The organism is Sphingomonas sp. SORGH_AS_0870, assembly GCF_031453175.1.
GTDB lineage: Bacteria > Pseudomonadota > Alphaproteobacteria > Sphingomonadales > Sphingomonadaceae > Sphingomonas.
On the sequence record NZ_JAVIYW010000002.1, the window covers coordinates 2,506,338 to 2,562,191 of the forward strand.

Genomic DNA, 55,854 nt, shown 5'->3' on the forward strand with positions numbered 1-55,854 from the left:
CCCTGGTCCGGGATGGCGCGGGCGAAATTGCCGCCCAGCATGAAGAATGCCTTCACCCGTCCTTCGAGGATCGCCTCGCACGCCTCGACCGTGTTGTACCCCGCCTCGCGGGGTGGCTCGAAGCCGAATTGCTCACCCAGCCGGTCGAGCGGGAAAAGCTCGGGCTTTTCCGTGATGCCGACCGTCCGTTGACCCTGGACATTGCTGTGGCCGCGCACCGGACAGATGCCCGCGCCGGGGCGTCCGATGTTGCCGCGCATCAGGAGGAGGTTGACCAGCATCTGCACCGTCTCGACCCCCGCACGGTGCTGCGTCAGGCCCATGCCGTAAATGCCGATGGTCGACGGCGCACGGGCATAGATGAGTGCCGTCGCTTCGAGATCGGCACGGTGCAGTCCGGAACGCCGCTCCAACACGTCCCAATCCTGCGCCCGCAGCCAGTCGGCGAAGCGCGCGAACCCATGCGTGTGCTCGTCGATAAAGGCGAGGTCGAGGATCGGCGGCTCACCCGCCGCCAGGGCATCGTCGTGCAGCGTCAGCACCGCCTTGCAGATGCCCGCGATCGCGGCCAGATCGCCGCCATTCTTGACCTGATGATAGTCCGAACTGATCCGCGTGTCCTTGCCGGTCAGCATCTCGGTCGGCGACTGGGGGTTCAGGAACCGCTCCAACCCCCGCTCGCGAAGCGGGTTGAAGGTGATGATCGGCACCCCGCGCTGGCTGGCTTCCTGAAGCGGATGCAGCATGCGGGGCGAGTTGCTCCCCGGATTCTGGCCGAAGAACATCAGGCAGTCGGTCTTGGCGAAGTCCCCCAGATCGACCGTACCGACGCCCTGGCCGATACTGGCGGGCAGCGCGACCGAGGTCGTTTCGTGGCACATGTTCGAGCTGTCGGGCAGGTTATTGTTGCCATAAAGCCGGGCGAACAACTGATAGAGATAGCTGCCTTCGTTCGACAACCGGCCGGAGCTGTAGAAGACGGTGCCGTGTTGCTTGTCGTCCACCGCGCGAAGTTCGCGGGCGATCTCCTCGATGGCATGGCCCCAGGATACCGGCACATATTTGTCGGTCGCGGGATCATAGCGCAGCGGATGGGTCAGCCGCCCCGGCTGCTCCAGATGATAATCGTCCCACCCCAGCAATTCGCTGACCGTATGTTCGGCGAAAAAGGCGGGCGTACAGCGGTGAGCGGTCAACTCCCACGCCACTGCCTTCACCCCGTTCTCACAGAACTCGAAGGGGAGCGGCGTAGCCGGTTTGACCCAGGCGCAACTGTTGCACTGATAGCCGTCGACCTTGTTGTGGCGCGACAGCGCGATGCTGGCGCTGCCGAGCACGCCCTCCCGGCGCAGGATATTGCCGACCGATCGGGCCGATCCCCACCCGCCGGAGGGGAGGCGATACGGCTTATAAGTGGCTTTCATCGGGCATCTCCGGCCGGGGCGGCGGGCGTTTCCTTGCGAAACATTCGCCGGGTCCTGTCGTTAACCCTGTAGCGGCGGCGGCTATCCCAGATTTAATCTAAGATACGGATTTAAAAAGGAGAAATGCCATGACGGTCGGTCGCGACTATATGTTGAAAAAGACGACGGGCCCTTCGGCCCCGAAATATTTCATCGACACGCAAATTGTGCCGCGACTGGTCAACGCCGTCGGTCGAGGGGAGGTGTTGCTCGACCGTTCGGCTGTCCGCCTTGGTATCCGACCCTCGGTGCTCGTCGGCGGGGCCGCGTGTGTCGTGGCAGGGCTGCTCTGGAATACGCGGCGCGGTCAGTCAGGGACGACGGATCAAGCGTAGCACAGCTGATCGGCAGGGTGATCCATATCGGAAGCGGGAACTCCGGTTGCCCAGCCACTTCCCTGAAAACCCCGGTTTTGCTTGTCCGGTCGGCTAAATCTGCCATCCGCCTCCCAAAGCCAGGAACAGCTGGACCTGGTCCGCCGCCAGCCGGCTGTCCGCCGCCGCGAGCGTCTGCTCTGCGCCGATCAGCGTGCGTTGGGCATCGAGGACGGACAGGAAACCCGTGCGCCCCGCTTTGAACAGCCGTTCGGCATCGGTCGCAGCGCGAGCGGACTGATCGCGGGCGGCGGTTAGGGCCGCACGGCGATCCAAGTCCCGAGCGTAAATGGTCAGGGCGGTTTCGGTCTCGCGCAACGCGGCCAAAACCGTCCCGTCGAACTTGGCATAGGCGGCGTCGGCGACCGCCTGCGCGCTGGCAATGCGGGCTCGGACCCGTCCACGGTTCGGAAACTCCCAGCTGATCAGCGGGCCGAGCGAGAACTTATAGGTGTCGCTGCCGAGTGCGTTGCGCAGCAGGCCGACCGAGCCCACCGAAGCGCCAAGGGTGATGCGCGGATAGAGTTCCGCTTCCGCGACCCCGATCCTGGCGGTGGCGGCGTGCAATTCCAATTCGGCCCGGCGCACGTCCGGACGACGTTGCAGCAGGGCCGCGCCATCGCCGATCGGAATGGCCCGGTCGAGACGGGGCTCCTGCGTACAGGCCGCGACCTGACGGTCGAACTCGGCAGGCGGGCGGCCGGTCAGCGTCGCCAGCCGGAACAGCGCGACCTGCTTGGCCCCGAGCAAGCTCGGCAAGGTCGCGCGGACCTGTTCCTCCTGCGCCCGCGACCGGGTCGCGTCGAGCGCAATGCCGCGTCCGGCGCGGATCAGCCGCTGCGTCAGGGTCGTCGTGCGCGCCTGGAGAGCCACCGCCTGCTGCGCGATGCCGATCTCCCGCCCCGCGGCACAGGCATCGAGATAGGCGCGGGTCGTATCCGCCACGACGGTCGCGCGCGTCGCGTCATAGGCGGCCTGGGTCGCTGCGACATCCGCACCGGCCGCTTCGACGGCGCGTCGGATCTGCCCGGCAAGGTCGACCTGATAGGAGATACCCGCCCGCGCCGAATAGACGAAGGATGAGGGCAGGGGTGCGCCGGGCAGCAATTCCTCCTCCGCCGATCGCTGGGCATAGCCGGGCGCGGCCTCGATCTCGGTCCTTGGCTGGCGAGCCTGCTCGGCAAGGCCGAGCGCGGCATTGGCGCGTGCGATATTGGCGCTGGCGACGCGCAGGTCCGTGTTATGGGCAAGCGCGTCCTCGACCAGTCGGTCGAGCACCGGATCGCTGTACAGCTTCCACCAGTGATCCGGCAGCGGGGCAGGGGTGAAGGCCGCGGAAGAGCCGCTGACAAAGCCGCCCGTCGCACTGGGGCGCTCCGCGATGGCCGTGGCGGGCCTGTGATAATCGGGCCCCGCCGCTGCACAGCCCGCAAGCAGAGCCGCCATGAGGGCAGGGGCAAGCGGGTGGCGCCTCATGCCCGTACCCCCTTGGGCCGAGCCGGTGCCGCCGACGGCAATATCTCGACGGTCGCGGTTCGGCCGACGACCAGCGCGATCCCGGCGGGCAGATGATCGATGGTGATGCGGACGGGGATGCGCTGCGCCAGCCGGACCCAGCTGAAGGTCGGGTTCACATTGGCGAGCAGATTCGCGCCCGAATTGCGATCGCGATCCTCGATGCCGCCAGCGATGCTCTGCACATGCCCCGCAATGGTCGATTTTTCACCCATCAGGCGGATCTGCACGGGATCGCCGACATGGATGCGGGGCAGCTTCGTCTCCTCGAAATAGCCGATAATGTGGAGCGAACTCCGGTCGATGATCGCAAATTCGGGGTGACCGGCACTCGCATAGTCGCCTGGGCGAAGCTCCAAATTGGTGACCGTGCCGGCGACGCTGGCGCGCACCATCGTCCGGGCCAGGTTGAGGCGGGCGGTGTCCAGCGCCGTGCGGGCCTGCGCCAGCGAAGCATCGAGCTGGGCGACCTTGGCCATGCTCTGTTCGCGGACTTCCCCGGCGACCAGATCGCCCAGCGACTGGTTGCGTCGGGCCTCGCGTCGCGCCTGAGCAAGCTGCACCTGCTGGGCGGCGACCGCCGCCTGCGCCTGCGCCACGGCCAGTCGGTAACGCGGCCGGTCGACCTCGAACAACGGCGTGCCGACGGCCACCTGCTGGTTGTCGCGGACGAGGACCGAGGTGACCAGCCCGGACACATCGGGCGCCACCTGAACCACATCGGCGCGAACCCGGCCGTCGCGGGTCCAGGGGTCTTCCTCATAATGCGCCCATAGCCGTTGCCCGGCGAACCCGGCGAGGGCGACGACCATCAGCGTCACGGCGACGCGCAGAAATGCAGTCTTCTTCATTTCACTAACCGAAAAGAGCGGCCACATCGCCGCCGTTGAGGAGCGCGGCGAAGCCCGCCCAGAGGAGAATGGTAAGCGCCACGTCGAACAGGCCGCGATGCCAAACGAAGCGATACAGTCGCAGCCGCCCCAGCACCCAGGCGATCGCTTCCGCGGCGACGAATGCCAGAATGGCGGCGATCAACAGCGGGTGGACATAGACCCCGGCAAGATCGACTTCCCCCGTCATGCCGCTTCCTTCCGCATTTCCCAGGGAGCCGCCCCCGGAAAGAAGTTGCGACGCAGCCCGGTCAACGCGGCAAGCTCGTTCCACCGGCTTTCGGAAACCGGCAGGTCGATCGCGGAGGCGATGGCGGCATCGATTCGGGCGAGCAGGGCGGATGCGGGTATCGCCGTCGTGTCGGGGTCGCCGTTGCGGAAATGCACGGCGATCTCGTTGCGCAACGCGGCCAGCGCTGCGTTATCGTCGCTCCCGTCCGGCGCCAGCTGGGCCACATTCACCCCGACCCGCAGATCGCGCAGCGTCGCCATGGCGACATCGCGGTCCGCCTGGTCGACATCGCCGACCCGCGCTGCAAGGAGCCCCACCCGGTCGAGCATCCGGCTCTTCCAACTGGCGATGGCGAGGCTGGACGGACCGGACGCGAGATCGGCCAGTTCGCGCCAGCCTGCACGGCGCAGCCGCCGAACGGCCGTTCCCGCGCCAAGGCTGCGAAAGACACGCGTCGCAAAGATCGCGGCCGCCACGCCGACCAGCTGGGCGATGCTGCCATTAAAAAAACCAACGGCATCGGCGGAGAAATTGTTGGTCAACGCCAGGCCTCCCGCGATGCCGATGATCATCGGCATCATCCGGCCATACCAGTGCGGCAGCGCGAGCAGGGCACCGGCGATCAGGAGCATCGGGGCCAGCACCAGCGCCAGCATCTCGAAGCTGTGCACCAGCGGCAGCAGCGCAAAGAGATAGAGGGCGGTCAGCGGCAGCGAGACAGCGGTCCAGATCAGGAAACCACGCTGGGCCGGAACCGGATCGTCCATCGTCGCAAAGAAACAGCATACGACGGCCGCGATCATCGCCGCCACCGCTCCCTCGGGCCAGGCGGCGACGATCCAGAAAGCGCAACATCCCAGGATCGCGATCGCGGTCGCTGCGGCGGAGAGCGCTGCCAGCGCATAGTCCCGGTGGAGCGGGCGGCGCTGCCGCTCGCGCAGCAGGGCCCGGACGGGCTCGGGCATCGGGGTGTCGGGCGCGGTCGCCTGCACGGCGACATGTCGCGCCGTGTCGAGCGCCACGACCAGTTCGCCGAGACGGGCGAGCAGATTGGCGGTCAGCAGGCTGCCCCATGACCGCATGGGCTCGTCGGCCGCCAACGCGGCGCCGCGCGCGACGAGGGCGGCAGGCGCGGCACTGTCGGGCTCTCGGACCCAGCGCCGGACATCGTCAATCAGCGCCGCGACGGGGGCGGGAAGGGCGTGCAGGACCGAAAGGCTGCGTATGCGGTCCTCCACGGCGGAGACGAGCGGGACGAGGAGAACCAGCCGATCCTGCAACGCCGCCAGTACCGCCGTGGTCGGTCGCTGCGCGTCGGTATCGAACGGCACATGCGTGGCCATGACGTGAAGTTCGGTGACGTCTCCGGCCAGGCGGCGTCGCTTCGCATCCGTATGGGCCAGAGGCTCCGGCGCGAGTGAGTCGACGATCCAGCTTTCCGCCTCGCCCATCACGGCCTGGATGCGCGTGCGGAGCAGGGCGGTGACGCTGCGCGGCCAGACGACCGCGTGGACGATGGCGGCACAGGTCACGCCGATCCCGATTTCCTGGGCGCGCAGCACTGCTACCTGGAAAATCGCCTCCGGGTGGGTGACGCTGGGAAACCCGACGAGCGCCGCCGTATAGCCCGCCAGCATGAACAGATAGGATCGCGGCGTACGGTCGAGCAGCGAGACGAACTGGCAGCCCGCAACCCAGAGCGCGAGCGCAAGCGACAGCAAGATCGGCGCGTTGACCAGCAGGGGTATCAGCACGACGGTGGCGCTGGCCCCGACGATCGTCCCGAGAAGGCGGAACACGGCCTTGGATCGCACCGCGCCAGTCAGCGGCTGGCTGGTGATATAGACAGTCGCCATGGCCCAGAAGGGGCGATCCAGCCCGAGCCGGAACGACACGAACAGCGCCAGCATCGCCGCCACGAAGCAATTGGCGGAAAATACCGCCTGCCGCACGCCGATCCGCATGGGCTCAATCCGTCTCGGACGCGCCGATCGCCTGGCTGAGCCGTTCCACCACGGTGATCGCGATGGCCAGATCTTCGGCAGGGATATCGGCAAAGAGCGCGGACCGGATTTCCGCCGAGCGGGTTTCCGCCAGCGCGGCGAGCGAACGACCGGCCGGGGTGAGATGGATCGTCTTGGCGCGCTTGTCGCTGGCATCCGGCCGCCGCTCGGCAAGGCCCGCGCGCTCGATCTGGTCGACCAGCGGCACGACCGTCGGCCCTTCGACGCCGAGCTGCTCCGCCAACATGCCCTGGCGCACCCCGTCCTCCATCCGGCCGAGCAACATCACGGCAAGCGCGGACGAGTGCGAAAGCGACAGCCCTGCCAGAGCACGGTCGAGATGCCGCCTGTATGCGCGGGCCAGCGGGATCAGCGTGGTCGCCAATCGCCGTTCCAGATGACGTCGAGAATCGGACATTTCAAAATATAGATAGCTATCTATCTATTATGGCGCAAATGGTTTGTAGGCCGTTGCGATAGAGGGCGGCCAGCGGGCAGGGCGGACAAGATCGCGCACCTAACCCAATGTACTTGCATCGAAAGGAAAATCCCGCTGCAATGGGTCATGAGGAATGTCCTTCGCATTGGCGCAGGCCGTCGATGAAATTCGCCTGGCTACCGCTTCTTCTGCTCGCGGGCTGTGGCGACATTCCGCGCGACCCCGGGGGAACGCTGGAAACCATCCGCGCGAGCCGAGCCTTTCGCATAGGGGCGGTCGCGGGTGCCGAGCGAGGAGACATGGCGGTTGCTGACAGGATCCTAACCCGGATTGCCGCGCGGACCGGTGCCGCACCTAAGGTCGTGGTCGGTACGCTCGAGCCGCTGCTCCTCCAACTGGAGGCGGGGCAACTGGACCTCGTCGTCGGCGGGCGCTTCGACGCGAAATCGCCATGGGCAAAGCGCGTCGCGCTCGGTCTGCCGTACCGCCGCCATGAGGAAGGCAAGGCCGTGACGGCATCGCATATCGTCGCCCGGAACGGGGAGAATGCGTGGATCACGCTGGTCGAACGCGAAACAAGAGCGGAGGTGCCGGACCGATGAGCAAGGACGTCTTGCCCCCGCATCTGAAGCCCGTCTTCGCCCGCGCGCAACGGCTGGAGTGGTGGTCGCTGGCCTGGACGATCAGCGTGATCGCCGTCATGGGCGCGGCGATGGGGGCAAGCCAGGCGATGAAGACGGCATGGATCGAGGATTGCCTCAGCCTGGTCCCGCCGATCGTCTTCCTGATCTCGGCGCGCCTGGAGAGACGTCCGCCCACTGCGCTGTTTCCCAACGGTTTCGCCCGTGCGCCGAGCCTCGCCTTCGCACTGGCCGCCGCCGCGCTCACCGCTCTTGGCGGCGTCCTGCTGGTAACTTCGGCGATGAGCCTGATCGGGCAGGAGCATGCCACCGTCACCTCCGTAAACATCGCGGGGCAGGAAATCTGGCTGGGTTGGCTGATGGTGGCCGCCCAGGTCTATTCGATCGTCGTGCCGATCGTCCTCGGCCGGTTGAAGCTGCCGCTCGCCCGCGAACTGAACGACAAGACACTCTTCACCGATGCGATGACGCAAAAGGCCAACTGGATGACGGGCGTGGCGGGGATCGGCGGGGTGATCGGTATCGGGCTGGGCTATTGGTGGGCGGATGCGGTCGCGGCGGGCCTGATCTCGCTGGATATTCTGAACGACGGGCTGCGCTCGCTAAAGTCGGCGGCGGCGGAATTGATCGACGGCGCCCCTCGCGCGCTCGACGGGGAGCGCGTCGCCGACGATGCCTCGGCGCTGCGTGCGGCGTTGAACGCCCGCTTCCCGGGCGCCGAGGTGCGTCTGCGCGAGACAGGTCGCGTCATCGGAGCCCAGGTCGTCGGCGCCCTGCCGGAGGAGGGCGACTATGATCCGGCGACGTTCTGGCCGGGCGCCCCGGATCAGTCGTGGCGCCTCGACCATGTCAGCTTCATCCCCCCGGAACGAGGGGCCGAATAGCAGCCGTCAGACGGCGCGGGCCCGTTCCTCGACGATCCGCTCGAGCATCGACAGCGGCATCGCGCCGGACTCCAGCACGTCATGGAAATGCTTGAGGTCGAAGCGGTCGCCCGCGATCGCCTTGGCCTTTTCCCGCGCACGCAGCCAGGCGGCGTGGCCGATCTTGTAGCTGCATGCCTGACCCGGCGAGACGCAATAGCGTTCGATCTCACGCTGAGAGCGACCGGGTGCGAAGCCGACCGTGTCGACCAGGTATTTGGTCGCCTGATCGTGCGTCCAGCGCTTGGTATGGATGCCGGTATCCACCACCAGCCGAGCGGCGCGGAACAGGAAGGATTGGAGATAGCCCGCGCGCTCGACCGGCGAGGCATAGCCGCCGAGTTCGTCGGCCAGTTGCTCCGCATAGAGCGCCCAGCCTTCCAGATAGGCATTGAAGAAGGCGATCTTGCGCAGCGGATGGGTCGGCGCGCGCTGGGCGGTCGAAATCTGGAGGTGATGGCCCGGCACGCCTTCATGATAGGTCAGGCTCGGCAATGTATATTTCGGCCAGTCATGCACGCTCTTGAGGTTAATCCAGTAGATCGCGGCGCGCGAACCATCGAGCGGCGCGCGGAAATAATAGCCGTTGGGCGCACCGTCCTGGATCTCGGGCGCGACGCGGCGGATCTCGAGCGGGGCATTGGGCGGGTTGGTGAACGCCTGCGGCAGGCGCGCCTGCATCGCCTGGACGCTGGCGTTGAGGCTGGCGAGCAACTCGGCGCGTCCCGCGTCGGTATCCGCAAACAACTGGGTCGGCAGACGGTTGAGTTGGTCGAGGCGCGCGCCCACGCTGCCCTTGGTCAGACCCTGGCTCCGCAGGATGGGTTCGAGCTGTGCGGTCAGGTCGGCCACCTGTTGCAGCCCCATGCGATGTACCGCGTCCGGCGACAGGGTCGTGGTGGTCGCCTGCGCCAGGGCCGCGGCATAGAGCGCCTCGCCGTCCGGCAGCGCCCAGACGCCGGCGGCACTGCGTGCCGAAGGGCGAAGCGAACGCAACAGCGCGATCTGGCGATCAAGCGCGGGATAGACCTGCTCGGCGACGATCCGAGCGGCGCGCCCCTGCCAGTCACCAGCGATGTTCGCCGCGCCGGTGCGGCGGGTCAGGGCCTGGACAAGCTGGCTGTCGGCCGGGGCGGGCGACCGGAGCTTCGCCATCTGGCCAAGCGCGAGATCGAGCGAGAAGTTGGGGGCGAGCCGCCCCTTTGCCGCCTCGCGCCGCTGGACCTCGGTTTCGTTATCCAGCTGACGCCCCATCAATGCGAGGCGATCGAGATAGGCTTCGGCATCGTCGGCGGTTTTGACGGGATGTGTCGAGGCCAGAAAATCGGGCAGCGAGAAATACACGCCGTCCTGCTGCGAGATCGGATAGGGCCCCTGCGGCGAGGAGAGGCCGAATTGCTCCGGGCCGACCATGTTGGACTTGATATTGTACAGCACCACTTCGCGATCGATGCGGGCCTGCGGCGATAGCGAAGCGGGGTCGACGGCGGCGACGAGCGCATGGGCCTTGCGATTGCGGGCTAGGTCCTTGGCGATCGCCTGGTAGCTGTTGTCGCTCAGCTTGTGCCGCAGATCGGCGTTCGTGCCGGTATCGAAGCCCAGCGACGTGGCGAATTCCGGCGACTGGCGCACGGTTTCGCCCAGCACCTGATCGAAGACCGCATTCAGCCGCGTGTCCCCCGGCAAGGCCGCCGCCGCCGGACCGCCCGAAGCCTGCGCCGACGCCGGACGGGCGGGTAATGCACCAAGCCCGACGGCCGCGGCACCGGACAGCATGAAGGTGCGACGATCCATGAAATTTCCCCTTTTATGAAGCTATTGACATGACGCTATGCGACGGGGCCGCCATTGCGCAACCCGGCCGTCGCCGATCAGGCCTTTTCCGGGCACCCCGCCCGTGCCGACAGGATGACGGTCGTCTCCACAGAGACGATGCCCTCCACCGCTCGCAGCCGGTCCGCCAGTTCCGACAGCGCCTGTGGCGACGCGACCGAGACGACCAACACCGCGTCCCGGTCGCCTGCGATGGCATAGATACGCTCCACCTCGGGCCAGGACAGGAGCGGGTCGGTGATCCGCCGACACGGGCGAACCGCCAGGCAAAGCGTCACCAGCGCCTGGACGCCCGCAACGACATCGGGCGCGATCATCGCGCTATAGCCCTGGATGATACCGTCACGTTCCAGCCGCGCGATACGGGCCTGCACGGCGGTACGCGACAGGTTCAACGCGCGGGCCAGCGAGGTGGTCGTCCGGCGCGCGTCATGACGCAACAATGCCACCAGTTTCCGGTCGGTCTCGTCCAGGGTCATGCCGGTCCGGTTCATGGGCGCTTTCGAAACGTCGTCACTGACGGCGATCCGCAATCTCGCCAATCACCTCGTCCCATAGCATGGGAGCCGCGACAAGGGAGGTCGTGATGAAGATCATCGAAGCAGCCACGTTCACGGGCCATCGCCCCTGGGCGGCACTGGATATCGCGGAGATCGACGCGGTATCGGTTCGGCTCCACTGGACCGACCAGCCCTATATCTGGCACGTCAACGACGGTGCCGAGGTCTTTGTGGTGCTGGACGGCATGGTCGACATGCAGGTGCGCGAGCGAGGCGAGGAGCGCGTCCATCGCCTGACGCCGGGGACGATCTTCCACGCCGAACCCGGCGACACCCATCGCGCCGTGCCGATCGGACCTGCGCGCGTGCTGGTCGTCGAGCGGGCAGGGAGCATCTGACCGCTAAGCGACGATCTCCGGGTTGGTGGTCCCCGCCTGCCGCTCGAACAAGCGGCGATAATGGCCATCTTTGGTGCGCAGAAGTGCTTCATGTCGCCCGTCCTCCACAATCCGCCCACCGGAGAATACCAGGATGCGATCGAGCGATCGCACGGTCGAAAGCCGATGGGCGATGACGATCGCGGTGCGTCCGACCATCAGCCGCTCCATCGCCTCCTGTATCGCCGCCTCGCTTTCGGAATCGAGACTCGATGTCGCCTCGTCGAGGATCAGTACGCGCGCATCGGTCAGGAAGGCGCGTGCGATGGCCACACGTTGCCGCTCCCCACCCGACAGCTTCACGCCCCTTTCACCGACAAGCGTCCGATACCCCCTGGGCAACGCAGCGATAAAGTCATGTGCGTTGGCGAGGCGTGCCGCCTGCTCGATTTCCGCTTGGGTCGCGCCGGGACGGCCATAGCCGATATTCTCGGCCAGCGTACGGTGGAACAGCAACGGCTCCTGCGGCACGATCGCCACCTGGCGGCGCAGCGATGTCTGGGTCGCTCCGGCCACGTCTTGTCCGTCGATCGTGACAAGGCCGGCTTCCACGTCATAGAGACGCTGGATCAGCTTGACGAAGCTGGTCTTGCCCGAACCCGAAGGCCCGACCAGCCCGACGCGCTGCCCCGCCGGAATGGTGACGTTCAGATGCTCATAGAGCGGTCGGTCCTGCCCGGCATAGCGGAAGGTCACATCCTCGATCGCGATCGCGCCAGCCTCGATCATGATCGGGCGGGCATCGGCCCGATCGGCCACAACCAGCGGCTCGCCGTGAAGCTGGACCAGTTCCTCCATCTCGTTGACCGATCGCTGAAGCTGGTGGACATATTGACCGATGTCGCGAAGATAACCGTTCAGGACCAAGTAGCTGGTGATGACATAGGCCATGTCACCCGCGCTCGCATGGCCACGCGACCATAGCCACAGGGCCGCGCCGATCGCGGCGATGCGGATCAGCCAGAGCAGCGCAAGCTGTCCCGAACCCGCCCAGGTGAAGGCCATCCATGTGCGCAATGTGCGCCGCCGCCACTTGGCGACGACCGCAGCCAGAAGCGCCTCCTCGCGCGCCTCGCCGCCAAAAGCCTTGACGACGGCGTTGGTCCCGATCGCATCGGCCAGCACGCCGCCCATCTTCGTATCCCATTGATTGGACAGCCGGGCAATCGGGGCGAGCACCTGGGTCGCTAGCCCGACCGTCAGCACGATATACGCCGTCGCGCCGATCCCCATGACCAGCCCGAGAAGCGGCCAGTGCAGGGCAAGCAACGCCACGGTCCCCACTAGCACCGTCAGGGAGGGCAAAAGCGAGAGCAGCAGCACGTCGTTCAGCGTATCGAGCGCCCACATGCCACGGGTGATCCGCCGCACGGTGGAGCCGGAAAAGGCGTTGGCATGCCAGTCCGTGGATAGCCGCTGGACGCGTGCGAAGGCCTCCTGCGTCACGTCGCGCATCATGTTCAGCGTCAGCGGCGTGATCGTCCACCAGCCGAGGTGACGCAGCACCACCATCGCACCGCCCAGCATCGCGATGACGGCGAAGGCGCGCCAGGCCAGACCGGCATCGCCGTGCCCCACCGCGTCGATCATATGACCGGCGTATAGCGGCACGAATATTTCGGTAAGCGTGGCAGACAGCATCGCGGCAGCGCAGGCGGCGGCCAGCCAGGGAGCCCGCCGCCAAAGCATGAAAGTGAAAGCCAGTACCTTGCGCAGCACCGAGGCGCGCGGGAAACGGTCGTCGTCTTCGTCGGTCATGGATAAATCACCGCACGGCGGCGCGCGGTCCTCGTATCAGCGATGATGGGTGTCGGTCTTGGTGTGACCGAGGACGTCAGTGGCGTCGGAAGCCGCCGCCGAAAGTCATTCCTGAAGCGGGCACAGTCGGATTGATCATGATCGCCCTCCTCTGGGTTGAGTCGCTGGATACCGGTTTCATAACCGATCGCGCGCGCCAATACTACCGGCCGAGGGTGGAGGATGCTATTCGACACGCATGTCCGATTTTCCGAAGCCTATTCTCGACTATTGGCACAAGTCTTTTCGCGGTACCGCTATCGGGGCTACTGGTGACTTCACGCTATCGATCGTTTCGTCGCTGGATCGAAAGCGTCCCGTGATGCTGCTGGAGAGGCAGGACGATCGAACCCAAGCAGCGGTCACGCCAGAACTGGCTGATTTCCTTGGTAATGGAGCGCATCTGGCGGGCGCGGTCGGCTTGCGGGAAGGGGTGGTACGGGCCGGGGTAAATTTCTACGACCCGGACTTCCTATTCTACTATCCGGCCGATGCGATGCCGGACGTGAGTCACAAGCGATCGGCGCGACAGCTGACCGAAGCCGACCATATCGCCTTCTGCGCATTTCACTCCTCTGCTTCGCAGGAGGACCGCGAAGACGCCTTTGTCGAACTCGATCACTGGGCCGTCTTCGGCTGTTTCGATGGCGATCGGCTGGTCAGCGCAGCCAGCGCGATTCTGTGGAAGGACAGCCCGCTCGCCGATCTCGGCGTCCTGACGCTGCCCGATGCGCGGGGCAGGGGATATGCGCGTGCCGCCGTTCTTGCGATCAGTGCCTATGCGCGACAACAGGGATATAAACCGCAATATCGATGTCAGCTGGATAACCAAGCATCCATCGCCTTGGCAAAGGCATGCGGCTTTGCGTTATTCGGCCGGTGGACGGTGGGAACTGGCTGGCCCGAATAGTCCATGCCATAGACCAGTCATGCATCGCATAACGGACGTGTCCGGTCCCACGACGGATAAGCCAGCGCTCCTCCCAAACCCATAAGCGTCTTAGCCGTGCTTCGTCGCCCAGGCGGCGTTCAGCTTGGCCATCGTGCCGTGACGGTCCCGCAGCCGCAGCCCTTCCAGGCGCAGCGTCCGGCCTCGCAGCAGGCGACCATGCGTGCTCCAGATCACGTCGTACAGCCCGCTCGCCGTCCGCGCGGTATCGCCGTCCCAATAGCGGGTCGTGATCAGCACCGGAAGCCGGCCTTCCTTCGTATCCGCCTGGCCATCGGTCAGGGCCAGGATCGGGTCGGCGATCGGCCCCGCATCGATCAGGGGGGCGCCCACGGGCGCCTGCCGGGCGATGCCCGACTTTGCCGGGAAATCGATCGTCACGTCCTGCAGGTCATGATTCGGGTCGCGCAGCGCGAGGCGGCGGCCATCCCCTTCGACCGTCGCGTTCAGGTCCAGCCGGGCGCGGTCGTTGCGTTGCGCGCTGGCGGCGGCCGCCTTGTCCTCGGCATCGCTGCGGCGCTGCGACCAGTTCAGATAGAGCGTCAGCGCGGCGACGAGCAGGCCTGCCACGGCCACGAACTCGGCCAGGCTCAGCAATCGCCGCCGCGACTTGGCGCGATCGGCGGCCTCGTCGCCCGCCGATTGGCTCATCGCCCGCCCGCCTCGAGCAATTCGGTCGGCGCGACCAGTTCCCAGCTGCGCGCGATCCGGTCCTCGATCAGCGTCCAGTCGCCGTCGGCCGACAGCGCGATGGTCGTCCAGTGCGGCGCGGCGCCTTCGTCGGCGACGCAAAGGTGCAGCCCCGACGCCCCATCAGCGACCCGCGCAAAGGGCTCGCCTTCGACCAGGAACCGGGTTTCGCCGTCGTGCAGGTCCTCGGTCACACCGGGCAGCAGCAGGGCGATGTCACGAATGCGGGCCAGATTATCGGTCATCGACGCACGAACTCCGAGAGGATGCGGGGATAGAGACGATGTTCCTCGACCAGAACGCGCGCGGCAAGTGCCCCGGCATCGTCACCCGGCAGGATCGACACCTCCGCCTGACCCAGCACCTCGCCATCATCCAGCTCCTCGGTCACGATATGGACCGAGCACCCCGCCTTGGCATCGCCCGCTGCGATCGCGCGCGCATGGGTGTCGAGCCCCTTGTAGAGCGGCAGGAGCGAGGGATGGATGTTGAGGATACGGCCTTCCCAGCGGCGGACGAAATCGCCCGACAGCAGCCGCATATAGCCCGCCAGCGCGATCACCTCCACGCCCGCGTCGCGCAGCGCTTGGTCGATCGCCGCTTCATAGGCGGGCTTGCCGATCCCTTTGGGCGACAGCGCGAAGGTCGCGATGCCCCGCTCCGCCGCCCAGGCCAGCCCGGCCGCCTCGGGCTTGTCCGAGGCGACGAGGGCGACATGATAAGCCGGGTCGCCGCCCTGCGAAGCGGCGACCAGCGACTGCATGTTGGAGCCGCGGCCGGAAATCAGGATGCCGACCTTGACCGGGCCGTCAGGCCGCATGGGTCGCCGTCCAGTCCGCCTTGGCGCTCCAGGTGCCCGCCGAGCCGGTGACGGTGCAGCCGCGCTCGCCCGACTCGATCCAGCCGATGGTCAGCACGGTTTCGCCCGCTTCGGTCAGGGTGGCGGCCAGCGCTTCGGCTTGGTCGGCCGCGACGACCACTGCCATGCCGATGCCGCAGTTGAAGGTGCGCGCCATTTCCTCGGGTTCGATCCCGCCCTGCGCCTGCAGGAACGCCATCAGGCGCGGCTGTTCCCAGCGATCCGCATCGACCACGGCATGGACGCCCTTGGGCAGGACGCGCGGAATGTTTTCGAGCAGGCCGCCGCCGGTGATGTGCGCGAGCCCCTTGATCGTCCCGGCCTTGAGCGAGGGGAGCAGCGAGCGGACGTAGATCCGAGTCGGCGCCATCAGCGCCTCGATCAGCAGCCGCTCCTGATCGAACAGCGCGGGGCGATCGAGCTTCCATCCCTTGTCTGCGGCTAGGCGGCGGACCAGCGAGAAGCCGTTGGAGTGGACCCCCGACGAGGCGAGGCCGAGGATCACGTCGCCGTCGGAAATGCCGCTTCCCGTCAGCACCTGGTCCCGCTCGACCGCGCCGACGCAGAAGCCCGCCAGGTCATAGTCGCCCGGCGCATACATGCCCGGCATCTCGGCGGTCTCGCCACCGATCAGCGCGCAGCCCGCGATGCGGCAGCCTTCGGCGATCGAGGCGATGACCCGCTCGGGAACATCGCCCTCCAGCTTGGCAGTGGCGTAATAATCGAGGAAGAACAAGGGCTCGGCGCCCTGTACGACCAGGTCGTTGGCGCACATCGCGACCAAGTCGATGCCGACCCCGTCATGGCGATCATGCTCGATCGCCAGCTTCAGCTTGGTGCCCACGCCGTCATTGGCGGCGACCAGCAGCGGATCGGTGAAGCCCGCCGCCTTCAGGTCGAAGAAACCACCGAACCCGCCCAGATCGGCGTCGGCGCCCGGTCGCCGCGTCGCCTTGGCAAGCGGGCCGATCGCGCGGACCAGCGCGTTGCCCGCGGCGATCGAAACGCCCGCATCGGCATAGGTGTAGGGAGCGCCGGTTTCGGCGGGCGACGGGGTGGTGGACGGCGTGCTGTTGTCGGTCATGTTTGCCCGTTAGCTATATCGCGCTTGGATTTCCACGCCTGCTTCGCCAAAAGGCCGCGATGCGTTTGCGATTGCCCTCATTGATGTACGGCCTGACCGCCCTTGTCGCGGTGGGCGCGGGGGGCGGTGCGGTCCTGGCCCAGATCGAAGGACAGGATCGCGGCGTCGCGCCCGTCGACAGCGGCGGTGCCTATGAAGTCACCGGCGTGACGGTCGACGTGTCGGGCAGCACGGCAGAGGCCGCGCGGCTCGGCGGTTGGCGAATCGCGCAGCGAAAGGCCTGGGCGATGCTGGCGCAGCGGTTGGGGCGTGGCGGCGTTGGCGCGTCCGACGGCCTGCTCGATTCGCTCGTTTCGGGCATCGTGGTGGAGAATGAGCAGATCGGGCCGACCCGCTATGTCGCGCGGCTGGGGGTCCTGTTCGACCGGGTGCGGGCCGCCTCGGTGCTGGGCGTGTCGGCCTATGCCGATCGCTCGCCGCCGATGCTGGTCATGCCCCTCCAGATTTCGGGCGGCAGCGCGCAGATGTTCGAGAGCCGGACGCCGTGGCAGCTGGCCTGGGCGCGCTTCCGGACGGGTAACAGCAGTATCGACTATATCCGTCCCTCGGGCACCGGCATGGACCCGCTGCTGCTTAATGCGGGGCAGATCGGTCGCCGGTCGCGTGGCTGGTGGCGGGCGATCCTCGACCAATATGGCGCGTCGGACATCCTGATCCCGGTCGTCCGCCTCTATCGCCAATGGCCCGGCGGCCCGGTGATCGGCGTCTTCGAGGCACGGCACGGCCCCGACAATGTCCTGCTCGGCACGGTCACGTTGCGCGTCGGCAGCACCGATGCGCTGCCGCAACTGCTCGATACCGGCGTGGCACGGCTCGACGGCCTGTACCAGCGCGCGCTGGCGGGCGGGACGCTTCATCCCGATTCGACCCTCGCGCCGCCGCCCAAGCCGGAGGTGCCGATCACCGACGACAGCATGGGTGGCGACGAACCCGTCGCCGGCATCGATAGCGCCATCGCCCCGTCGGGCGCGGGGATATCGGTCACGCTGCAATATGATGCGCCCAGTGCCAGCGCGGTCGCCAATGCCGAAAGCCTCGTACGCGGCATTCCTGGGGTTGTGCGGGCCGCCACCACCAGCCTGGCGCTGGGGGGCGTGTCGTTGATGGGCGTGACCTATGACGGCGACCCCGAGCAGCTTCGCCGTGCGCTGGAACAGCGCGGCTATCAGGTTTCAGGGTCCGGCACGACGCTTCGCATTCGTCGCGCCCCCCAAGTCCAGGCGCCTGCGCCTCCATCGGATAATGTGATCACCGGATGAACCAAATGGCGCTTCCGCTGGAATGGCCAGCGGACCCCTTGTCGGACGCGTTCCTGCTGACCGATTCCAACCGGCTTGCCGCGCGCATGCTGGAGCAATGGGAGAAATGGCCGACCATGGCCGCGATCCTGACCGGCCCGCGCAAGTCGGGGCGGTCGCTGCTGGCGCGTATCTTCGCCGCGCGCAGCGGCGGTACGATCATCGACGATGCCGAGCGTGTGCCCGAGGTCCAGATCTTCCATGCCTGGAACACGGCGCAGGCCGAACGGCGACCGCTGGTCATCGTCGCCGACGCCGCGCCGCCGCGCTGGGCGGTGAAGCTGCCCGATCTGCGGTCGCGGCTCGCCAATAGCAGCCTGGCCGAAATCGGAGCGCCCGACGACGAGCTGGTCGCCGCCCTGTTCGAGCTGCTGTTCCAGCGGCGCGGCCTCGATGCCCGGCCCGATCTGATCGAATGGCTGACCGCGCGGATCGAGCGTAGTCACCTTTCTGTCATCCGCGCGGTGGATATGCTGGATCAGGGGGCGATGGAACGGCGCGCGCGCTTATCGATTGCCCTTGCACGTTCCACCCTGATCGGGGCCGGTCTGATCGCCGAGCCCTGAGCCCCGCGAACCAAGCGAGAAACGATGACCCGGCCTGCCCATATCGCGCAAATGTCCGAACCGGACGACGATCATGTCACGCGGGAGCCGAACGGGCGCTATTTCAATCGCGAGCTGTGTCCTGGCTGGCCTTCAACCGGCGCGTGCTGGAGGAGGCGTGCAACACCGCGCATCCGCTTCTCGAGAGGCTTCGCTTCCTGTCCATCTCGGGCTCGAACCTCGATGAATTCTTCATGGTCCGGGTTGCGGGCCTGAAGGGGCAGCAGGCGCAGGACGTCGAACAGCGCTCGGTCGACGGGCTGACGCCGGGACAGCAGCTGAACGAGATCGTCGCCGAGGCGGACCGGCTGATGGCCAGTCAGCAGGAGGTCTGGGGCGACCTGCGCAACCTGCTCGACGCGGCGGGCATTTTCGTGTTGCGCCGCGATGCGATCGATGCCGAGGCCAGCGCCTGGCTGGAGGGGCATGTCCGCGACCAGATCTTCCCGATCCTGACCCCCCAGGCGCTCGATCCCGCGCACCCCTTTCCGTTCATCCCGAACAAGGGGCTGTCGATGATCTTCGACCTGACCCGCGTGTCGGACAAGGCGCCGATCCGCGAGCTGGTGATGATGCCCCCGACGATGCCGCGCTTCGTTCGTCTTCCGGGCGAGGGGACGCGCTATGTGTCGATCGAGACGATCCTGCGCCGGTTTTCCGGGCTGCTCTTCCCCGGCTATGTCGTCAACGGCGCGGCGACCTTCCGCGTCCTGCGCGACAGCGATATCGAGATCGAAGAGGAGGCCGAGGATCTGGTCCGCTATTTCGCCAATGCGATCAAGCGGCGGCGGCGCGGGCGCGTCATCCGGCTGGAGCTGGAGACGGGGATGCCCGACGAACTGGCCGACGTGCTGCGCGACGAACTGGGCGGGACGGATGCGATCATCACCGAGAGCGGAAATCTGCTCGGCATCGGCGATCTGGACATGCTGGTCGATGCGGATCGGCCGGACCTGAAATTCCCGCCCTATACGCCGCGCTTTCCCGAACGGATCCGCGAGTTCGCGGGCGACTGCTTCGCCGCGATCAAGGCCAAGGACATCGTCGTCCACCATCCGTACGAGACGTTCGAGGCGGTGATCGCCTTTCTGAAGCAGGCGGCGGTCGACCCGGATGTGGTGGCGATCAAGCAGACCCTCTACCGCGCGGGCAAGCAGTCGGCGGTCATCAACGCCCTGATCGCGGCGGCCGAGGCGGGCAAGTCGGTGACCGCGATCGTCGAGCTGAAGGCGCGCTTCGACGAGGAGCAGAATCTCTACTGGGCCTCCGCGCTGGAGCGGGCGGGCGTTCAGGTCGTCTATGGCTTCATCGACTGGAAGACGCATGCCAAGGTGTCGATGGTCGTCCGGCGCGAGGGCGGCGACTTCCGCACCTACTGTCATTTCGGCACGGGCAATTATCACCCCGTGACGGCACGCATCTATACCGATCTCAGCTTCTTCACCGCCGACCCGGCCATCGGGCGCGATGCGGCGCAGATGTTCAACTATATCACCGGCTATGTCGAACCCGTGGCGATGAACCGGGTCAGCCTGTCGCCGCGCGACCTGCGGCACAATCTGATGGCGCTCGTCGATGCCGAGATCGCCCATGCCCGCGCGGGCCGAAAAGGCAGCATCTGGGCCAAGATGAACTCGCTGGTCGATCCGCTGATCATCGAAAAGCTGTACGAGGCGAGCGGTGCGGGCGTCGAGATCGATCTGATCGTGCGCGGCATCTGCTGCCTGCGCCCCGGCGTCCCTGGCTTGTCGGATCATATCCGGGTGAAGTCGGTCGTCGGTCGCTTTCTGGAGCATAGCCGCATCTGGGCGTTCGGCGACGGCAAGGCGCTGCCCCATGACGCGGCCAAGCTCTTCATTTCCTCGGCCGACTGGATGCCGCGCAACTTCGACCGGCGGGTCGAATATATGCTGCCCATCCTCAACCCGACCGTCCACGACCAGATCCTCGATCAGGTCATGGTCGCCAACCTGCTCGACAATGAACAGAGCTGGGAACTGGAGCCTGATGGCCGCTATGTCCGTGACGAACCGGGCGATCGCCCCTTCAACCTGCATCGGTATTTCATGACCAATCCTTCGCTTTCGGGGCGCGGCGCCGCGCTCGACACCAGCAAGGCGGTGCCCACCCTGTCGCTCCGGCGGCAGCGCTGATCGGGGGCGGCGGAACGATGGCAGCAATCCGCGCGCCGCGTACGGCGATCATCGACATTGGCTCGAACTCGGTCCGTCTCGTCGTCTATCAGGGTCCGGCGCGCCTGCCCGCGATCCTGTTCAACGAGAAGGTGATGGCGGGCCTCGGCCGGGGCCTCGCCGCCACGGGGGCGATCGACCCCGTGGCGCTGGGCAAGGCGCGGGTGGCGCTGGCCCGCTTCGCCAGCCTCGCGCGGGAGATGGGGGTGAGCAGCCTGCGCACCTTGGCGACGGCGGCGGTGCGCGACGCCGCCAATGGGCAGGAACTGATCGACTGCGCCGAGTCGCTAGGGCTTGAGGTCGAGCTGCTGTCGGGCGAGCAGGAGGCCAAGGGGGCGGGCGAGGGGGTCTTGTCCGCCATTCCCGATGCCGACGGGATCGTCGGCGACCTGGGCGGAGGCAGCCTGGAACTCGTGCGGGTGCGGGACGGCGGGGTCGAGGACCGGGTGTCCTTTCCGCTTGGCGTGCTGCGTATCCCGGCGCTGCGAGAGCGCGGCGGCAAGGCGTTCGAGCGGCAGATCGGGCGGCTGATCGAGGAGGCGGGATGGGAAGGCCGCGGTCGGGGCCTGCCCTTCTATCTCGTTGGCGGATCATGGCGGGCGCTGGCGCGGCTCGACATGACGCTGGCCGAATATCCCCTGCCGATCATTCATCACTATGAACTGACGCCGACCGACATAGCGAGGCTGTCGCGGACCATCCCGCATCTGTCCAAGGCGCGGTTGCGCGACGTGAAGGGCCTGTCGTCCAGCCGCGCGGCGACGCTTGGCGATGCGACCGCGCTGCTGAGCGTCCTGCTCAAGCATCTGGGCAGCAGTACGACCGTGGTGTCCGCCTATGGCCTGCGCGAAGGGCTGCTCTACGGCAATCTGGACGCCCGGACCCGCGCCCAGGATCCGTTGATCGTAGCGGCGCGCGAGGAGGGGCGGTTGCTCGGGCGCTTTCCCGAACATGGCGACCTGCTCGAAAGCTGGATCGCCCCGCTGTTCACAGGGGAATCCGCCGGCGAGGCGCGGCTTCGTCATGCCGCCTGCCTGCTCGCGGATGTGGGCTGGCGCGCCAATCCGGAATTTCGGGCCGAACGCGGGGTGGAGATCGCGCTCCACGGCAATTGGGTCGGGATCGACGCGACGGGGCGCGCCATGTTGGCGCAGGCGCTGCACACGAGTCTGGGCGGAGGGCTGGACGTGCCAGCGCCGCTCGCCGAACTGGCGACCCCGGCACAGCTGAAGCTGGCGACGAGCTGGGGACTGGCGATCCGGCTGGGTCAGCGGCTGAGCGGCGGCCTGGAGGGGCCGTTGGAGCGGACCGGGCTGGTTCTGGAAGCGACCAGCCTGGGTCTCGCGATGCTGGACGAGGACCGGGGCTTTTACGGCGAGGCGGTCGAGCGCCGCCACGCCGCGCTCGCCGCCGCGCTGGGGCGGAGGGCGACGCGGATCAGCCGCAGCGAATCCGCGTGATCCGTCCCTCGGCATCGGTTTCCAGGTTCAGCCGGTCGGTGCGATAGTCCATCGTGACCGCATCGCCCGGCGCGATCACCCGCAGGGTCCGCGCGCCGGTGCGCTTCAGCACGTCGGCGCGCATCGCCTCGCCCCAGCGCTTGCCGATCAGGTCGGCGATGCGGGCCTCGCCGCACTGCATCGGTAGTTCCGCCATCTGCTCGCCGCGCGACGGCGGCGTTCCGGTCGGGGCACAGGCACCGATCGCCATCAGCACGACGAGGACCACGGCCCGGTTCATGCCACCGGATCCTCGGTGCGGACCATCTTCAGCTTGCCGCCCTTGACGACGAAGCCGGTGCGCCCCTCGACCAGATCGAGCGCATCGCGCCCGAACTGCTCGAACCGCCAGCCATCGAGCACAGACAGGCCGCTGCGAACCCCCGCCGCCAGCATCTCCAGATCGTCCGACCGTGCAAGCAGGCGCGGCGCCACGTCAATGTCGCGCGCACGGATCTTGAGCAACAACTTGAGCAGATCGGCGACCAGCGCGCCCTCGCGCCCCAGCCCCGGCTTGCGATCGTCACGCGCGGGCAGTTCGTCGGCGTCGAGCGGCGTCGCCGCCTCCAGCGCCTCCATCAGGCGATGACCGATGTCGTTACCCGCCCAGGTGGCGGACAACCCGCGCACCTTGGCGAGATCGGCCTGCTTGCGCGGCGGATGCCCGGCTAGGTCGGCCAGCGTCTCGTCCTTGACGATGCGGCCGCGCGGCAGATCCTTGGCCTGCGCCTCCAGTTCGCGCCAGCGGGCCAGCGCCTTCAGACGGCCGAGCATGTCGGGCTTGCGACCCGATACGCGGACGCGCTTCCAGGCGCTGTCGGGATCGTTGGCGTAATGCGAGGGATCGGCCAGCCGCTCCATTTCCTGGTCCAGCCATGCGCCGCGCCCGGTCTTGCGCAGCCGTTCCAGCATCCTGGGGAAGATGGCGGAGAGGTGGGTCACGTCGCCGATCGCATAATCGACCTGCCGCTGGTCGAGCGGGCGGCGCGACCAGTCGGTGAAGCGGGCACCCTTGTCGATCGGGATGCCGAGCCAGCTGTCGACCAGGTTGGAATAGCCGATCTGCTCGCCCTGGCCCAGCGCCATGGCCGCGATCTGGGTGTCGAACAGGGGGTGGGGGGTCTTTCCGGTCAGGTTGTAGATGATCTCGATATCCTGCCCACCGGCGTGGAAGACCTTCAGAACCTCGTCATTGTTGACCAGCAGGTCGAGCAGCGGCGTCATGTCCAGACCCGGCGCCTTGGGGTCGATCGCGGCGGCCTCTTCGGTGTCGGCGATCTGGATCAGGCACAGCTCCGGCCAATAGGTGCTTTCGCGCATGAACTCGGTGTCGACCGTGATGAAGTCGGCTTGCGAGAGGCGGGCGCAGAGATTGGCGAGCGTGGCGCTGTCGGTAATCAACGGATGAACGTGCATCGCATGCACATAGCCGCACGTGCGCGGGTTGACAAAGAGGAACGCGCAGGTGCCCCTTCGGCAGGTGGAGAGGGCACTGGGGGATTGACAAAACAGGGGTGGGCGGGGAAGCGGCGTCACTTTCCCCAGACGTTCAGAGAATGCTCGCCATGCACGCCTATCGTACTCATACCTGTGCCGCGCTGACGGCCGACGCCGTGGGCCAGACGGTCCGCCTGTCCGGCTGGGTCCATCGCAAGCGCGACCATGGCGGCGTCCTCTTCGTCGATCTGCGCGACCATTACGGCATCACCCAGATCGTCGCGGACAGCGACACCCCCGCGCTCGCCGTCCTGGAGGCGGTGCGCGTCGAGTCGGTCGTGACCATCGACGGCGTGGTGAAGGCGCGCTCGGCGGGCACGGTCAACGCCAATCTGGCGACCGGCGAGATCGAGGTGTTCGCGCGCGGCGCCACCGTACTGTCGGCCGCCGAGGAACTGCCGATGCCGGTGGCGGGCGAGCAGGAATATCCAGAGGATATCCGCCTGCGTTATCGCTTCCTGGATCTCCGTCGCGAGACGCTGCACGCCAATATCGTGCGTCGGACCCAGGTCATCTCCGACATGCGGCGTCGCATGGAGACGGCGGGCTTCACCGAATATTCGACCCCGATCCTGACCGCCTCCTCGCCCGAGGGCGCGCGCGACTTCCTAGTGCCGAGCCGCATCCATCCGGGCAAGTTCTATGCGCTGCCGCAGGCGCCGCAGCAGTATAAGCAGCTGCTGATGGTCGCCGGGTTCGACCGCTATTTCCAGATCGCGCCCTGCTTCCGCGACGAGGACCCGCGCGCCGACCGCCTGCCGGGCGAATTCTACCAGCTCGATCTGGAAATGAGCTTCGTCACCCAGGAAGAGGTGTGGGAGACGATGGAGCCGGTGATCGGCGGCATCTTCGAGAAGTTCGCCGATGGCCGCACCGTCACCCCGACGGGCGAGTTCCCGCGCATTCCCTATTCGGAGTCGATGCTGAAGTACGGCAATGACAAGCCCGACCTGCGCAACCCGCTGATCATCACCGACGTCTCGGAGCATTTCACGAGCTCGGGCTTCGGGCTGTTCGAGAAGATCGTCGGTTCGGGCGGCGTCGTCCGCGCGATCCCGGCGCCCAAGACCGCCGAGAAGAGCCGCAAGTTCTTCGACGAGATGAACGAGTGGGCGCGCGCAGAGGGTCATGCGGGTCTGGGCTATGTCACCCGCAAGGGCGGCGAGTTCGGCGGTCCGATCGCCAAGAACCACGGCACCGAGGGCATGGAGGCGATCTATGCCGCGCTGGGCTTGGGCCCCGATGACGGCTTGTTCTTCGCGGCGGGCAAGGTCGATGCCGCCGCCAAGCTCGCAGGCCTCGCCCGCACGCGCGTCGCCGAGCAGCTCGGCCTGATCGAAGAGGGGGCCTTCCGCCTCTGCTGGATCGTCGACTTCCCCTTCTATGAGTGGGATGAGGACGAGAAGAAGGTCGAGTTCGCGCACAACCCCTTCTCGATGCCGCAGGGTGGCATGGAGGCGCTGACCACCGCCGATCCGCTGTCGCTGAAGGCCTATCAGTACGACCTGGTCTGCAACGGCTTCGAGATCGCATCGGGTTCGATCCGCAACCAGTCGCCGGAATTGATGGTCGCCGCGTTCGAGAAGGTCGGCCTGTCCAAGGCGGATGTCGAGGAGCGTTTCGGCGGCCTCTACCGCGCGTTCCAGTATGGCGCGCCGCCGCATGGCGGCATGGCCGCTGGCGTCGACCGGATCGTGATGCTGATCTGCGGTGCGCAGAATCTGCGCGAAATCTCGCTGTTCCCGATGAACCAGCGTGCCGAGGACCTGCTGATGGGCGCGCCCAGCCTGCCCAGCAACAAGCAGATGCGCGAGCTGTCGCTGCGCTCGACCGCCGAGCCGAAGAAGGATGTGGATCAGGTCGTCGCCGCTTCGGCGGGCTGATCCCGCCTGACGGGCACAGAAAAAGGGCGGGCGCCGGATGCGGCGTCCGCCCTTTTTTCGTGTCGTGTCCGGGCCGAGGGCCCGGACCGACTCTCTCAGGCCGCGACCAGCGACGGGGAGGCGGGCTTGAACTCGCCGCTCTCGTCCATCAGGTGCAGCACGCCGTCGGCGATCGCGAAATAGGCGCCGCGCAGGGTCAGCTTGCCCGCTTCCTCACGCTTGGTGACGAAGGGGAAGGTGCGCAGATTGGCGATCGAGGTGCGAACCGACTCGAGCTCCATCTCACGCATCGCGTCGGGGCCGTCACCATGCTTGGCAATAACCTTCTCGCGCGCGCCGTCGAGCAGGTTCACCCAGTCGGAGATGAAGCCACCTTCGCCCTGCGGGGCATGGGCGAAGCCCTGGGTCAGCGCGGCCTTGCAGCCGCCGCAGGCGCCGTGACCCATGACGACGACGTCGGTCACCTCCAGCTGCGTCACCGCGAATTCCAGCGCCGCCGACACGCCGTGATGCCCGCCGCCGGTCTCGAACGGGGGAACCAGGTTGGCGACGTTGCGCACGACGAAGATCTCACCGGGCAGCGTGTCGAAGATCTGGGCCGGATCGACGCGGCTGTCCGAGCAGGCGATCACCATCACCTTGGGGCTCTGGCCTTCCTTCAGTTCGGCCCAGCGGTCGCGCTGGCGACGCCAATCGGAGGTCCGAAAGCGCTGATAGCCATCCACGAGGTCGTTAAAGTCGGTCATTGCTCTCTCTTATCCAGTTAAGGAAGCCACGCTATAGCAGGCGAACCCGGGCATGGCCGTTTCGGTTCCATATCAAAATGTGTCTGTCCACGGATATCGCGCTGCGTGTCAGCGGGCATTGTGTCCGACCGGCTGCATCGCTATTTCGCGGGCATGAACGAGTTGACACCGTTGGCCGCGCCCGCGCGCGCGCGCAAGCCCGACTGGATCCGCGTCAAGGCACCGACGAGCGCCGGTTTCGCCGCGACCCGCGAGCTGATGCGCGCCAAGAGCCTGACGACCGTCTGCGAAGAGGCGGCCTGCCCCAATATCGGGGAATGCTGGTCGAAAAAGCATGCGACCGTCATGATCCTGGGCGACACCTGCACCCGCGCCTGCGCCTTCTGCAACGTCAAGACCGGCATGCCGCGCAAGGTCGATGCGATGGAGCCGCAGAATGTCGCCGATGCAGCGGCGCAGATGGGCCTGAAGCACATCGTCGTCACCTCGGTCGACCGCGACGACTTGCCCGACGGCGGCGCATCGCAATTCGTGAAGGTCATCCAGGCGTTGCGCCGCACGACCCCCGACACGACCATCGAAATCCTGACGCCCGACTTCCGCAACAAGGCGCAGGCTGCGATCGAGTCGATCGTCGAGGCGCGGCCCGACGTGTACAACCACAATCTGGAAACGGTGCCCCGGCTTTACCCGACGATCCGTCCCGGCGCGCGCTACTACGCCTCGCTGCGCCTGCTGGAGAGCGTGAAGCGCCACGATCCGTCGATCTTCACCAAGTCAGGCGTCATGCTGGGCTTGGGCGAAGAGCGGCTGGAGGTCCATCAGGTGATGGACGACATGCGTTCGGCCGACATCGATTTCCTGACCATGGGCCAGTATCTCCAGCCAACGCCGCGTCACGCCAAGGTCGCCGAGTTCGTCACGCCCAAGGCGTTCGACGCCTATGCCTCGATCGCTCGCGCCAAGGGCTTCCTGCTGGTCGCCAGCTCGCCTTTGACACGGTCCAGCTATCATGCGGGTGACGATTTCGAGCGGCTGCGGACCGCGCGCGAGGCGAAGCTGGCCAGCGCCCGGTAATGCCCAAGCATAGCGAAACACGGCATCTGCCCTATACGCCGGAGCAGATGTTCGACCTGGTCGCCGACGTGGCGCGCTATCCGGAATTCCTGCCCTGGGTTTCGGCGATGCGCGTGCGGTCGGACTCGGACACCGAGACGGTCGCGGACATGATCGTCGGCTTCAAGGGCCTGCGCGAGACCTTCACCAGCCGCGTCACCAAGGCGCGCCCGGAGGCGATCGATGTCGAGTATCTCGACGGGCCGCTTAAATATCTGCGCAACAACTGGCGCTTCCGGCCCGAGGAGCAGGGCTGCGCGGTCGACTTTACCGTCGACTTCGCCTTCAAGAACCGGGTGTTCGAGATGCTGGCGGGGCAGGTGTTCGGCACTGCGCTCCGCCGCATGATCGGCGCGTTCGAGGACCGCGCCGCCAGGCTTTACGGCAACAACAGCTCCAGCGCCAACAGCGCGGCCTGAAGCCGGATCGCGCCCCGGCCGATTTCACCGAATTCGTGCCGCTCGGCCTTGATCTCTTCAGGGTCGCCATCGCGGAGCGCCTGGGCGAAGACGACCGTGCCGACCGGCTTCTTCGCCGTGCCGCCGCCGGGCCCTGCCACGCCGGTGATCGCGACGGCGATGTCGGCCTCGCTCGCCGCCAGCGCACCCTGCGCCATCGCCCAGGCGGTGGCGGTCGACACCGCGCCGAACGTGTCGATCATGTCCGGGCTGACGTTCAGCAGCTTGATCTTGGCCTGGTTGGAATAGGTGACGAAACCCGCCTCGACCACGTCGGACGAGCCGGGAATTTCGGTCAGCGCGGCCGATACCAGGCCGCCGGTGCAGCTCTCGGCCAGCGCGACGCGGCGGCCGATCGCCCGGTTGGCGACGACGACACGCTCGGCCAGCGCAACCAGTTCGGGGGGGAGAAGCACGTCCATCAGCGGTTTCCGTTGGGGCAGAGGGGCAGATCGGGCACGGCAGCCTGCCGTCCGCGCGCCTTTTCGCTTTTGAGATATTGCAGCGCGGTGACGATCACCGCCGCCATGTTGCGTGGGGGCAGGGGGGCGAGCTGCGTCACCAGCCGGTCGATCGTCCCGCAATCCTCCAGCCCGATCCGCCCGACGATGAACGGGACCAGCAGGGAGGTCAGCAGCGGCCGGGCATAGTCGGACTGGAGCAGCGTATCCACGGTCGGATCGGACAGCTTGACGATCGCGGCGCGCGCGGTCGGCCATGCCTGATCGGCCGAGGCTTCGTATTTGGAGATGAGCGTGCCGTTGCCGCGGATCAGGCTGTTGGCGGGCAGCCGCGCGCCGCAGACCCGGCCGGTTTCGCGCAGAATATCCGGCATGGCGACCAGGGTCATCGCCTCGGCCTCGGGCGGTGTGATGCAGGCCCGCTGCTGCGCCATCGCCGCCTCCGGGATGATGAGCGAGGCCAGCGCGGCGATCAGCGCCAGCCGCTTCACGCCGCCGCCCCGCCCGGCAGACGGACGGTCGCCACCGCCTGCGTCGCAATGCCTTCGCCACGTCCGGTAAAGCCCAGCCGCTCGGTGGTCGTGGCCTTCAGGCTGACCCGGCCCTGATCGATACCGAGCAGTTCGGCGATCCGCGCGACCATGGCGGCACGATGCGGCCCGATCTTGGGCGCTTCGCAGATGATCGTCAGGTCGACGAAATCGATCCGACCGCCCTTGTCGGCGATCAGCTTGGCGGCATGCTGCAGGAACTGCCCCGACTCGGCTCCCTTCCATTGCGGATCGCTGGGCGGGAAATGCGTGCCGATATCCCCGGCCGCGATCGTGCCGAGCAGCGCGTCGGTCAGCGCATGGAGCGCGACATCGGCGTCGCTATGTCCCGACAGGCCCTGATGGTGCGGGATCAACACCCCGCCCAGCCACAATTCCTCGCCGTCTTCCAGCCGGTGGACGTCATAGCCCATGGCCGTCCGGGTTTCCCAGGTCAGGCGCATGTCCGCGCCGGTCAGGTCGTCGGGATAGGTGATTTTGTCGAGCATGGCATCGCCCTGCACCAAAGCGACGCGTCCGCCAAGCCGTCGTACCATCTGCGCATCGTCGGTCGCCTCCGCATCGGCTGGCCAGGTGGCATGCGCGGCGACTACCGCCTGCAGGTGAAAACCCTGCGGCGTCTGCACCCGAACGACGCCATCGCGCGGTACGATCTCCCCCAGCACCGCATCCCTGTCGCGCGCCAGCGTGTCCGCCACCGGCAGGACCGGCATCGCGCCATCGGCCGATGCCATGCCCGCCAGCACCCGGTCGATCACTTCGGCCGAGAGGAAGGGGCGGGCGGCGTCGTGGATCAACACCTGCTCCACCCCCGCCAGCGCCAGGTGCCGCAAGCCCCGCGCCACCGATTCGCGCCGCGACGCACCGCCCGGTTCCACCCAGCCGCCCGGAAGGACGGAGCGGGCCTGGTCCAGCCGATCCTCCGCCACCACGGTCAGCACCGTGTCGATGGCGGGATGCGAGAGAAAGGCGTCATGGCTCCAGCACAGCATCGGCCGACCGCCGAGATCGCGGAACTGCTTCGGCACGCCGCCGCCCATCCGGCTGCCGCCACCCGCCGCGACGATCAGCGCGGCGATCTTTGCTTTCTGGCTCATGGCGACGTCGCCTAGCGGCTTTTGCGTGCCCCCGCCAATCTTGCCTTCCTGACCATCTTCGGATAGGGCGTTGCTTATTTTTCAGGCAGTTTGATGCGTAACCTCGCCCCCATTCAGGTCGGTCCCGTCACGATCGACAGCCCCGTCGTCCTCGCCCCCATGACCGGCGTGACCGATATGCCGTTCCGCACGCTCGTCCGCCGCTACGGCTCGGGGCTGAACGTCACCGAGATGATCGCCAGCCAGGCCGCGATCCGGGAGACGCGTCAATCGATCCAGAAGGCCGCCTGGCACCCCCTCGAAGAGCCGGTGTCGATGCAGCTGGTCGGCTGCACCCCGCTGGAGATGGGCGAGGCCGCCAAGCTCAATGCGGATCGCGGCGCGGCGATCATCGACATCAATATGGGCTGTCCGGTGCGCAAGGTCGTCAACGGCGATGCGGGCTCGGCGCTGATGCGCGACCTGAAGCTGGCGTCCGCGATCATCGAGGCGACGGTGAAGGCGGTCGACGTGCCCGTCACGCTGAAGATGCGGATGGGCTGGTGCCATGACAGCCTGAATGCCCCCGAACTCGCACGTATCGCCGAGGATATCGGCGTGAAGATGATCACGGTCCATGGCCGCACCCGCAACCAGATGTACAAGGGCAGCGCCGACTGGGCGTTCATTCGCAACGTCAAGGACGCCGTCAACATCCCGGTGATCGCCAATGGCGACATCTGTTCGATCGACGATGCCGATGCGGCGCTGGACCAGTCGGGCGCGGACGGCATCATGATCGGGCGCGGTGCCTATGGCCGTCCGTGGCTGTTGGGTCAGATGATGCACTGGTTCGCCACCGGCGAGCGTCGCGCGGATCCCCCGCTGGACGAGCAATATCGCGCCGTTTCCGAACATTATGACGCGATGCTCGAGCATTACGGCGCCGAGACGGGCGTCAACATGGCCCGCAAGCATATCGGCTGGTACACGCGCGGGCTGCACGGCTCGGCCGATTTCCGCAACAAGGTGAACCAGGAGGCGAGCGCCGACCGGGTCAAGGCGATGCTGTACGACTTCTACATGCCGCAGATCGAGCTTGCCGCCGCTGCCTGAGCCGACCCGCCATGGCCGACCGGGTTTCGCCGCGCTGTTCGGGGCGCTGCCCGTGGCCGTGGTGGTGGTCGATCCCGATAATCGCATCGCCCATGCCAATGGCCTGGCCGAGCAGATGCTCAACCTGTCCGAGCGGGTGATGGTCGGACAGCCGGTCGAGGCGATCCTGCCCCCGCCGGACGCGCCGCGCAGCCGCGATGGCCATGGCTTTGCCGTGTACGATACCGAGATCGCGATGCCGCGTGGCCCCAAGATCCGGGTCGATTTCGTCGAGGCGCAAATTCCCGATCATCCCGGCTGGCGGGCCATCACGCTGCACAGCGCCGGTCCTTCCCGGCGGCTGGGCCATGCGTCGGAGCGCGGCGCGGGTGCGCGCGCGGCGGTCGGGGCGGCGGCGATGCTCGCGCACGAGATCAAGAACCCGCTGTCGGGGATACGCGGTGCCGCGCAGCTGCTGAACGGCGGAGAGTTGACCACCCTGATCACCACCGAGGTCGATCGCATCGCCGCGCTGATCGATCGGATGCAGGATTTCAGCGATACCCGGCCGTTGCCGCTGGTGCCGGAGAATATCTATCCGCTGCTCGCCCATGCGCGCAGCGTCGCGCTGGCCGGGTTTGCTAGGGGCATCCAGATCGAGGAACGGTTCGATCCCTCGCTGCCGCCCGCACGGATCAACCGGGACGCCCTTCTCCAGATCGTCATCAACCTGCTGAAGAATGCGCGGGAGGCCGTCCGCTCGGTGCGCAACCCCCGGATCATCCTGACCACCGCCTATCGACACGGCATGTCGGTCAGCACCGGCGAAGGGCAATCGCGCCTGCCGCTGCCGATCGAGATCTGCGTGATCGACAATGGTCCCGGTGCCCCGTCCGATATTGCCGACCATCTGTTCGACCCGTTCGTGTCGGGGCGTCGCGAGGGGCAGGGGCTGGGGCTGGCGCTGGTCGACAAGCTGGTCCGCGACATGAGCGGGATCGTCCAATATGCCAGAGAGGGTTCACCGGAAATGACCGTGCTGCGTCTGTTGCTGCCAAGGGCACGGGCATGAGCCATGTCCTGGTCGTCGATGACGACGCCGCGATCCGGACCGTCGTCGGGCAGGCGCTTCGCCGCGCCGGGCATGAGGTGACCGCTGTCGAGACGCTGGCCCGGCTCGATCGCGTGCTGACCGGCGGTGCCCCCGACGTGCTGGTGACCGATGTGATCCTGCCCGATGGGGATGGGATCGATCATATCCGCAGCGTCGCGGCACGCTTCCCGGCCCTTCCGATCATCATCCTGTCCGCGCAGAACACCCTGACCACCGCCGTGCGCGCGGCGGAGGTCGGCGCCTATGAATATCTGCCCAAGCCCTTCGATCTCGATGCGCTGACCAATGCGGTGGCCGGGGCGCTGGCGCGCGGCGGCGTGTTGGTCGAGGACGGGCTGGGCGAGGACGACCGCGCGCTGCCGTTGATCGGGCGGTCGCAGGCGATGCAGAGCGTGTATCGGATCATCGCGCGAGTCGTCGCCACCGACCTGACCGTCCTGATCTCCGGCGAGTCGGGCACGGGCAAGGAACTGGTCGCGCGCGCCATCCATGACCTTGGCCCGCGCCGCCAGGCCCCCTTCGTCGCGATCAACATGGCGGCAATCCCGCGCGAGTTGATCGAGGCGGAGCTGTTCGGCCATGAACGCGGCGCCTTTACCGGCGCGGCACAGCGCAATGCCGGTCGCTTCGAGCAGGCGGCGGGCGGCACGCTGTTCCTGGACGAGATCGGCGACATGCCGATGGAGGCGCAGACCCGGCTGCTCCGCGTGCTGCAATCTGGCGAGTTCACCACGGTCGGCGGTGCACGGACGATCCGCACCGATGTCCGGATCGTGGCCGCGACCAATCGCGATCTCAGCCAGCAGGTGACCTCGGGCCAGTTCCGCGAGGATTTGTTCTACCGGCTCAACGTCGTACCGATTACCCTGCCGTCGCTGCGGGAGCGGCGGCAGGATATTCCCTTGCTCGCCCGGCATTTCCTGGAGAATGCGGCGGCTCAGGGACTGCCCCGGCGCAAGGTGGATGCCCATGCCCTCGACGTGCTGGTTGCGCATGACTGGCCGGGCAATGTTCGCGAGCTGGAAAATCTGATGCGGCGGCTGGCCGTGCTGGCGCGCGACGAGGTGATCGATGCCGAGGCGGTGCGCGGGATGCTCGGCGAGGCGCCGCCGACCCTGGCCGCGGGCGGCGCGCCGTCGGACGGCGATCTGGCGGCGGCCGTCCGCACTTATCTGGCCCGGCTCGCTTCGGAACGCCCGGCGGCATTGGACGACGGCACGCTTTATGATCGCGTCATCAGCGAGGTCGAGCGCCCGCTGATCGAGGCGATGCTGGCGCGCCATGGCGGCAACCAGCTTCGCACCGCGCGGGCCATGGGGATCAACCGCAATACCTTGCGCAAGCGGCTCGATACCCTGCGAATTGCCGTGGGAAGCGAGGACGAGGGGCTCGACCCGGCCGCGTGATTTTTTGGAATTGTGGCTTGCAGGACACGCTCGACGTTGTACGATTGCAACGATGTTGGCGTTCCTGAAGCCTGCTGGTCCTGCCGAAACGCCGCGATCCCGCTTTGCGGTGACCCCGGCGGTCGAGCTGGCGGTGATCGTCGGCGCGGTTGCGATCGCGATCGGGACCTATTGGTTCATCGCCCGACAGCATGATGCGCAGGGACTGATCGCACCGCCGGTCATTGCGGGCCTGCTCGCGCTCAACCTGGTGCCGGGCATCCTGCTGCTGATGCTGCTTGGGCGACGCGTGGCGATGCGCCGGGCGGCGGAATCGGCCGTTGGCGGGGGCGGGCGGCTGCACGTCCGGTTGGTCGCGATCTTCTCGCTGACGGCCAGCGTTCCGATCCTGCTGACCGTCGTCACCGCATCGATGATGTTCCAGTCTTCGGCCGAATTCTGGATTTCCGATCGCGCCCGGAAAGCGTTCGGCGACGCGATGGATATCGCGCGCCAGTCGCAGCAGCAGATCATCAACCGCTGGATTCTGGCTGGGCGCGCCATGTCGAAGGATCTGGGGCGCAACTTGCCCCTGCTTCGCGAAAATCCGCGCGATTTCCACAATTATATGGCGCAGCAGACGATCGTGCGCGACCTGGAGGAGGCGGTCCTCTTCTCCTACGACCCCAAACAGGGGTTCAAATTCTACGATTTCTTCAACCAGCCCTCCGACGCCAGCTTCCGCAATCTGGTGACGCCCGACGTGATCGGGCAGGCGGGGCGATCGGACCAGCCGGTCGGCGGTGCCAACGAGCAGCGCGTCTGGGTCGTCACCCCCTTGCCCGACAGCGGCAACGTCATGCTCTATGTCGGCACCAGCGTGAACGCGGCCTTTCTCAGTCAACAGCATTTCGCGGCCGAGGATGTGGTCGATGGCTATCGCGCGCTGCAAGGCCGGGCGCGGTCGCTCCAACTGAAGTTCAACCTGGCGCTGCTCGCCGTTGCATTGCTGATCGTGGGGATCGCGGTGTGGATCGCGCTGGCGGTGGCCGACCGGCTGGTTCGGCCGGTCGGCGAGCTGGTCGATGCCGCACGCCGGATCGCGGGCGGCGACTTGACCGCGCGCGTGCCTGATCCCCGGACCCGCGACGAAGTCGGCACGCTGGCCAATGCCTTCAACCAGATGACCGGCCAGCTAGAGCAGCAGAACACCGAGCTGGTGACCGCCAATGCGCAGCTGCACAATCGCCGCGCGCTGATCGAAGCGGTGATGGCGGGCGTATCGGCAGGCGTCGTCGCGGTCGGGCGCGATCGGCAGGTGCGGATCGCCAATAATTCGGCCGACCTGCTGCTCGGTGCGGACCAGGGCGGGCTGGTGGGGCGCAAGCTCGGCGATGTCGCGCCCGAACTGGACGAGCTGCTCGACCAGGGGCGGCGCGAGGCGACGGTACAGGTGGCCTTGCACGGCGATATGCGGACATTGGCGGTGCGGATCGCGCAGACTGCGGACGGCCCCATCCTGACCTTCGACGACATCACCCAGCAGCTCCTCGACCAGCGCCGCGCCGCCTGGTCCGACGTCGCGCGCCGGATCGCGCACGAGATCAAGAACCCACTGACCCCGATCCAGCTCGCCGCCGAGCGGCTCCAACGCCGCTATGGCAAGGTGATCGATCCGGAGGACCAGACCTTTGGCCGCCTGACCGAGACGATCGTCCGCCAGGTCGGCGACCTGCGCCGCATGGTCGACGAATTCTCGTCCTTCGCGCGCATGCCCAAGCCGGTTTTCCGCGAAGAGGCCATTGCCGATATCTGCGCGCAGGCGATGTTCCTGCATGAAGTGGCGCATCCCGACGTGACGTTCGAGATCGTGCAGGACGACCCCGCCCCGACGCTCGTCTGCGACCGTCGCCAGATGAGCCAGGCGCTGACCAACATCGTCAAGAATGCGGTCGAAGCCATTGAGGGCAGGCCGGAAGGGGCCAAGGGCGGCAAGGTAGTGATGACCGTCGGCCAGCAGGCGAGCATGGTCACGATCACCGTCGCCGATAACGGCGTCGGCCTGCCGCCCGAGCGCGATCGCATCATCGAGCCCTATATGACGACCCGCGCGCGGGGCACCGGCCTGGGCCTGGCGATCGTCAACAAGATCATCGAGGAACATGCCGGCACGATCGGCTTTTCCGACAATCCGACCGGCGGCACCATCGTTTCGATGATGTTCGACGCCGGAGCCCTCGCTGCACTGGATCAGGGGGGCGCCGAACCCGAACTGGCTGGGGAGGGCCAGCTCACCGCTTTGACTCGTACCCGGACGTAAAGACACCATGGCTTTGGACATTCTCGTCGTCGATGACGAACTTGATATCCGCGAACTGGTCGCGGGCGTGCTGGAGGACGAGGGCTATGATGCCCGCGTCGCCGCCGACAGCGATTCCGCGCTGGAGGCGATGGCGGTGCGGCGGCCTTCGCTGGTCCTGCTCGACGTGTGGCTCCAGGGATCGAAGCTCGACGGGCTGGAATTGCTCGACGAGATCAAGCGGCGCGACCCGTCGATCCCGGTGCTCGTGATCTCCGGCCACGGCAATCTCGACACCGCCGTCGCCGCGATCCGCAAGGGGGCTGCGGACTTCATCGAAAAGCCGTTCGAGGCCGAACGCCTGTTGCTGATGGTCGGTCGCGCGACCGAGACCGAGCGGCTGCGGCGCGAGAACGCCTCGTTGCGCGCCAGTGTCGGGCGCGAGAACGACCTGACCGGATCGTCCAGCGCGATCAACGGCATTCGAGCCACCCTGAAGCGCGTCGCCGCGACGGGCAGCCGGGTGCTGATCATGGGCGCGGCGGGCGTCGGCAAGGAGGTCGCTGCGCGGCTCCTCCATGGCTGGAGCAACCGCGTCGACGCACCCTTCGTCGTGGTCAGCGCTGCCCGGATGACGCCCGAGCGGGTCGAGGAGGAGCTGTTCGGGGTGGAGGAGGGGGGTGACCTCGTCCGTACGGGCCTTCTCGAACAGGCGCATGGCGGCACGCTGTTCCTCGACGAGATCGCCGACATGCCGATCGCGACCCAGGCGCGCATCCTGCGTGTCCTGACCGATCAGAGCTTCACGCGCGTCGGCGGTACGCGCGTCGTCAAGGTCGATGTCCGCGTCGTATCCGCCACCGCGCGCGATCTGACCCAGGAAATCGCCGAGGGACGTTTCCGCGAAGATCTTTACTACCGGCTCAACGTGGTGCCGGTGACGATCCCCTCGCTGGCGGAGCGGCGTGAGGATATTCCTCCGCTGGTCGAGCATTTCATGGCGCATTACGCATCCGAGCGGCGCGTACGCACGCCCGAGATCGCACCCGATGCGATGGTCGCCATGCAATCCTATGATTGGCCGGGCAATGTCCGCCAGCTGCGCAACGTCGTCGAACGCACGATCATCCTGGCGCCGGGCGATCGGCTCGCACGGATCGACCTCGACCTGCTGCCCGCCGAAGTGCTGGGCGAGGGGGCCGATATGGGGGGCGGGGGCGCCACCGCCATCATGGGGGCACCGCTCCGCGAGGCGAGGGAAAGCTTCGAGCGCGAATATCTGCGCGTTCAGATCCGGCGCTTCTCGGGCAATATATCGCGCACCGCCAGCTTCATCGGAATGGAGCGCTCGGCGCTTCATCGCAAGCTGAAGCTGCTCGGGATCAGCGAGACGCGCGAGGATTGATCGGTGCCGGGTGTCCGCCCCCTCTGGACGAATGCCCGGCGAAACCATAGATACTCGGGGCGTCCGGCGCACGGGCGCGGTTCCGACGCCGGGAAACGGCGCAATTCGCGGGCACGGACCCGCCAAGAACAAGGGCTTCCCCATGGCCGACAAAGCGGGTTCGCTTCAGGACCTCTTCCTCAATGCACTGCGCCGCTCCAAGGCGCCGGTCACCATGTTCCTCGTCAAGGGCGTCAAGCTGCAGGGCATCGTGACGTGGTTCGACAACTTCTCGGTGCTGCTGCGTCGCGATGGTCAGTCGCAGCTGATCTACAAGCATGCCATCTCCACCATCATGCCCTCGGGCCCGCTGGACGTGGCCGCCATCGTCGACGGCGTGACCGAACAGCAGCGCAAGAACCCGCTTTTGCAGGAGATTTTCCTCAACGCGGTGCGCAAGTCCGAAGACCCCGTCACCATGTTCCTGATCAACGGCGTGATGCTGCAGGGGCAGATTGCGGGTTTCGACCTGTTCTGCATGCTGCTTCAGCGTGAGGGCATGGCGCAGCTCGTCTACAAGCATGCGGTTTCCACCATTCAGCCCGCACGGCCGCTGAACCTGGCGGAAGAGCAGGCGGGATCGGCCGAGGATTGAGCACCGGTTTCGATCGCGATCGCGGCGAATTCGCGCGTGGTGCCCGGACCGTCATCGTCCTGCCCGACCAGGGCGATGCCGCCCGTGACGCCGATGCGCGCCTGGACGAAACCGCCGGGCTTGCCATGGCGATCGGGCTGGATGTGGTCGAACGGATCGCGCTGCGCGTTCGGGCACCGAAACCCGCCACCCTGATCGGCAGCGGTCAGGTCGAGCAGGTTGCGCAGCAGGTCCGCATGGAGGACGCGCAGCTTGTCGTATTCGACGGCGCGCTGACGCCTGTGCAGCAGCGCAACCTCGAAACCGCGCTGGAGGCGAAGGTCATCGACCGCACCGGCCTGATCCTCGAAATTTTCGGGGAACGGGCCGCGACCGCCGAAGGGCGGTTGCAGGTCGAACTCGCCCATCTGGACTATCAGGCGGGGCGGCTGGTTCGCAGCTGGACCCATTTGGAGCGTCAGCGCGGCGGCTTCGGCTTTCTTGGCGGCCCCGGTGAGACGCAGATCGAAGCCGATCGGCGGATGATCCGCGATCGCATGGCGCGGTTGCGGCGCGAACTCGATCAGGTCAGTCGGACGCGTGGGCTCCACCGCGACCGACGCCAGCGCGCGCCCTGGCCGGTGATCGCGCTGGTCGGGTATACCAATGCCGGAAAATCGACGCTTTTCAATCGGCTGACCGGCGCTCATGTCATGGCGAAGGATCTGCTCTTCGCCACGCTAGATCCGACCTTGCGCCAGATCCAGTTGCCCGGCATCGACAAGGCGATCCTGTCCGACACGGTGGGTTTCGTATCCGATCTGCCGACCCAGTTGGTGGCCGCATTCAAGGCGACGCTGGAGGAAGTGGTGTCGGCCGACCTGCTGATCCATGTCCGCGACATCGCGCATCCCGATACCGAAGCGCAGCGCGCCGATGTCGAGGCGGTGCTGACCGAGATCGGCGTCGATCCCGAAACGCCCCGGTTCGAGGCGTGGAACAAGGTCGATCTGGTCGAGGGCGATCTGCGTGAAGACCTGCTGACCGAGGCCGCGCGACGGCCGAATATCGTCGCCTTGTCGGCGATGACGGGCGAGGGGGTCGATGACCTGATCGGGCAGGTCGCGGCGGCTCTGACCTCCGGCCACCGCCGCTACCGCGTCACGCTGGACGCGGGCGACGGGGCGGGGGCCGCCTGGCTGCACGCGCATGGCGAGGTGCTGGATCAGACGATCGAGGACGACGAAGCCGTTTACGACGTGCGGTTGTCGGAGGCGGATTACGACCGCTTTACCCGCCGCGTTCCTTGACCCTCTGCCAAAGGGCTTCCTTGCCTGCGAGGTCGAGTGCAGCGAAATCATCGCCTGCCTCGGCCTCCATGGCACGGAAGCGGCGCTCGAACTTGCGGTTGCCGGCGCGAAGGGCGGCTTCGGGATCGACGCCATGGTGGCGCGCCCAGTTAACGACGGCGAACAGCAGGTCGCCAAATTCCTCTTCCAGCGTGTCGGGCGTAGCTTCGGCAATTTCCTGAAGCTCTTCGTCGATCTTGGCGCGCGGACCCTCGGCATCCGGCCAGTCGAAGCCGACCCGCGCCGCACGATTCTGCAATTTCTCGGCGCGCATCAGGGCCGGAAGGCCTAGCGCCACGCCATCCAGCGTTCCCTCGGCGGCCCTGGAGCGGCGTTCCTCCGCCTTGATCTGCTCCCACAGGTAATGGCCGCCCGAGGCCGCGTTGCCGAAGATATGGGGATGACGCCGCTCCATCTTGTCGCTGATCGCGGCCACGACATCGGCAAAGGTGAAATGCCCCCGATCCTGCGCGATCTGCGCATGAAACACGACCTGGAGCAGCAGGTCGCCCAGTTCGTCCTTGAGCTCGGCCATGTCGCCACGGGCGATCGCATCGGCGACTTCATGCGCTTCCTCGATCGTATAGGGAGCGATACTTTCAAAACTCTGCGCCACGTCCCATTCGCAACCGGACTGGGGATCGCGCAGGCGTTTCATAATAGTCAGCAGCCGTTCGACAGCCATAGATCCTCACGTATGATAATATGTATTATGTAAAAACAGGTCGGTCTTGCGGGTTGAGTACCAAGGTCCCCCTGTCGACTTTCCACCCCTTCAAACGCCGCAGGACGTTCATGCCGATCACGTCCTGATCGCCAAAGGCTGGCGAAACGACCGCACCGACATCATCCAGCGCAATCGCCCCGATCTCCAGCTCCCGGATCGTCGTATGGTCAGCGGTGATCGTGCCATTGGCGGTATCGATTATCCGCGGAAACGGGCTCTCGTCCAGGTCGAGCCCCGCCGCCTTGGCGGTCGCGACCGATAGCGCCGTCGTCGTCGCGCCGCTGTCGACAAGCATGCGACGCGGAACGCCGTTGATGCGCGCCATGACCCAGAAATGACCGTCCTTCGCGATGGGAATATGCACCGAGGCTTGTGGTGCCGCAGCGCCCGGCCAAAGGGCGGCCAAACGGTCGCGCTGAGCCAGGATCAGAAAGCCGATCCCGAAAATGCCGATCCAGGCCAGAGCCATTTGCAAGGTTTGGCGCAGCGGAATGCGCCGCGCGGCCAAGGCACTGAGCGCGAGGAGCAGGATCAGGCTAAAATAGACGAGGTCCGCGGCCCGATCGGCGGTCACGGGATCAGGTCCATGCCGTCATAGGCGGGCTCCACCCCGTCGGGCAGTTCACGGCGCAAGGTCGCATAATCCATCGACTGATCCATATGGATCAGCACGCTCCGCCTTGGCCGCAGCATCGCGATCCAGTCCAGCACCGATGGCAGGTCAGCATGCGCGGGATGCGGATGACGGCGCAGCGCATCGACGATCCAAATATCTAGATCACGGTAAAGCGCGGCCATTTCCGGCGTCAGTTCATGGAAATCCGTGGCATAGCCGATGCTGTTGCCATCGCATTCGAAGCGGAAACCCGCCGAACGGGTCCGCCCGTGCGGCTGATCCACGGTGCGGATATGAATGTCGCCGATCGTCAGACTGTCGCCCAGCTCGGTCATGGTCGCGGTCGGAGGATAGCCGGTCTTGCCGTGAAAGACATAGCCGAAGCGGTTTTCGAGCGATGCGGCAGTTGCTGGCCGGGCATAGCCGCTCACCGGCTCGCCCAGGGCATGGAAGATTTGCCGAAGGTCATCGATACCATGGCAATGATCGGCATGGTCGTGGGTCCACAGGACCGCATCGACCGTGGCGACATTCGCGGCCAGCAACTGCTCGCGCATGTCGGGGCCAGTATCGATCAGGATGCGGGTATCGCCATGCTCGACCAGCGCGGCCATACGCATCCGCCGGTTGCGCGGCTCGGTCGGATCGCATGCGCCCCAGTCGTTGCCGATCCGGGGCACGCCCGACGATGTCCCGCACCCCAGGATGCGAAGCTTCATGCGCGTGTCTTCGAAAACAGACGATGAAAATTCTCGGCGGTGGCGCGGGTCAGATCCTCGAAGGATTCCCCGCGCAGATCGGCCAGGAATTGCGCGGTGTCGGCGACGAAGGACGGCTCCCCCGTCTTGCCCCGATGCGGTACCGGCGCCAGGAAGGGCGCGTCCGTCTCGATCAGCAGACGGTCGAGCGGCAGCCGCGCAGCCGTCTGTTGCAGATCCTTGGCATTCTTGAAGGTTACGATGCCCGAGATCGAGATATAAAAGCCCAATGCCAATGCCCTGTCGGCAAAATCTCCACTCGCCGTGAAGCAGTGGATTACCCCGGGATAGGCCCCCTTCCCCATCTCGTCGGCCAGGATTTCGGCGGTGTCGTCCTCTGCTTCGCGGGTGTGGACGACAAGCGGCAGGCCGGTTTCGCGACAGGCGGCGATATGCGCGCGAAAGCTCGCCTGCTGGCGCGCGCGGTCGCTATGGTCGTAGAAATAGTCCAGCCCGCTTTCGCCGATGCCGACGACGCGCGGATGCGCCGCCCGCTCGATCAGCTTGGCGGTATCGATATGAGGATGCGCATCGGCCTCGTGCGGATGGATGCCGACCGTCGCCCAGACGTCGGGCTCGCGCTCGGCAGTGGCGATGACGGCATCCCATTCGTTCTCCCGCGTGGAGATGTTGAGCATCGCGGTCACGCCGCGGTCGCGTGCGCGCGCCAGTACCGCCTGATCCTCCGCCAGCCCCTTATAGTTGAGGTGGCAATGGCTGTCGGCAAGCATCAGGCGTCCGCCTCGGCCGGGATTTCCAGTCGCGGAAAGGCCGGGGACGGCGGGGACAGCGGCACGCCATTGGCGGCACGGCGGGCATACCACCCGTCATCGTCGATCGCGGCATGATCGCGCTCGTCCGCGCCCAGCGTATCGAGCACCAGCCCCGCCCCGCGCGGCGTGACGGGCAGGATGGCGATCGCCAGCATCCGGATCGCGCGGACCAGCGTGCCCAGCACGGCGTGCATCCGCTCCGGATCGGTCTTGCGCAACGACCAGGGCGCCTGCACGTCGATATACTGGTTGCAGGCATAGACGCCGCGCATCCACGCCTCGATCCCCTGGCTGAGCGCCAGATCGCCGAATGCGGTCTTCAGCGCGGCGCAGGCGACGACCACCTCTTCCAGCAAGACGGCATCGGCCGGATCGCTCCGCCCCACCTCGGGCAAGGCGCCACCCAAATTCTTGGCGATGAACGACAGGGTGCGCTGCGCCAGATTGCCGAAGCTGTTGGCCAGCTCCGCGTTGACGCGGGTCACGATCGCCTCGGCCGAATAGGAACCGTCCTGCCCAAAACTGACTTCGCGCAGGAAGAAATATCGCAGCGCATCGACGCCGAAGGCATCGGCCAGGCCCATCGGATCGACCACGTTGCCGACCGACTTCGACATCTTCTCGCCCCGGTGGAGCAGGAAGCCATGGCCGAAGACCGATTGCGGCAGCGGCAGGTCCGCCGACATCAGGAAGGCTGGCCAATAGACGGTGTGGAACCGCACGATGTCCTTGCCGATCAGGTGAAGATTGGCAGGCCAGAAACGCGCCAGTTCGCTGTCCTTGTCGGGATAGCCGGTGCCGGTCAGGTAATTGGTCAGCGCGTCGACCCAGACATACATGACGTGGCCGGGGCTGTCGGGCACCGGCACCCCCCAGTCGAAGCTGGTGCGCGAGACCGACAGGTCGGACAGCCCGCCCTCGACGAAGCGCATCACCTCGTTCCGACGGCTTTCGGGGCGGATGAAATCCGGATTGTTGCGATACAGGTCGAGCAGCGGCTGCTGATATTTGGACAGACGGAAGAACCAGGTCTCCTCCGCCGTCCATTCCACCGGCGTGCCCTGCGGCGACAGCTTGGTCCCGTCCTCGCCGACGGTCAGTTCGCTCTCGTCGTAAAAGGCCTCGTCGCGAACCGAATACCAGCCTTCGTAGCGATCGAGATACAGATCGCCCTTGTCCTGCATCGCCTTCCAGATCGCCTGGCTCGCGGCATAGTGATCGGCGTCGACGGTCCGGATGAACCGGTCATAGGAAATGTCAAGACGATCGGCCATGACATGGAAATGACTGGACATTTCATCCGCGAACTCGCGCGTTGAAATGCCGCGCGCACGCGCCGCCTGTGCCATTTTCAGGCCATGCTCGTCGGTGCCCGTCTGGAACAGCACGTCGCGCCCCGCCTGACGCTGAAAGCGGGCGATGACGTCGGCGGCGACCATCTCATAGGCATGGCCGATATGCGGACGGCCATTAGGATAGTGGATCGCGGTGGTGATATAGAATGGATCGGCCATGGCTGGTCCCTAGAACATCGCCTCGCGCAGGTGAAGCCGCCGCGTTCAGCCGCGTAACGTCCAGGCGAACCAGAGCCATCCGACGATCAGGACCGTTCCCCCGATCGGCGTGATCGCCCCCAGCCAGCGCGGCGCGCCAAAGGCCATGGCATAAAGCGTACCGGCAAAGATCGCCGCCCCGATTACGAAAGCCCATGCCACCCCGCGCGCCTCGAAGCGCAAGGCGACCAGGGCGGCGACGGCATGGATCAGCTGATACTGACCGCCGGTGCGCAGCCACTCGACGGCCGCGCCCTCGGCCCGGTGCGCGCCGAAGGCCCCCGCCGCAATCGCGATCGCGCCCGACAACGTCGCCCATATCGCCACCAATCCCATGGTCAGCCCTTCCGTTCGTCCTGCGTGATGATCCGGTCGTTCGCCGCGCGCAGATCGCCCGCCTCGGCCTGGGCGGCGAGCCGTTCCTTGTCGCGCGCGCGGTACATCGCCTCGACCCGTTCGATCTCCGCCTCGCCGACATCGAGACTGCCCAGCGCCAGCCGCGCCATCTTGACTGCGGACTCCAGCACCTCGCGGACCACATAGGCGGCCGGTCCGCCCTTCAGCCGCAGCACCGCCCGCCGATCATAGGCGCGCACGAACAGCGCCGCATTCGGGAAGGCGGCATGGACGCTTTCCAGCAGATCGAGCGTGATCTGGTCGTCGTCGAGGCAGAACAGGATCAGCTCGGCCTCTGCCGCGCCCGCCTGGCGCAACAGGTCCAGCCGGGTGCCGTCGCCATAATAGACCTTGGCGCCGAACGAGGCGGCGATGTCGATCATCTCGATATCGCGGTCGATCAGCGTGACGGGAATGTCGCTGGCGATCAGCATCTGCGCGACCGTCTGGCCAAAGCGCCCATAACCGACGATCAGGGCGTTGGCACCGTCGGTTACCGGCCCCTGGCGCTCGCCGCCCCGGGTAATTACCGGTTCCTCGCGAATGCTGCGCGTCGCGCGCATCAGGAACGGCGTGGTCGCCATCGACAGGGTAATGATCGCGCCGAACAGGCTCGCCGCCTCGGGCGCGATCAGATAGCCCTGCTGGGCCTGGGCGAACAGCACGAAGCCGAACTCGCCGCCCTGGCTCATCAGCAGGCCCAGCGCGAGCGCGGAGCGCCAGTTCATCCGGAACGCCAGCCCGATCAGGGCGATGACCCCGGTCTTCGTCGCGATCAGCGCCAGCGCCATGACCGCGACGAACACGGGCCGCTGGGCGATGGCGGGCAGATCGAGCATCATGCCGACCGCCAGAAAGAACAGACCGAGCAGGATCGAGCGGAAGGGTTCGACATCGGCCTCCAGCTCATGCCGGTACGGGCTGTCGGCGAGCATCACGCCCGCGATAAAGGCGCCCAGGGCGGTCGACAGGCCCAGCATCTCCATCACCGCCGCGCTAGCGATGACGGTAAAGAGGCCCGCAAAGACGAACATTTCGCGTTCGCCCATATTGCCGATCAGGCGGAAGAGCGGGCGCAGCAGGAAGCGCCCCGCCACGATCAGCCCGATGATGGCGCCGACCGTCTCAAGCGCGAGGATCCAGCCCGGCGGCCCGGCGTGATCGGCGGGATTGCGCGACATGGCCGCGACGATGGTGATCAGCGGGACGATCGACAGATCCTGGAACAACAGGATCGAGAAGGCCCGCTCGCCAAAGGGTGTCCGCAACCGCCCCGAGGACTGGAGCATCGGCAGCACCTGCGCGGTCGATGACAGGGCGAGCGGCAGGCCCAGCGCCAGCGCCGCCTCCAGCGAGAAATGCGCGAGCAGGACGATACCGCTGATCGCCAGCCCGCAGGCGGCGACCTGGAGCAGCCCCAGTCCGAAAATCTCGTGCTTCATCCGCCACAACCGGGCGGGATTGAGCTCCAGCCCGACGATGAACAGGAGAAGCGTGATACCGATCTCGGCAATGCCCAGCTTCGACTCGGCGTCGCCGACCAGCCCCAGGACATGCGGTCCGACGACCGCGCCCGCGACCAGATAACCCAGCGTCGCGCCAAGCCCCAGTCGGCGGAAGATCAGAACGAAAGCGAGACCGAAGCCGAACAGGATCGCGCCGTCACGGATCAGCGAGACCTCGCCATGCATCAGCGCCGCGCTCCCGCTTCCTGCGCGGCCTCGGCGGCGGCCTCGAACGCCAGGCGGATCGAGGGGTGGCGCGCGGTATAGGGCAAGGCGGGGGCAAAGACGTCGAGCCCCGGCCAGTCGGGCGCGTCCCCCTGTCCGCTCGCCAGCCAGTCGGTCAGGCGGTCGCGGGCGGCCGTGAGCTCGGACGGAGTGCGCCCCACGACATGGCCTGCTAGCAATGCCGAGGATGCCTGACCCAGCGCGCAGGCACGGACCAGCATCCCGACCTCGCTCACCCGCCCGTCCTCGTCCAGATTGACGTCGACGGTCACCCGGCTGCCGCAAATGGGCGAGCGGCGCTCGACGCTGGCCATCGGGTCGGCCAGGCGGCGGTCATGCGGGATGGCGGTGGTCAGCCGCAGGATCTCGGCATTGTAGAGGGGGGCGGTCATGACGGCGTCTCGCTATTTGAGGCGGCGGGCGGGGTGGGCGCGCCGAAGACGGGAAGCCCGCGACGGCGGCGATCGACGAAATCGGCGATCCCGGCGCTGGTGGCGTTGAGCAGCTTGTAGGTCCGGCTCTTGACCATCCAGTCGGGTCGCCGGGCGGGACCGCCGCTGACCGTATCGACCATCAGCGCGACGACCAGGAAGACGAGGCTCGCCAGGATCAGCCCCTTGAGCGCGCCGAAGCCGAAGCCCAGCGCCCGGTCGACCGGCCCCAGCACCGAGGTCCGCGTACGCTGTCCGATCGCCCGCGCGACCAGCCGCCCGCCAAGATAGGTGACGCCGACGATCAGCGCGAAGGCCAGCACCGCCGCGCCCGACACGGTGCCGACCACGCCGGTCAGGGTCTGGGCCAGCGGAATATGGAACAGCTTCAACGCGGCGACCATCGCGACCCAGGCGAAGAGCGCCAGCACCTCGGTCACGAAACCGCGCAGGAAACCCTGGATCGCCGCGCCGAACACCGCGATCAGGACAAGAATATCAAGGGCCGTCAACGCCTGGTGTCCAACTCTTCAACCCATCCGTCATGCGCCCGGCGGGAATGCCATGTCCGCCCGGCTGGCGGGGACAGGCAGGGCGACACCTCCCCTCGCTACCCCCGGCCCAGCATATGGTCAACGAACTCGGCCAAGGTTCGAAAGCCGGTCATCGCCAATCCGCCCTCGTCCCCGGCCATCGTACGTGGGAGCATGGCCTTTTCGAAGCCCAGCTTGCCCGCCTCCTTCAACCGCAGCGGACCATGCGCGACCGAACGGATTTCGCCCGACAGCGCGATCTCGCCGAACACGATCGCGGTCGAGGGCACCGGACGCTCCGACAGCGCCGAAATGAGTGCGGCGGCGACCGCCAGGTCGGCGGCGGGGTCCTGCACGCGGTATCCCCCGGCGATGTTGAGATAGACCTCGGCCGAGGAGAAGCTGAGCCCGCACCGCGCCTCCAGCACCGCCAGGATCATCGCCAGCCGCCCGGAGTCCCATCCCACGACCGCCCGGCGCGGCGTCGCGCCCGAGGCCAGGCGGACGGTCAAGGCCTGGATCTCGACCAGCACGGGCCGCGTCCCTTCCAGGGCGGGGAAGACGGTCGCGCCGGTCATCCCCTCCTCGCGATTGGTCAGGAACAGCGAGGAGGGATTGCCGACCTCGGCTAGCCCCTCGGTCTGCATGGAAAAGACGCCGATCTCGTCGGTGCCGCCGAAGCGGTTCTTGATCGCGCGCAGGATGCGATATTGGTGGCTCCGCTCGCCCTCAAAGGCCAGCACGGTGTCGACCATATGTTCGAGCACGCGCGGACCCGCGATCGATCCGTCCTTGGTGACATGCCCGACAAGCACGACGGCGGTGCCGCGCTCCTTGGCGAAGCGGATCAGTTCCTGGCCCGAGGCGCGGACTTGGCTGACCGTGCCCGGCGCGCCTTCGATCAGGTCGGAATGCATGGTCTGGATCGAGTCGATGATGAGGAGCGCGGGCGGCGTGCCGATCGACAGCGTGGTCAGGATGTCGCGTACCGAGGTCGCCGCCGCCAGCCGGACGGGCGCCTGCCCCAGCCCCAGCCGCCGCGCCCGCAGCCGGACCTGATCCGCCGCCTCTTCGCCCGACACATAGGCGACCGGCCGCCCCGCCATCGCCAGCTTCGCCGCCGCCTGAAGCAGCAGCGTCGACTTGCCGATCCCCGGATCGCCGCCGATCAGCGTCGCCGACCCCTCGACAAAGCCGCCGCCGAGCGCCCGGTCGAGTTCGGCGATGCCGGTCGCCATCCGGTCGGGCAGCGGAATATCGGCATCCAGCCCGACGAGTTGGATCGCGCGTCCGCCGCCCTGCAAATTATGCTTGGCGGCAAAAGGGGTCATCTGGACCGGTGCTTCCTCCAACATGGTGTTCCATTCGGAACAATCGGGGCATTGCCCCTGCCAGCGGGAGGATACCGATCCGCAGGATTGGCAGACATAACGCTTCTGGATCTTGGCCATGACGCCCATGTAGCGCCGGCGGAACGTAAATGGAACAGAGTGCAGCATGTGCGCGGGAGTGGTCATCCGGGCGTCACCCGGCTATGGGCAGGATTCCATGACCCCAGATCAGTTTCGTGTCGCCCTGTTCAGCGGCAACTATAATTACACGCGCGACGGCGCGAACCAGAGCCTGAACCTGCTCGTCGGCCATCTGCTCGCGCGCGGAGTCGCGGTGCGCGTCTATTCGCCGACCTCTTCGACCCCGGCCTTCCCGCCGGTGGGCGATCTGGTCGACGTGCCGTCGATCCCGATGCCGCTGCGTGCCGACTATAAACTGGCGCGCGGCCTGCCCGCCAGCGTGCGCGCCGACCTGGAGGCGTTCGCGCCCAATATCGTCCATGTCTCCGCCCCCGAATTTCTGGGTCATGCGGCGGTGCGCTGGGCACGGGACAAGGGGGTCGCCTCGCTCGCATCGGTGCACACCCGGTTCGAGACCTATCCGGCCTATTACGGCCTCGGCTTTCTGGAACCGGCGATCATCCGGTTGCTCACCCGATTCTACAACAAATTCGACCGCATCGTTGCCCCCAGCCCTAGCATGGTGGCCCTGCTGCGCAGGTGGGGCGTGACGCCGCCGATGAGCATCTGGTCGCGCGGGATCGATCACGACCGTTTTCGCCCTTCGCGCCGCAGCCTGGAATGGCGGCGTTCGCTGGGCATCGGCGACGACGAGGTGGCGATCGGCTTCCTGGGTCGACTGGTCAAGGAAAAGGGCCTCGACGTCTTTGCCGAGGCGCTTGCCGAGTTACGCCGCCGGGGCGTCCCGCACAAGGTGCTGGTCGTGGGCAAGGGCCCCGCACAGGACTGGTTCGCCAAGGCGACACCCGATGCGATCTTCGCAGGCTATCAGACCGGAGACGATCTGGGCCGGGCCGTCGCGTCGATGGATATCTTCTTCAACCCCAGCGTGACCGAGACCTTCGGCAACGTCACGACCGAGGCAATGGCGGCGGGCGTGCCGGTGGTGGCGGCCAATGCCACCGGGGCGATGGACCTGGTGGTCGAGGGCGAGACCGGCCATCTGGTCGGCGCGCGCGACATCAACGGCTATGCCGACGCGCTGGAGCGGATCGCCACCGATCCCGACCTGCGCCGCCGGTACAGCGAGGCGGGCCAGGCCCGCGTAGCCGATTACCGGTGGGACAAGGTGAACGAGGCGGTGATCGACGCCTATCGCCTGCTGTTCGCCGAGCGGGTCTGACGCTCAGCCGTCGCGCCAGTCGAAGGTCAGCGGCGCCTCGCGAAAGGCGAAACGGTCGAGATGGCTCGACACCACTTCGCGCATCCGGGCCGTGTCGCCGTCTTCGGGCACGTGCAGCACGATGTCGAGCGTCTCGCTGGCCGCGCGCATCTCCAGTCGCGAGCCGTTGGGAAAGGTGATGGTGCCCTCTTCCGGGGTGAAGACGACCTCCATCTTGTGGCTCCAATGCTTGGCGAGCTGCTGGAGATAGCGGCTGGCCGACAGGGTCGGTACGCGGGTGACGGAGATGGTCATTTCAGTCGCTCCACTTTCTGGGCCAGTTCGTCGATCATGGCGGTCACCTGGTGCAGCATGTCCTGCGAAACGTCGCCGCGCCCGAACCGCTCGCCCAGCGCGACGCGCAGATTGCCCATCGCCCGCCGGATCGGTGCCGAGTCGACCCGCTCGCGATGTTTGCCGAGCGCGCTCAGCCGGGCGATCAGCGCCTCGACCTGTTCGGCATGTTCGGCAAGATGCGCAAGCCCCGTATCGGTGGCGGCGAAGCGCTTCTTGGCACCCTGGGACTGTTGTTCCTCGATGAAGCCCATTTCGTCGAGCAGCGTGATTGTCGGATAGATGACGCCCGGGCCTGGGGGCATAGGCGCCGCCGGTCAGCGCCTCGATCGCGCGGATCAGATCATAGCCGTGGCGCGGTTCATCCGCGATCAACCTGAGAAGGACGAGGCGGAGTTCGCTGCCATCGAACATGCGCGGGCGACGCCCGCCGCCGGGACGCTCGCCCCCCATGAACCAGTCGCCGCCGCGCGGCCCCCGGAACATGCCTTCCCGATCGGGCGGCCCGAAATGCCACCGGCCGCGCGAGTGGCCATCGCCATGCTCGCCCCTATGATGATGGTGTCGCATAAGTCTTCCTTGTTTCGATAGCATCAAGATATATCTTTGATCGGAAGCGTCAAGATGCTCTTCGATATATCTTCACGGAGAGGTGACGATCCCATTCCCATTTCCTACATGGAGGCATGGCCGATCTGTTCGCGGGCATGGACCCCGCCCCCTCTCCCGCCCCGCCTCCGACGAACGCGCCGCTCGCCGACCGTCTTCGCCCGGAGCGGTTGGAGGATGTCGTGGGGCAGGATCATCTGACCGGCCCCGGCGGGGCGATCGGACGGATGGTCGCTGCGGGGCGGTTGTCCTCGATGATCCTCTGGGGACCGCCGGGCACGGGCAAGACGACGATCGCACGCCTGCTCGCCGCGGCGGTGAACCTGCGCTACGCTGCGATCTCAGCGGTCTTTTCCGGCGTGGCCGATCTCAAGAAGGTATTTGCCGAGGCGCGCGAGCATGCCCGGATGGGGCAGCGCACCTTGTTGTTCGTGGACGAGATCCACCGCTTCAACCGCGCGCAGCAGGACGGCTTCCTGCCCTTTGTCGAGGACGGCACGGTCACGCTGGTCGGCGCGACCACCGAGAACCCCTCCTTCGAACTCAACGCCGCGCTGCTCAGCCGGGCACAGGTGCTGATCCTCCACCGGCTGGGACAATCCGCGCTCGAACAACTGCTGGAGCGAGCCGAGGCGGTGATGGAGCGCCCCCTGCCCCTGCTGGACGGCGCGCGCGAGGCGCTGATCGCCAGTGCCGATGGCGATGGCCGCTTCCTGCTGAACCAAGCGGAGACGCTGTTCTCGGTCGACCTCCCGGAGCCGCTCGACGCCGCCGGGTTGTCATCCTTTCTCCAGCGCCGCGTGGCCGTCTATGACAAGGATCGCGAGGGGCATTACAACCTGATCTCCGCGCTGCACAAATCGATCCGAGGGTCGGACCCGCAGGCGGCGCTCTATTATCTCGCCCGAATGCTGACCGCCGGAGAGGAGCCGCTCTACGTGCTCCGTCGGCTGACCCGTGCCGCGATCGAGGATATTGGCCTGGCCGACCCGCAGGCGCTGAGCCAGTGCCTGGCGGCCAAGGATGCCTATGAGTTTCTGGGCTCGCCGGAGGGCGAGCTGGCGATCGTGCAGGCCTGTCTCTATTGCGCGACCGCGCCCAAATCCAATGCGGCCTACAAGGCGCAGAAACAGGCTTGGCGGACCGCGAAGGAGACGGGATCGCTGATGCCGCCCGCCAATATCCTGAACGCGCCCACCAAGCTGATGAAGCAGATCGGATATGGCGCGGGCTATCAATATGACCATGACGCCGATGGCGGCTTTTCGGGGGCGAATTACTGGCCCGACGAACTGCCGCCCCAGCCCTTCTACGAACCATCCGGCCGTGGCCTGGAGAAGCGGATTGCCGAACGCATGGCCTGGTGGGACGAGCGGCGGCGCGTGCTCCAGGGCGGCGGCGATGAAGGCTGATCGATTTGCGGAATTCGTCGCGATCGACTGGTCGGGTGCGCATGGCACGGCGCATTCCGGCATCCGGATGGCCCGCTGTGGTCGTGGCGACGCCGCGCCCCGCATCGTCGCGCCGCCGGGACGGGCCTGGTCGCGGGAGGGCATTGCGGCATGGCTGATCGCCCGGCGGCATGAACCGCTGCTGGTCGGTTTCGACTTCAGCTTCTCCGCCCCCTTTGTCGAGCGGGGCGCGCATCTTCCCGGCGATCCCGCCACGCCGGACGCCCGCGCGCTCTGGGGCCCATGTCGAGCGGAGCTGCGACGATCCCGATCTGGGCGCGCGCAGCTTCCTGGAGGCGCGGCGGGGGCGGCATTTCTATCTCGGTGCCGCCGATGGGCGAAAGGCGGATTTCCTCCACTGGCGCCGCTGCGAGGTCGCGGTCGACGGCACCCGCAAACCCTCGACCGTCTATGACGCGATCGGCGCGTCGCAGGTCGCCAAGGCCAGCTTTTCGGGCATGCGCCTGCTGCATCGACTGGACGGACAGGTCGCCATCTGGCCGTTCGATCCCATGCCGCCCGCCGGCATGACGGTGGTGGAAATCTATACCACGATCGCCGCGCGCGACGCCGGGCGGCCCCGTGGGCGCAGCAAGATGCGGAGCGCCGAGACATTGGATGCGGCACTCCTGCATCTGGGCAGCCGGGCCCATGATCCCCTGGCCGTCTATGACGACCACAGCACCGACGCGATCCTGACCGCCGCGTGGCTGCGCAAGGTCGCAGCGCGACCCGACTTATGGCACCCGGCGGGTCTTACCCCGCAGATCGCGCAAACGGAGGGCTGGACCTTTGGCGTCGCTTGACGCTAGGGGGATCGGCAACGCCGGATTAGCACAGCGGTAGTGCAGCGGTTTTGTAAACCGAAGGTCGGGGGTTCGATCCCCTCATCCGGCACCACATCCCAGACCATGGGTGGCACCAAACGCCCCGCGCGGCGTTTCAGTCGCGAAATGATCAAGGTCGCGAGCTACAATATCCGCAAGGGGATCGGCGCCGACCGCCGCCGCAATCCCGACCGTATCCTCGACGTGTTGCGCGAGGTCGATGCCGACATCATCGCGTTGCAGGAAGCCGACCGTCGCTTCGGAGAGCGCGAGGGCGTGATCCCGCTCCATCTGCTCGACGAGCATAGCGCGTGGAAGCCCATCGTCTATGGCATGAAGGCGCGCTCGCTCGGCTGGCACGGCAATACGATCTTGGTGCGCAAGTCGACCGAGATCCTGGATTTCGAGGCGATCCACCTCCCCTCGCTGGAGCCGCGCGGCGCCGTCATGGCCGATCTGCGCACGACGGCGGGGGTGTTGCGGGTGGTGGGGATGCATCTCGACCTGTCGGGGCTGTGGCGGCGGCGGCAGGCGGCGGCCATCATCTCGCATCTGACGAGCTGCATCGATCGCCATCCCACGGTGATGATGGGCGACCTGAACGAGTGGACGCGCGCCGCCGGCTGCCTGCGCGACTTTACGCGGGACTTCACCCTGGCCGAGACGGGGCCGAGCTTTCATGCCCGGCGACCGATCGGGCGGCTGGACCGGATCATGGTATCGCCCGAATTGCGCATCGCCGAATGCGGCGTTCATGCCACGGCCACCTCGCGCAAGGCATCGGATCATCTGCCCATCTGGGCGATGATCGGACGGCATTGATGCGCGAGAAGGAGTTGCGGCTGGCGCTGGTCTGCTATGGCGGGATCAGCCTGGCCGTCTATATGCACGGCATCACCAAGGAAATCTGGCGGGTGGTGCGCGCCAGCCGCGCCTCGCACGAAGGCGACGCCCCCGCCTCGGCGGTCGATGCGGTCTATCACGATCTGCTGGACGAAATGGCGGCGCGCGGCGGCGTGCGGGTGCGTATCCTGGCCGACATCATCGCGGGGGCAAGCGCGGGAGGGATCAACGGCATCTTCCTGGGCCAGGCGCTGGCGACCGGCCAGTCGCTCGATCCGCTGACCGACCTCTGGCTGGAGGCGGCGGACATCGAATCGCTGATCGCGCCCGAGGCGGCGCCGACCTCGCGCTTTTCCAAGATGTGGGCGATGCCGATCGCATGGATGGCGGCGGGCCGCAGCGGCGAGAAGCTCGACCTGCTGGACGAGGAAACGCGCGAGGAGGTGCGACGCAAGGTCGGGCATCTCATCCGTTCGCGCTGGTTCGAGCCGCCCTTCGCCGCCGATGCCTTCACCGCCCGGCTGCTCGATGCGTTCGACCGGATGGCGGCGGCCCCGGCGGGCAAGCGCCTGCTTCCCCCGGGCCAGCCGCTCGACCTGTTCGTCACCGTCACCGATTTCACCGGCCAGCCCCAGCGGCTGCGGCTCCATTCGCCGGGCGAGGTGGTGGAGACCGAACATCGCATGGTGGTCGATTTCACCGACAGCGGCGGCGGCAGGTTGGCCGCCATTCCGGAACTGGTCTTCGCCGCGCGCGCGACGTCGAGCTTTCCCGGCGCATTCCCCCCCTTCACGGTCGGCGAGCTGGACCGGGTGCTCGAAAGCCGCGATCAGAGCTGGGACAGCCGCGACACCTTCCTGCGCCGAGTCCTGCCGCGCCATCATGCGGCGGGGGCGGCGGACAAGGCGGTGCTGATCGACGGCTCGGTGCTGGTCAACGCGCCCTTCCGTCCCGCCATCGATGCGCTGGGTCGTCGACCGGCCCGGCGGCAGGTGGATCGCCGCTTCGTCTATATCGATCCCTTTCCGGGCATGCATTTCCGCCTGCCCGGCGGCGGCGGCCATCCCGGCTTCTTCCAGACGATCATCGGCGCGATCAGCGAACTTCCCCGACAACAGCCCATCCGCGACAATCTGGAGGCGATCGCCGCCCGTTCGGGGCGGATCGACCGGATGCAGGCGATCGTCGCCGCGATCCGTGAAGAGGTGGAGCTGGAGATCGAGCAGCTGTTCGGCGGCACCTTCTTCCTCGACCGTCCCACCGCCGCACGGCTGGCGTCCTGGCGTGTCCGCGCCCAGGCGGCCGCCGCCGCAAAGGCCGGGTTCAGCTATGCCGCCTATGGGCATCTGAAGGTCGCCAACGTCATCGACGCGCTGACAACGCTGCTGTCCGACGCCATTGGCGACGAAGGGCCGCAACGGCGTATCCGGCTGCGCGCGACGGTCGAGCGGACAATCGCGGCGCGCAGCGTCGAGGGCGATGCCATCTCCTTCACCGGCGGCCCGAGCAACGGCGCCAAGACCTTCCTGCGCGTCTTCGACCTGGGCTATCGCATCCGGCGGCTGCGCCTGCTGGCGCGGCGGCTGACCGAGTTGGAGGCGGATCACAGCGAGGCCGAACTCGCCCCGGTGCGCGACGCGATCTACGACTCGCTTGCCGACTATCTGGAACGTCAGCATGGCAGCGCGGATGCGATAGGGGCGGACGATCTCCGCAACATGCCCGACGATGGCGCGGCGCTGCTCGACCGGATCGCGGCGCGGTTCGACCTGATCCGGCTGGATGGCGAGGCCGATGCACGGCTGGCGGCCGCCTTTGCCGGGCTGCCCCGGGTCGCTCGACGGACGCTGCTGCTGACCTATCTGGGCTTTCCCTATTTCGACGTGGCGACCCTGCCGCTGCTCCAGGGCGAGGGGCTGGACGAGTTCGATCCGATCAAGGTCGATCGCATCGCCCCCGACGATGCCACCGCGATCCGCTCGGGCGGCGCGGAGGCGACGTTGAAGGGGATCCAGTTCCTGACCTTCGGCGCGTTCTTCAGCCGCAGCTACCGCGAAAACGACTATCTGTGGGGTCGTCTGCACGGGGCGGAGCGGATGATCGACATCGCCATCTCCACCCTGCCCCCCACCATCCGGCTGAAGCCGGGCCGCGTCGCCGCGTTCAAGCGCCGTGCCTTTCTGGCGATCCTGGACGAGGAGGAGGCACGGCTGACCGCGATCGCCCCGCTGATCGCCTCGCTTCGCCAG

General features: G+C 66.9%; 54 protein-coding genes, 1 tRNA gene and 2 pseudogenes (2 of these 57 running past the window's edge). 26 read left to right on the plus strand and 31 right to left on the minus strand.

The features are described from left to right. Positions 1-1,424: the 5' portion of an FdhF/YdeP family oxidoreductase gene (locus QE363_RS11665; RefSeq protein ID WP_309695394.1), read on the minus strand. It extends 907 nt beyond the left edge of the window; the window shows 1,424 of its 2,331 coding nt (coding positions 1-1,424); its start codon is at positions 1,422-1,424; its stop codon lies off the left edge, out of view. A 128-nt stretch (positions 1,425-1,552) separates the two neighbouring features. Here QE363_RS11665 and QE363_RS11670 point away from each other — a divergent pair, with 128 nt between their 5' ends. Further along, a complete protein-coding gene (locus QE363_RS11670) occupies positions 1,553-1,798 on the plus strand; it encodes a hypothetical protein (RefSeq protein WP_309695395.1) in 246 nt (81 codons plus the stop codon). Positions 1,799-1,891: 93 nt separating this feature from the next. On the opposite strand, the gene QE363_RS11675 is transcribed toward QE363_RS11670, so the two are convergent. Genes QE363_RS11675 through QE363_RS11695 form a run of 5 tightly spaced genes read right to left on the minus strand, consistent with a single transcriptional unit; the run spans position 1,892 to position 6,862 of the window. After that, positions 1,892-3,313: an efflux transporter outer membrane subunit gene (locus QE363_RS11675; RefSeq protein WP_309695397.1), complete on the minus strand. Its 1,422-nt coding sequence runs from the start codon at positions 3,311-3,313 to the stop codon at positions 1,892-1,894. Next, entirely contained in the window at positions 3,310-4,203 is an 894-nt protein-coding gene (locus tag QE363_RS11680) for an efflux RND transporter periplasmic adaptor subunit (RefSeq protein ID WP_309695399.1), read from the minus strand. Before QE363_RS11680 ends, QE363_RS11675 begins: the two co-directional genes overlap by 4 nt. Before the next feature lie 4 nt (positions 4,204-4,207). Next, on the minus strand, positions 4,208-4,432 hold the full coding sequence (locus tag QE363_RS11685) for a DUF1656 domain-containing protein (RefSeq protein ID WP_307098731.1): 225 nt from the start codon (positions 4,430-4,432) through the stop codon (positions 4,208-4,210). Then, positions 4,429-6,438: an FUSC family protein gene (locus tag QE363_RS11690; protein WP_309695402.1), complete on the minus strand. Its 2,010-nt coding sequence runs from the start codon at positions 6,436-6,438 to the stop codon at positions 4,429-4,431. Before QE363_RS11690 ends, QE363_RS11685 begins: the two co-directional genes overlap by 4 nt. A gap of 4 nt (positions 6,439-6,442) precedes the next feature. Beyond that, positions 6,443-6,862 carry a MarR family winged helix-turn-helix transcriptional regulator gene (locus QE363_RS11695; RefSeq protein ID WP_307098736.1) on the minus strand — a complete coding sequence of 140 codons (420 nt, stop codon included), beginning with the start codon at positions 6,860-6,862 and terminating at the stop codon, positions 6,443-6,445. A 215-nt stretch (positions 6,863-7,077) separates the two neighbouring features. On the opposite strand from QE363_RS11695, the gene QE363_RS11700 reads away from it, so the two are divergent. Both QE363_RS11700 and QE363_RS11705 read left to right on the plus strand, forming a co-directional pair. Next, positions 7,078-7,518, plus strand: coding sequence for a hypothetical protein (locus QE363_RS11700; protein WP_309695405.1), 441 nt, complete (start codon positions 7,078-7,080; stop codon positions 7,516-7,518). Beyond that, entirely contained in the window at positions 7,515-8,441 is a 927-nt protein-coding gene (locus QE363_RS11705) for a cation transporter (protein ID WP_309695406.1), read from the plus strand. Before QE363_RS11700 ends, QE363_RS11705 begins: the two co-directional genes overlap by 4 nt. A 6-nt stretch (positions 8,442-8,447) precedes the next feature. On the opposite strand, the gene QE363_RS11710 is transcribed toward QE363_RS11705, so the two are convergent. Together QE363_RS11710 and QE363_RS11715 are read right to left on the minus strand one after the other, a co-directional pair. Continuing rightward, positions 8,448-10,274 (minus strand): DUF885 family protein, encoded by a 1,827-nt coding sequence (locus QE363_RS11710; RefSeq protein WP_309695408.1) that lies wholly within the window; start codon positions 10,272-10,274, stop codon positions 8,448-8,450. A 77-nt stretch (positions 10,275-10,351) separates the two neighbouring features. Beyond that, positions 10,352-10,807, minus strand: a complete 456-nt coding sequence (locus QE363_RS11715; protein ID WP_309695411.1) for an Lrp/AsnC family transcriptional regulator — start codon at positions 10,805-10,807, stop codon at positions 10,352-10,354. A gap of 92 nt (positions 10,808-10,899) precedes the next feature. On the opposite strand from QE363_RS11715, the gene QE363_RS11720 reads away from it, so the two are divergent. Further along, positions 10,900-11,211, plus strand: coding sequence for a cupin domain-containing protein (locus tag QE363_RS11720; protein ID WP_309695413.1), 312 nt, complete (start codon positions 10,900-10,902; stop codon positions 11,209-11,211). A gap of 3 nt (positions 11,212-11,214) precedes the next feature. On the opposite strand, the gene QE363_RS11725 is transcribed toward QE363_RS11720, so the two are convergent. Next, entirely contained in the window at positions 11,215-13,008 is a 1,794-nt protein-coding gene (locus QE363_RS11725) for an ABC transporter ATP-binding protein (RefSeq protein ID WP_309695415.1), read from the minus strand. Between the two features lie 238 nt (positions 13,009-13,246). Here QE363_RS11725 and QE363_RS11730 point away from each other — a divergent pair, with 238 nt between their 5' ends. Beyond that, positions 13,247-13,957: a GNAT family N-acetyltransferase gene (locus QE363_RS11730; protein ID WP_309695417.1), complete on the plus strand. Its 711-nt coding sequence runs from the start codon at positions 13,247-13,249 to the stop codon at positions 13,955-13,957. Positions 13,958-14,047: 90 nt separating this feature from the next. Here QE363_RS11730 and QE363_RS11735 read toward each other — a convergent pair whose 3' ends face one another. Genes QE363_RS11735 through purM form a run of 4 tightly spaced genes read right to left on the minus strand, consistent with a single transcriptional unit; the run spans position 14,048 to position 16,629 of the window. Beyond that, a complete protein-coding gene (locus QE363_RS11735; RefSeq protein WP_309695419.1) occupies positions 14,048-14,647 on the minus strand; it encodes a hypothetical protein in 600 nt (199 codons plus the stop codon). Beyond that, the gene (locus QE363_RS11740) at positions 14,644-14,931 is read right to left on the minus strand and encodes an MmcQ/YjbR family DNA-binding protein (protein WP_309695421.1); all 288 of its coding nucleotides are present in this window, start codon (positions 14,929-14,931) and stop codon (positions 14,644-14,646) included. The genes QE363_RS11735 and QE363_RS11740 overlap by 4 nt, the downstream gene beginning before the upstream one ends. Continuing rightward, entirely contained in the window at positions 14,928-15,506 is a 579-nt protein-coding gene (gene purN, locus QE363_RS11745; protein ID WP_309695423.1) for a phosphoribosylglycinamide formyltransferase, read from the minus strand. Before purN ends, QE363_RS11740 begins: the two co-directional genes overlap by 4 nt. Then, positions 15,496-16,629: a phosphoribosylformylglycinamidine cyclo-ligase gene (purM, locus tag QE363_RS11750; protein WP_309695425.1), complete on the minus strand. Its 1,134-nt coding sequence runs from the start codon at positions 16,627-16,629 to the stop codon at positions 15,496-15,498. Before purM ends, purN begins: the two co-directional genes overlap by 11 nt. 59 nt (positions 16,630-16,688) lie before the next feature. Here purM and QE363_RS11755 point away from each other — a divergent pair, with 59 nt between their 5' ends. The 4 genes and pseudogenes from QE363_RS11755 to QE363_RS11770 all read left to right on the plus strand — a co-directional run bounded on the left by QE363_RS11755 (position 16,689) and on the right by QE363_RS11770 (position 22,244). Continuing rightward, positions 16,689-17,948 carry a heavy-metal-associated domain-containing protein gene (locus QE363_RS11755; RefSeq protein ID WP_309695427.1) on the plus strand — a complete coding sequence of 420 codons (1,260 nt, stop codon included), beginning with the start codon at positions 16,689-16,691 and terminating at the stop codon, positions 17,946-17,948. Further along, a complete protein-coding gene (locus QE363_RS11760) occupies positions 17,945-18,553 on the plus strand; it encodes a chromosomal replication initiator DnaA (RefSeq protein WP_307098758.1) in 609 nt (202 codons plus the stop codon). The genes QE363_RS11755 and QE363_RS11760 overlap by 4 nt, the downstream gene beginning before the upstream one ends. A gap of 24 nt (positions 18,554-18,577) precedes the next feature. Continuing rightward, a pseudogene (locus QE363_RS11765) lies at positions 18,578-20,745 on the plus strand (RNA degradosome polyphosphate kinase). A gap of 17 nt (positions 20,746-20,762) precedes the next feature. Continuing rightward, on the plus strand, positions 20,763-22,244 hold the full coding sequence (locus tag QE363_RS11770; RefSeq protein WP_309695430.1) for a Ppx/GppA family phosphatase: 1,482 nt from the start codon (positions 20,763-20,765) through the stop codon (positions 22,242-22,244). Here QE363_RS11770 and QE363_RS11775 read toward each other — a convergent pair. Together QE363_RS11775 and rnd are read right to left on the minus strand one after the other, a co-directional pair. Continuing rightward, complete coding sequence (locus QE363_RS11775; protein ID WP_309695431.1) at positions 22,222-22,524, minus strand: I78 family peptidase inhibitor; 303 nt, start codon at positions 22,522-22,524, stop codon at positions 22,222-22,224. The two genes, QE363_RS11770 and QE363_RS11775, sit on opposite strands and share 23 nt — an antisense overlap. Next, positions 22,521-23,699: a ribonuclease D gene (gene rnd, locus QE363_RS11780; RefSeq protein ID WP_309695433.1), complete on the minus strand. Its 1,179-nt coding sequence runs from the start codon at positions 23,697-23,699 to the stop codon at positions 22,521-22,523. Before rnd ends, QE363_RS11775 begins: the two co-directional genes overlap by 4 nt. Before the next feature lie 149 nt (positions 23,700-23,848). On the opposite strand from rnd, the gene aspS reads away from it, so the two are divergent. Further along, positions 23,849-25,663: an aspartate--tRNA ligase gene (gene aspS / locus QE363_RS11785; RefSeq protein ID WP_309695435.1), complete on the plus strand. Its 1,815-nt coding sequence runs from the start codon at positions 23,849-23,851 to the stop codon at positions 25,661-25,663. A 95-nt stretch (positions 25,664-25,758) separates the two neighbouring features. Here aspS and QE363_RS11790 read toward each other — a convergent pair whose 3' ends face one another. Beyond that, positions 25,759-26,409, minus strand: a complete 651-nt coding sequence (locus QE363_RS11790; RefSeq protein WP_307098768.1) for a carbonic anhydrase — start codon at positions 26,407-26,409, stop codon at positions 25,759-25,761. A gap of 153 nt (positions 26,410-26,562) precedes the next feature. Between QE363_RS11790 and lipA the strand changes: the two genes are divergently transcribed. Beyond that, a complete protein-coding gene (gene lipA / locus QE363_RS11795; RefSeq protein WP_307104519.1) occupies positions 26,563-27,486 on the plus strand; it encodes a lipoyl synthase in 924 nt (307 codons plus the stop codon). Then, the gene (locus QE363_RS11800; protein ID WP_309695439.1) at positions 27,486-27,944 is read left to right on the plus strand and encodes a type II toxin-antitoxin system RatA family toxin; all 459 of its coding nucleotides are present in this window, start codon (positions 27,486-27,488) and stop codon (positions 27,942-27,944) included. The genes lipA and QE363_RS11800 overlap by 1 nt, the downstream gene beginning before the upstream one ends. Here the strand turns inward: QE363_RS11800 and QE363_RS11805 are convergent. The 3 genes from QE363_RS11805 to QE363_RS11815 are packed head-to-tail and all read right to left on the minus strand — an operon-like array spanning position 27,905 to position 30,092. Further along, on the minus strand, positions 27,905-28,405 hold the full coding sequence (locus QE363_RS11805) for a CinA family protein (protein WP_309695443.1): 501 nt from the start codon (positions 28,403-28,405) through the stop codon (positions 27,905-27,907). The two genes, QE363_RS11800 and QE363_RS11805, sit on opposite strands and share 40 nt — an antisense overlap. Next, the gene (locus tag QE363_RS11810; protein ID WP_309695445.1) at positions 28,405-28,935 is read right to left on the minus strand and encodes a hypothetical protein; all 531 of its coding nucleotides are present in this window, start codon (positions 28,933-28,935) and stop codon (positions 28,405-28,407) included. The genes QE363_RS11805 and QE363_RS11810 overlap by 1 nt, the downstream gene beginning before the upstream one ends. Continuing rightward, positions 28,932-30,092, minus strand: coding sequence for a bifunctional 2-C-methyl-D-erythritol 4-phosphate cytidylyltransferase/2-C-methyl-D-erythritol 2,4-cyclodiphosphate synthase (locus QE363_RS11815; RefSeq protein WP_309695447.1), 1,161 nt, complete (start codon positions 30,090-30,092; stop codon positions 28,932-28,934). Before QE363_RS11815 ends, QE363_RS11810 begins: the two co-directional genes overlap by 4 nt. A 93-nt stretch (positions 30,093-30,185) precedes the next feature. On the opposite strand from QE363_RS11815, the gene dusB reads away from it, so the two are divergent. From dusB to hflX, 7 genes are all read left to right on the plus strand, one after another. Then, a complete protein-coding gene (gene dusB / locus QE363_RS11820; RefSeq protein WP_309695450.1) occupies positions 30,186-31,187 on the plus strand; it encodes a tRNA dihydrouridine synthase DusB in 1,002 nt (333 codons plus the stop codon). Beyond that, a complete protein-coding gene (locus QE363_RS11825) occupies positions 31,171-32,238 on the plus strand; it encodes an ATP-binding protein (RefSeq protein ID WP_309695452.1) in 1,068 nt (355 codons plus the stop codon). Before dusB ends, QE363_RS11825 begins: the two co-directional genes overlap by 17 nt. Continuing rightward, complete coding sequence (gene ntrC / locus QE363_RS11830) at positions 32,235-33,686, plus strand: nitrogen regulation protein NR(I) (protein ID WP_309695455.1); 1,452 nt, start codon at positions 32,235-32,237, stop codon at positions 33,684-33,686. The genes QE363_RS11825 and ntrC overlap by 4 nt, the downstream gene beginning before the upstream one ends. Before the next feature lie 52 nt (positions 33,687-33,738). Further along, positions 33,739-35,985, plus strand: a complete 2,247-nt coding sequence (locus QE363_RS11835; protein ID WP_309695456.1) for an ATP-binding protein — start codon at positions 33,739-33,741, stop codon at positions 35,983-35,985. A 7-nt stretch (positions 35,986-35,992) separates the two neighbouring features. Next, positions 35,993-37,369, plus strand: a complete 1,377-nt coding sequence (locus QE363_RS11840; protein ID WP_307098786.1) for a sigma-54 dependent transcriptional regulator — start codon at positions 35,993-35,995, stop codon at positions 37,367-37,369. Between the two features lie 142 nt (positions 37,370-37,511). After that, positions 37,512-38,003 carry an RNA chaperone Hfq gene (hfq, locus tag QE363_RS11845; RefSeq protein ID WP_373424613.1) on the plus strand — a complete coding sequence of 164 codons (492 nt, stop codon included), beginning with the start codon at positions 37,512-37,514 and terminating at the stop codon, positions 38,001-38,003. Then, complete coding sequence (hflX, locus tag QE363_RS11850) at positions 38,000-39,292, plus strand: GTPase HflX (RefSeq protein WP_309695460.1); 1,293 nt, start codon at positions 38,000-38,002, stop codon at positions 39,290-39,292. The genes hfq and hflX overlap by 4 nt, the downstream gene beginning before the upstream one ends. Here hflX and mazG read toward each other — a convergent pair. From mazG to radA, 10 genes are all read right to left on the minus strand, one after another. Beyond that, a complete protein-coding gene (gene mazG / locus QE363_RS11855) occupies positions 39,273-39,989 on the minus strand; it encodes a nucleoside triphosphate pyrophosphohydrolase (protein WP_309695462.1) in 717 nt (238 codons plus the stop codon). The genes hflX and mazG overlap by 20 nt on opposite strands. A gap of 52 nt (positions 39,990-40,041) precedes the next feature. Beyond that, entirely contained in the window at positions 40,042-40,632 is a 591-nt protein-coding gene (locus QE363_RS11860; RefSeq protein ID WP_309695464.1) for a TIGR02281 family clan AA aspartic protease, read from the minus strand. After that, complete coding sequence (locus tag QE363_RS11865; protein ID WP_309695465.1) at positions 40,629-41,393, minus strand: MBL fold metallo-hydrolase; 765 nt, start codon at positions 41,391-41,393, stop codon at positions 40,629-40,631. The genes QE363_RS11860 and QE363_RS11865 overlap by 4 nt, the downstream gene beginning before the upstream one ends. Further along, a complete protein-coding gene (locus QE363_RS11870) occupies positions 41,390-42,163 on the minus strand; it encodes a TatD family hydrolase (protein ID WP_309695469.1) in 774 nt (257 codons plus the stop codon). Before QE363_RS11870 ends, QE363_RS11865 begins: the two co-directional genes overlap by 4 nt. Further along, on the minus strand, positions 42,163-43,719 hold the full coding sequence (metG, locus tag QE363_RS11875) for a methionine--tRNA ligase (protein ID WP_309695471.1): 1,557 nt from the start codon (positions 43,717-43,719) through the stop codon (positions 42,163-42,165). Before metG ends, QE363_RS11870 begins: the two co-directional genes overlap by 1 nt. A gap of 45 nt (positions 43,720-43,764) precedes the next feature. Continuing rightward, positions 43,765-44,094 carry a DUF423 domain-containing protein gene (locus QE363_RS11880; RefSeq protein WP_309695473.1) on the minus strand — a complete coding sequence of 110 codons (330 nt, stop codon included), beginning with the start codon at positions 44,092-44,094 and terminating at the stop codon, positions 43,765-43,767. A 2-nt stretch (positions 44,095-44,096) separates the two neighbouring features. After that, positions 44,097-45,845 carry a cation:proton antiporter gene (locus tag QE363_RS11885; protein WP_309695475.1) on the minus strand — a complete coding sequence of 583 codons (1,749 nt, stop codon included), beginning with the start codon at positions 45,843-45,845 and terminating at the stop codon, positions 44,097-44,099. Beyond that, on the minus strand, positions 45,845-46,276 hold the full coding sequence (locus QE363_RS11890) for an iron-sulfur cluster assembly scaffold protein (protein WP_309695477.1): 432 nt from the start codon (positions 46,274-46,276) through the stop codon (positions 45,845-45,847). Before QE363_RS11890 ends, QE363_RS11885 begins: the two co-directional genes overlap by 1 nt. Continuing rightward, positions 46,273-46,827, minus strand: a complete 555-nt coding sequence (locus QE363_RS11895) for a CvpA family protein (RefSeq protein ID WP_307098809.1) — start codon at positions 46,825-46,827, stop codon at positions 46,273-46,275. The genes QE363_RS11890 and QE363_RS11895 overlap by 4 nt, the downstream gene beginning before the upstream one ends. A 98-nt stretch (positions 46,828-46,925) precedes the next feature. After that, complete coding sequence (gene radA, locus QE363_RS11900; RefSeq protein ID WP_307104521.1) at positions 46,926-48,299, minus strand: DNA repair protein RadA; 1,374 nt, start codon at positions 48,297-48,299, stop codon at positions 46,926-46,928. A gap of 97 nt (positions 48,300-48,396) precedes the next feature. On the opposite strand from radA, the gene QE363_RS11905 reads away from it, so the two are divergent. Continuing rightward, complete coding sequence (locus QE363_RS11905) at positions 48,397-49,542, plus strand: glycosyltransferase family 1 protein (protein WP_309695481.1); 1,146 nt, start codon at positions 48,397-48,399, stop codon at positions 49,540-49,542. 3 nt (positions 49,543-49,545) lie between these two features. Here the strand turns inward: QE363_RS11905 and QE363_RS11910 are convergent, their stop codons facing one another. Beyond that, positions 49,546-49,836 (minus strand): DUF2218 domain-containing protein, encoded by a 291-nt coding sequence (locus QE363_RS11910; protein ID WP_307098813.1) that lies wholly within the window; start codon positions 49,834-49,836, stop codon positions 49,546-49,548. Beyond that, positions 49,833-50,180, minus strand: coding sequence for a PadR family transcriptional regulator (locus QE363_RS11915; RefSeq protein ID WP_405053181.1), 348 nt, complete (start codon positions 50,178-50,180; stop codon positions 49,833-49,835). The genes QE363_RS11910 and QE363_RS11915 overlap by 4 nt, the downstream gene beginning before the upstream one ends. A 46-nt stretch (positions 50,181-50,226) precedes the next feature. On the opposite strand from QE363_RS11915, the gene QE363_RS11920 reads away from it, so the two are divergent. The 6 genes and pseudogenes from QE363_RS11920 to QE363_RS11945 form a co-directional block, all read left to right on the plus strand. Next, the gene (locus tag QE363_RS11920) at positions 50,227-50,466 is read left to right on the plus strand and encodes a hypothetical protein (protein ID WP_309698255.1); all 240 of its coding nucleotides are present in this window, start codon (positions 50,227-50,229) and stop codon (positions 50,464-50,466) included. Positions 50,467-50,561: 95 nt separating this feature from the next. Further along, the gene (locus QE363_RS11925; RefSeq protein WP_309695484.1) at positions 50,562-51,896 is read left to right on the plus strand and encodes a replication-associated recombination protein A; all 1,335 of its coding nucleotides are present in this window, start codon (positions 50,562-50,564) and stop codon (positions 51,894-51,896) included. Further along, a pseudogene (locus QE363_RS11930) lies at positions 51,886-52,741 on the plus strand (hypothetical protein). The gene QE363_RS11925 and the pseudogene QE363_RS11930 overlap by 11 nt, the downstream one beginning before the upstream one ends. 19 nt (positions 52,742-52,760) lie before the next feature. Continuing rightward, a tRNA-Thr gene (locus QE363_RS11935) sits at positions 52,761-52,835 on the plus strand. Between the two features lie 53 nt (positions 52,836-52,888). Further along, positions 52,889-53,584 carry an endonuclease/exonuclease/phosphatase family protein gene (locus QE363_RS11940; RefSeq protein ID WP_309695486.1) on the plus strand — a complete coding sequence of 232 codons (696 nt, stop codon included), beginning with the start codon at positions 52,889-52,891 and terminating at the stop codon, positions 53,582-53,584. Continuing rightward, positions 53,584-55,854, plus strand: the 5' portion of a protein-coding gene (locus tag QE363_RS11945) for a patatin-like protein (RefSeq protein ID WP_309695488.1). It continues 12 nt past the right edge of the window; 2,271 of the gene's 2,283 nt are visible here — the first part of the coding sequence; the start codon lies at positions 53,584-53,586; the stop codon falls past the right edge of the window. Before QE363_RS11940 ends, QE363_RS11945 begins: the two co-directional genes overlap by 1 nt.

Bases quoted from the DNA above. Each gene is read 5' to 3' on its own strand.
- QE363_RS11670 (WP_309695395.1), top strand. From the start codon at position 1,553: ATGACGGTCGGTCGCGACTATATGTTGAAAAAGACGACGGGCCCTTCG.
- QE363_RS11675 (WP_309695397.1), bottom strand. From the start codon at position 3,313: ATGAGGCGCCACCCGCTTGCCCCTGCCCTCATGGCGGCTCTGCTTGCG.
- QE363_RS11680 (WP_309695399.1), bottom strand. From the start codon at position 4,203: ATGAAGAAGACTGCATTTCTGCGCGTCGCCGTGACGCTGATGGTCGTC.
- QE363_RS11685 (WP_307098731.1), bottom strand. From the start codon at position 4,432: ATGACGGGGGAAGTCGATCTTGCCGGGGTCTATGTCCACCCGCTGTTG.
- QE363_RS11690 (WP_309695402.1), bottom strand. From the start codon at position 6,438: ATGCGGATCGGCGTGCGGCAGGCGGTATTTTCCGCCAATTGCTTCGTG.
- QE363_RS11700 (WP_309695405.1), top strand. From the start codon at position 7,078: ATGAAATTCGCCTGGCTACCGCTTCTTCTGCTCGCGGGCTGTGGCGAC.
- QE363_RS11705 (WP_309695406.1), top strand. From the start codon at position 7,515: ATGAGCAAGGACGTCTTGCCCCCGCATCTGAAGCCCGTCTTCGCCCGC.
- QE363_RS11710 (WP_309695408.1), bottom strand. From the start codon at position 10,274: ATGGATCGTCGCACCTTCATGCTGTCCGGTGCCGCGGCCGTCGGGCTT.
- QE363_RS11715 (WP_309695411.1), bottom strand. From the start codon at position 10,807: ATGAACCGGACCGGCATGACCCTGGACGAGACCGACCGGAAACTGGTG.
- QE363_RS11720 (WP_309695413.1), top strand. From the start codon at position 10,900: ATGAAGATCATCGAAGCAGCCACGTTCACGGGCCATCGCCCCTGGGCG.
- QE363_RS11725 (WP_309695415.1), bottom strand. From the start codon at position 13,008: ATGACCGACGAAGACGACGACCGTTTCCCGCGCGCCTCGGTGCTGCGC.
- QE363_RS11730 (WP_309695417.1), top strand. From the start codon at position 13,247: ATGTCCGATTTTCCGAAGCCTATTCTCGACTATTGGCACAAGTCTTTT.
- QE363_RS11735 (WP_309695419.1), bottom strand. From the start codon at position 14,647: ATGAGCCAATCGGCGGGCGACGAGGCCGCCGATCGCGCCAAGTCGCGG.
- QE363_RS11740 (WP_309695421.1), bottom strand. From the start codon at position 14,931: ATGACCGATAATCTGGCCCGCATTCGTGACATCGCCCTGCTGCTGCCC.
- purN (WP_309695423.1), bottom strand. From the start codon at position 15,506: ATGCGGCCTGACGGCCCGGTCAAGGTCGGCATCCTGATTTCCGGCCGC.
- purM (WP_309695425.1), bottom strand. From the start codon at position 16,629: ATGACCGACAACAGCACGCCGTCCACCACCCCGTCGCCCGCCGAAACC.
- QE363_RS11755 (WP_309695427.1), top strand. From the start codon at position 16,689: ATGCGTTTGCGATTGCCCTCATTGATGTACGGCCTGACCGCCCTTGTC.
- QE363_RS11760 (WP_307098758.1), top strand. From the start codon at position 17,945: ATGAACCAAATGGCGCTTCCGCTGGAATGGCCAGCGGACCCCTTGTCG.
- QE363_RS11770 (WP_309695430.1), top strand. From the start codon at position 20,763: ATGGCAGCAATCCGCGCGCCGCGTACGGCGATCATCGACATTGGCTCG.
- QE363_RS11775 (WP_309695431.1), bottom strand. From the start codon at position 22,524: ATGAACCGGGCCGTGGTCCTCGTCGTGCTGATGGCGATCGGTGCCTGT.
- rnd (WP_309695433.1), bottom strand. From the start codon at position 23,699: ATGCACGTTCATCCGTTGATTACCGACAGCGCCACGCTCGCCAATCTC.
- aspS (WP_309695435.1), top strand. From the start codon at position 23,849: ATGCACGCCTATCGTACTCATACCTGTGCCGCGCTGACGGCCGACGCC.
- QE363_RS11790 (WP_307098768.1), bottom strand. From the start codon at position 26,409: ATGACCGACTTTAACGACCTCGTGGATGGCTATCAGCGCTTTCGGACC.
- lipA (WP_307104519.1), top strand. From the start codon at position 26,563: ATGAACGAGTTGACACCGTTGGCCGCGCCCGCGCGCGCGCGCAAGCCC.
- QE363_RS11800 (WP_309695439.1), top strand. From the start codon at position 27,486: ATGCCCAAGCATAGCGAAACACGGCATCTGCCCTATACGCCGGAGCAG.
- QE363_RS11805 (WP_309695443.1), bottom strand. From the start codon at position 28,405: ATGGACGTGCTTCTCCCCCCCGAACTGGTTGCGCTGGCCGAGCGTGTC.
- QE363_RS11815 (WP_309695447.1), bottom strand. From the start codon at position 30,092: ATGAGCCAGAAAGCAAAGATCGCCGCGCTGATCGTCGCGGCGGGTGGC.
- dusB (WP_309695450.1), top strand. From the start codon at position 30,186: ATGCGTAACCTCGCCCCCATTCAGGTCGGTCCCGTCACGATCGACAGC.
- ntrC (WP_309695455.1), top strand. From the start codon at position 32,235: ATGAGCCATGTCCTGGTCGTCGATGACGACGCCGCGATCCGGACCGTC.
- QE363_RS11835 (WP_309695456.1), top strand. From the start codon at position 33,739: ATGTTGGCGTTCCTGAAGCCTGCTGGTCCTGCCGAAACGCCGCGATCC.
- QE363_RS11840 (WP_307098786.1), top strand. From the start codon at position 35,993: ATGGCTTTGGACATTCTCGTCGTCGATGACGAACTTGATATCCGCGAA.
- hfq (WP_373424613.1), top strand. From the start codon at position 37,512: ATGGCCGACAAAGCGGGTTCGCTTCAGGACCTCTTCCTCAATGCACTG.
- mazG (WP_309695462.1), bottom strand. From the start codon at position 39,989: ATGAAACGCCTGCGCGATCCCCAGTCCGGTTGCGAATGGGACGTGGCG.
- QE363_RS11865 (WP_309695465.1), bottom strand. From the start codon at position 41,393: ATGAAGCTTCGCATCCTGGGGTGCGGGACATCGTCGGGCGTGCCCCGG.
- QE363_RS11870 (WP_309695469.1), bottom strand. From the start codon at position 42,163: ATGCTTGCCGACAGCCATTGCCACCTCAACTATAAGGGGCTGGCGGAG.
- metG (WP_309695471.1), bottom strand. From the start codon at position 43,719: ATGGCCGATCCATTCTATATCACCACCGCGATCCACTATCCTAATGGC.
- QE363_RS11880 (WP_309695473.1), bottom strand. From the start codon at position 44,094: ATGGGATTGGTGGCGATATGGGCGACGTTGTCGGGCGCGATCGCGATT.
- QE363_RS11885 (WP_309695475.1), bottom strand. From the start codon at position 45,845: ATGCATGGCGAGGTCTCGCTGATCCGTGACGGCGCGATCCTGTTCGGC.
- QE363_RS11890 (WP_309695477.1), bottom strand. From the start codon at position 46,276: ATGACCGCCCCCCTCTACAATGCCGAGATCCTGCGGCTGACCACCGCC.
- radA (WP_307104521.1), bottom strand. From the start codon at position 48,299: ATGGCCAAGATCCAGAAGCGTTATGTCTGCCAATCCTGCGGATCGGTA.
- QE363_RS11905 (WP_309695481.1), top strand. From the start codon at position 48,397: ATGACCCCAGATCAGTTTCGTGTCGCCCTGTTCAGCGGCAACTATAAT.
- QE363_RS11910 (WP_307098813.1), bottom strand. From the start codon at position 49,836: ATGACCATCTCCGTCACCCGCGTACCGACCCTGTCGGCCAGCCGCTAT.
- QE363_RS11915 (WP_405053181.1), bottom strand. From the start codon at position 50,180: ATGCCCCCAGGCCCGGGCGTCATCTATCCGACAATCACGCTGCTCGAC.
- QE363_RS11925 (WP_309695484.1), top strand. From the start codon at position 50,562: ATGGCCGATCTGTTCGCGGGCATGGACCCCGCCCCCTCTCCCGCCCCG.
- QE363_RS11940 (WP_309695486.1), top strand. From the start codon at position 52,889: ATGATCAAGGTCGCGAGCTACAATATCCGCAAGGGGATCGGCGCCGAC.